Genomic DNA, 55,719 nt, shown 5'->3' with positions numbered 1-55,719 from the left:
CTTCATCGGTGCCTGCATTCTGATTTTCATCGGCCGCGCCATCCGCCGCTGATTGTCCAGACATAACTGGCAGACATGACTAAAAGCCGGGCGCGCCTTGCGTCCGGCTTTTTCCGTCCCGAATTCCATGTTCAGCGGCGGCTCAGCAGGCCGAAAAGATAGGCTACGCCTGCCGTTATCGCGAGCGCCATGATCGGTTCTTCGCGAACCTTGTCGCGCAGCCGTTCCGTCATCAGCGAAGCTTCGTCCGTAACCACCGACTTTGCCCCCTGCCCCAGCGCACGCACACTGTCCGTCAATCTGGAGAGATCTTCACGGAGTGCCGTAACCTGTGCCGACAGATCGTCTGCTGCGATATCCGCCTTGACGCGCGCAGCGGTGGATTCGGCGGAAGCGGTTTTCATTTCTGCCATGGTCTGCTCCTGTTTCATGGGATGCCGCTTCAACGAAATGGCGGCCTGAAAGGTTCCGCCGGGAGGCGATCTTTTGTTCGCCATCAACGCCTTGCGTCGACCTCGCGGCCATGCGCAGCTTTTCGCGTGACAACCCTTCATTTCCTGTCGGCTTTGTTTTAAGGAACGTCGAATGTCTGCCCGTGCGCGGGTCAATAAATACTGCGAGGTTTGCGTTTCCATGTTCCATCTTCTGAGAAGAGCTGCTCAGACCTGGGTTGCCAAGCTGCTCCTGCTTCTCCTGGTGGCCTCCTTCGGCATCTGGGGCATATCGCGTGAGCTGATATCAGGCGGCAGCAGCACCACGGTCGTGACCGTCGGCGATCAGAAGGTGGGGGTCGACGAATTCCACCTTGCCTATCAGCGTCAGGTGGCAAGCATCGGCCAGCAGTTCGGCATGCGCCTCACGCCCGAGCAGGCCCGCGCCTTCGGAGTCGAGCAGCAGGTGCTGTCACAGCTCGTTGCCGGCGCCTCACTCGACCAGCTCGCCGAAGATATGAACCTCGGCCTCTCCGAGGATCGTCTCGCCCAGCTCATTGGCGACGATCCGGCTTTCAAGGCTGTCAATGGCCAGTTCGATCGCGAGCTGTTCGTTTCGCGCCTGCGCAATGCCGGCATCCGCCAGGACGATTACATCAAGGAGCGCAGCAAGGTCGCCGTCCGCAGCCAGATCGTCGATGCCGTTTCCAACGGCTTTACCGCGCCGAAGACGCTGATCGACGCACTGAAGCTCTATGGCGATGAAAGCCGCAGCATCGACTACCTCTTGCTGACCAACGCCAATATCGAACCGATCAAGGCGCCCGCCGACGACGTGCTGGCGAGCTGGTTCGAAGGCGTCAAGCAGCGCTACCGCGCACCGGAATACCGCAAGCTCATCTATCTCAAGCTGCAGCCGGCCGATATCGCCGATGCCGCGACCGTTACCGACGACCAGATCCGCGAAGCGTTCGAGAAGGGCAAGGATAGTTATCGCACGCCGGAGAGCCGGACGATCGAACAGCTGACCTTCACCAGCAAGGATCTCGCCACCGCCGCCGAAACGGCGCTGAAGGGCGGCACCAGCTTCGATCAGCTGGTCACCGACCAGGGCAAGACGGCAAGCGACGTGCTGCTCGGCGAGTTCACCAAGGACAAGGTTCCCGACCAGGCCGTCGCCGATGCCGCCTTTGCGGTGTCGAAGGATGGCGGCACGACGCCTGTCGTCGACGGCTCTTTCGGCCCGGTCATCCTGCGCATCACCAACATCAAGCCGGAAACTGTCAAGAATTTCGACGAGGTGAAGGAAGACATCCGCAAGCAGCTGGCGCTTTCCAACGCTTCTCAGGAAGTCATCAACGTTCATGACCGTATCGAGGATATGCGCGCCGGCGGCTCCACGCTCGAGGATATCGCCGGTCAGCTCAAGCTCAAGGCGGTGACCGTCGACGCCGTCGATGCGACCGGCGCCGACAAGGACGGCAAAGAGGTCAAGGATCTTCCCGCCAAGCAGCAGCTGCTCGGTGAAGCCTTCAAGACCGAGGTCGGCGTCGATGCCTCGCCGCTTCCGATCGGTAATGACGGCTATGTCTGGTTCAACGTGCGCGAAATCACGCCGGACCGGGACCGCCCGATTGCCGAGGTGCGCGAGAAAGCCGTCGAGGACTGGACAGCAGAGCGGCAAAAGGCCGAACTCGCCAAGAAGGCCGAGGAATTGAAGGCCCAGGCGCAAAAGGGTACCGCCCTTGCCGACATTGCAGCGCCGCTCGGCATTGCCGTCGAAAGCAAGAGCGGTATCACCCGCTCCACCGATGATCCGGTCCTCGGACGCGCCGCCGTCAAGGCCGCCTTCTCCGGCCCGGTCGATACGGTTGCGAGCGCGGTCGGCGCCGATCCCTCGACGCAGATCCTGATGAAGGTCACCGAGGTCAACAGCCAGCCGACCGGCGACGTGCTGAACAACCGCGACGCCCAGCTCACCGCCATGGCCAATGCCGCCGGCGATGATATCCTCGACCAGATGGTCAACCTGCTGCAGACGCAGTATGGGGCTTCGATCAACCAGACGCTCGCCGAACAGGCAACGACCCGCTAGGAGGTTTTATGACCGATCTGAAGCCGTTCCTGGCCAAGGCCGCAAGCCGCGAGCCGCTGACGCGTGACGAGGCCCGCGATGCCTTCGACATCCTGATGTCCGGCCAGGCAACGCCTTCGCAGATCGGTGGCTTCCTGATGGCGCTGCGCGTGCGCGGCGAAACCGTCGACGAGATCGTCGGCGCCGTCACCACCATGCGGTCGAAAATGCTGACCGTCGAGGCACCGGCCGATGCGATCGACATCGTCGGCACCGGCGGCGACGCCAGCGGCACCTATAATATTTCGACGTTGGCAGCGTTGATCGTCGCCGGCGCCGGTGTGCCCGTCGCCAAGCACGGCAACCGGGCGCTGAGCTCGAAATCAGGTGCGGCGGATAATCTCGCGGCACTCGGCGTCAATATCGATGTCGGTCCCGAGATCATCACGCGCTGCATCGCGGATGCCGGGGTCGGCTTCATGTTTGCCCAGCTGCATCATTCCGCCATGCGCCACGTCGGCCCCTCGCGCGTCGAACTTGGCACGCGCACCATCTTCAACCTGCTCGGGCCGCTTTCCAACCCAGCCGGCGTCCGCCGCCAGTTGCTTGGCGTCTTCTCGCCGCAATGGCTGGTGCCGCTTGCCGAAGTCATGCGCGATCTCGGCTCCGAATGCGTATGGGTGGTCCATGGCGATGGCCTCGACGAAATCACCACGACCGGCCTCACCAAGGTGGCGGCGCTCGAAGACGGCAAGATCCGTACTTTCGAGCTGTCGCCCGCCGATTTCGGCGTCAGCCCCTGCATGCTCGCCGATATCAAGGGCGGTGACGGCATCGCCAATGCCGCAGCGCTTCGCGAAGTGCTCGGCGGCGCCAGGAATGCCTATCGCGATGTCTCGCTCGCCAATGCCGCCGCCTCGCTCGTCATCGCGGGCAAGGCGGAGACGATCCGCGACGGCATGGCGCTGGCCGCGCATTCGCTGGATAGCGGCGCCACGGCGCTCGCCCTCGACAAACTCATCGCCGTTTCCAACGATATCGACTAGGATTGGCCGATGACCGATATCCTGAAGAAGATCGAACTCTATAAGCGCGAGGAAATTGCCGCCGCCAAGGCTGCCGTGTCGCTTGCCGATTTGAAGGCGATGCAGGCCGACCAGTCCGCTCCGCGCGGTTTTTACGAGGCGCTCGTCGCCAAGCAGGAGGCCGGCCATTTCGGCCTGATCGCCGAGATCAAGAAAGCAAGCCCGTCCAAGGGGCTGATCCGTCCGGATTTCGATCCGCCGGCACTGGCGAAAGCCTATGAAGCCGGCGGCGCGGCGTGTCTTTCCGTGCTGACCGACACGCCGAGCTTTCAGGGCGCGCCGGAATTTTTGGCGGCGGCACGAGCCGCCTGCGCGCTGCCGGCCCTGCGCAAGGATTTCATGTTCGAGACCTATCAGGTCCACGAGGCGCGCGCCTGGGGTGCCGATTGCATTCTGCTGATCATGGCGTCGCTGAGCGATGACGATGCGGAGCGTCTGCAGGACGAAGCTTTCTCCCTCGGCATGGACGTGCTGGTCGAGGTTCACGACGCGTCGGAAATGGAGCGGGCGCTGAAACTCTCCTCGCCGCTTATCGGCATCAACAATCGCAACCTGCGGACCTTCGAAGTCAGCCTGATGGTCAGCGAGACACTTGCCTCCATGGTTCCCGATGATCGGCTCCTCGTCGGCGAAAGCGGCATCTTCACCCATGCCGATTGCCAGCGCCTGCAGGCCGTCGACATCAATACCTTCCTTGTCGGCGAAAGCCTGATGCGCAAGGACGACGTCGCCGCCGCCACCCGCGCGCTGCTCTTCGGCGAAGCCGCCATCGCGGCCGAATGATATGAGCGGCGGCAAGCCCGGCCTCACCCATATCGATGCCTCCGGCGAGGCGCATATGGTCGACGTCTCCGATAAAACCGAGACCGTGCGCATTGCCACCGCCGAAGGCCATGTAAAGATGGCGCCGGAAACCCTTCAGCTCATCCGTCAGGGCAATGCCAAGAAGGGCGATGTCATCGGCACGGCGCGCTTAGCCGGCATCATGGCTGCAAAACGCACCGCCGATCTCATCCCGCTCTGCCATCCGCTGATGCTGACGAAGGTCACGGTCGAAATCGAGGAAGATGCCGCCCTGCCCGGCCTGCGCGTCACCGCAACCGCCAAACTGACTGGCAAGACCGGTGTCGAAATGGAGGCGCTGACCGCCGTCTCGGTCGCTTGCCTGACGATCTACGACATGGCCAAGGCCGCCGATAAGGCAATGGAGATCGGCGGCGTCAGGCTGCTCGAAAAATCCGGCGGCAAATCAGGCGACTTCCGTCATCCGGAGGCGAAATGAACCTTCTGCCGGTCGCCGACGCCTTGGACCGCCTGCTCTCCCGCGCAAAGCCCGTCACCGCGTCCGAGACGCTGCCGCTTGCCGAGGCTGAAGGCCGCGTTCTGGCGGTTGATCTCACGGCGCGCCTGACCCAGCCGCCCTTCAATGCCTCGGCCATGGACGGCTACGCATTGCGCAGGGAGGACGCACCTGAGCCGGGCGCCGTGTTGAAGGTCGTCGGCACATCGTCTGCCGGCCACGGCTTCGAGGGGAGCGTCGGCAAGGGAGAGGCCGTGCGTATCTTCACCGGCGCGCCTGTTCCGCCCGGCGCCGACAGCGTCCTGCTGCAGGAGGATGCGGAGAAGATCGACGGCGGCATCAGAACCAGGTTCCCGGTGCGACAGAGCCAGCATGTGCGCCCCCGCGGTCAGGATTTCGCCGAAGGCGAAGCGGTGCTGCCTGTCGGCACCGTGCTCGATTTCTCCCGGCTGACGGTCGCGGCCGGCATGAACCGGCCCGATGTCGAGATTCTCAAGCGCCCGCTGATCGCTATCCTTGCGACCGGCGACGAACTGCTGCCGCCCGGAAGCAAGCCCGGACCTTCGCAGATCATCGCCTCCAATACCTTCGGTATAGCAGCCCTTGCCCGCAAAGCCGGCGCGGATGTCATTGATCTCGGCATCGTGCCGGACGATAAGACTAAAATCACCGAGGCAATCAACAAATCCCGGGATGCCAAGGCCGATGTCATCGTCACGCTCGGCGGCGCGTCGGTCGGCGATCATGATCTGGTGCAGGCGACGCTGATCGAGGCCGGGATGCAGCTCGATTTCTGGCGCATCGCCATGCGCCCTGGCAAACCGCTGATGGTCGGCAGCTTCGGCGAAACCCATGTGCTCGGCCTGCCCGGCAATCCGGTCTCGAGCCTCGTCTGTTCGCTGCTGTTCCTCGAGCCGCTGATCCGCAAGCTCGCCTCTCTGCCGCCGGTGCGACGTGAGACGACGGTGGAGGCAGCCGTCACATTGCGCGCCAATGATCACCGGCAGGACTATATCAGGGCGAGGCTTGCGAAATCCACGACCGGAAACTGGCTGGCCGAACCCTTCGGCAAGCAGGATTCCTCGATGATGAAGGTGTTTGCGCAAGCCGACTGCCTCATTATCCGCCCGCCGCATGCCCCGGAGCTGCCGGCCGGAGCGCCCTGCCCGGTCATGCTGCTGCGGCCGGATCTCCTGACCTGAGGTGGCCGATCCTTTCCCGTCCTGCCAGCAGCAGGAGCCACATTTGTAGGTGACAGGAAATAAAGGCACCTCGTCTACATGCGCCAAGCAGTCGTCCGGTGCGGATAGAGCGTATGGCGGCACACAGGTGAACTGTTAATTCGCTTCCGGCTATTGCCGGAGCGAAAAGACACCCGCCTGCACCGCTTTGCCCCCGGTACTTGCGCCGAAATCGGCAACGGCGTGGGTGGCGACGCGGCTGAGATCGCCCAGCGGGAGATAGGCCCGCTCGGGATCGCCGATCAGCACCTCGATGCCGCTTGCCTGGCAACGCCGCAAGAAAGTCATCACCTGCAAGGCAAGCGAGGGATCATAGAAAAGATCGCCGACCACAAGGAGATCCGCCGCTTCCGGCGGCGGCGCATCAAGGATATCGGCGGCAACTGCCGAGATGGTGACGTCATTGATCGTCGCGTTGAGGCTGATCGCGGCAATCGCATTGGCATCGACATCGACCGCCATCACCGTCGCTGCTCCAGCCTTCGCCGCCGCGATGGCGACCAACCCGGAGCCAGCGCCGAGATCGAGGACGCGTCGACCGGTAACGATTTCCGGCCGGTCGAGCAGATGGCGGGCAAGCACGGCGCCGCCGGCCCATGGATAGGCCCAGTAAGGTGGCGCGTCGGCTTGTCGACGGCCGGCAAGCCGCCAGAGCCCGCTCGCAGGCCCGGCGGTGTGGAGCAGGATCTCGGGGATCGAGGGGACCCGTGAGATCGGCAGATTGGCCCTGATGAAGGCGGCCGGATCGGGACGCGGCATGCCGGAGCGTTTCATCGTCGTCTGATCCTGCCGGTCAAGAGGTCACGCGGCGATCGAAATCAGCCGGGCTTCTTCTTCGAGAATTTGCCTTTTGGCCCAGCGCCGCCTTTGCCCTCATGCTTGCCGCCTTCAAATTTCGGCTTGTCAAATCTGGGTTTGTCGGATTTCGCGCCATCGTAGCCAGGCTTGCCTGCCTTCTTGCTCCAGGGCTTGGCGTCCCGCCGTTCGCCGCCGCCATTGTCGGCTGCGGCATAGCCGCCGCTCGAACCCTTGCCGAACTTCTTTTTCGGCCGTTCGTCGCGGAACGCCTCGCCCGGCCGTTCGTCACGGGATGCCTTGCCGGCATAGGGTTTCGGCGACGGCGCGCGGCTGAAATCCGGCGTGCCGGCAAGCCTCGTCACGCGGATTCCGCGTTCGAGCGCCTTGTTCGGTCCGATTGCGTTCAGGAAGCTCTCGGCGCTCGCTGCCGCGATCTCCACATAGGTTTCCTCGGGCTGCATCTTGATCGCGCCGATCTCGCGCTTCGTCACGTTGCCGTTGCGGCAGAGCATCGGGATCAGCCAGCGCGGTTCGGCATTCTGCTTGCGCCCGACCGAGACGGAGAACCACACGCTCGGGCCGAAATCTTCGCGCGGTCCCTTTTGCGCCGGCTCGAAGGGGGCGGCATTGTCGCGGCGCTTACGGCTGCGATCGTCCTGAACGGTAACCTCAATGAGATCTTCCGGCGCCGAATGGTTGGTGCGGTAGAGACGCAGGAAAGCGGCCGCGAGCTTGTCGGCGCCGTGGCTCGCGAGAAGCTGCTGCACCAGCTTCTGTTCTTCCTCCTGTGGCTCGTCGCGGAAGATCGGGTCGGCGAGCAGCCGCTCGTCGTCGCGCTCGTTCACCTCCTCGGCCGACGGCGGCCGCGCCCAGGCTGCCGAAATGCCGGCATTCTCCAGCAAACGCTCGGCCTTGCGCCGCGCACTCAGCGGCACGATCATGGCACTGATGCCCTTGCGTCCGGCCCGGCCGGTACGGCCACTGCGATGCAGCAGCGTTTCCGGATTGGTCGGCAGGTCGGCATGGATGACGAGATCGAGGCCCGGCAGATCGATGCCGCGGGCGGCGACGTCGGTTGCAATGCAGACGCGGGCGCGGCCATCGCGCATCGCCTGCAGCGCATGGCTGCGCTCGTTCTGCGTCAGCTCGCCGGACAGCGCCACGACGGAGAAATTGCGGTTATTGAAGCGCGCGGTCAGATGATTGACGGCGGCGCGCGTCGAACAGAAGACGATGGCGTTGGTTGCCTCGTAATAACGCAGCACGTTGATTATGGCGTTCTCGCGGTCGCTCGGGGCAACGACAAGGGCGCGATATTCGATATCGACATGCTGCTTCTCCTCGGCCGCGGTGCTGATGCGCACGGCATCGCGCTGATAGCTCTTGGCGAGCTTGGCGATTGCCGCCGGCACCGTTGCCGAAAACATCAGCGTCCGGCGCTCGTCCGGTGCCGAGTCGAGGATGAATTCCAGGTCCTCACGGAAGCCGAGGTCGAGCATTTCGTCGGCTTCATCCAGCACGGCGGCTTTCAGTTCCGACATGTCGAGCGCGTGGCGGCGAATATGGTCGCAGAGGCGGCCGGGCGTGCCGACGACGATATGGGCGCCGCGCTCGAGCGACCGGCGCTCGCTGCGGATGTCCATGCCGCCGACACAGCTTGATATCACCGCACCGGTCATCTCATAGAGCCATTCGAGTTCGCGCTTCACCTGCAGGGCAAGTTCGCGCGTCGGGGCGATGACGAGAGCGAGCGGCGCGCCGGCAGCGGCGAAACGCTCGCTGCCGTCGAGCAGCGTCGGCGCCAGCGCCAGCCCGAAGGCGACGGTCTTGCCGGACCCGGTCTGAGCCGAAACCAGTGCATCGGACGCGGCGAGATCAGGATCGAGCATCGCCTTCTGCACCGGGGTGAGTTCGGCGTAACCGCGCTTCTGCAACGCCTTGGCGATCGCCGGAACGACGCCGTTGAATTCTGTCATGAGTTCGATCTTTCGGAGCTTTCAGGCGCGAAATGCGCCATGGCCGGAGCCAGCCGGCGGGGTATTTGCGCCGTTCCTAGCGGCTCCCGCAGCGATTGTCAAAGCGTGCGGCTGCGCCACAGCCAGGCGTCGATATGGCTGGCCCGGCCGCGCAGCGCTGTTTCCAGCGGACCCTCTATGCTGCCGGCCGCGAGGAGCACGCTGTCCGGCCCCGCGGCGCCGACGATTTCGGCGCTGAGCGCCAGCTCGACGCCGTGGCGGGCAGCGATCTCCATCAACCGGCTGCCGACATTCACCGTATCGCCGGCTGCCGTGATCTGTTGCCGGTCACCGGTGCCAAGCCGCGAGGCGACGATCGGCCCGCAATGGGCGCCGACCTTGAAGCTGATCTTCTTTTCGGCAAACCCGGCATGAACGTCCAGCCATTGCCGCGTCCGCTCGCACAGGCTGACCGCGCAGGCGACGGCGCGGGCGGCATCGTCGTCGGCCGGCTCCGGCAGCCCGAACAGGATCATCGCCCCGTCGCCCATGAAGCTGGTGATAGCGCCGCGGTGGGCGCGCGCCTCCTCATCGATGATTTCGAAGAAGCCGCTCAGCATTTCGCTCACCTTGACCGGGCCGAGGGTTTCGCTGAGGCCGGTGAAGCCCGAGAGATCGATGAAGACGACGGCGGCGTTCTGGCGCACCGGGGCGGCAAGGAAATTCGGATGGCGCGCCAGCCATTCTCCAAGGCCGGGCGCCTCGATACGCTGCAGAAGCGCGCTCTGTTCGGCGAAATGGCGGGCGCGGCCGCGGTCGAGCCAGAGCTCGGCTGCGCCGAAGATCAGCACCGGCGGCAATGCTGCGGCGATCGGCAGGGCGGCACTCAGCCAATAGCCATGCGCAAAGGCTGCCAGATTGAGCATTGCCCAGACGACCAGCGCCAGCACGATGATGGCATAGCCGGCAGCACTGCGCCGCCAGGCGGTCAGCGAAACCAGCACGATCGCCAGCCCGACGGCCATGGCGGCATCGATCAGCCTGATCCTGTGGTCGCGCACCATGCCGTCGCCGGTGACGAGATGGGTAATCGCGGTCGACATCACCTCGACGCCCGGCATGACGGGATCGAACGGCGTCGGGAAGACGTCGCCGCCGCCGGTGACGGTCGAACCGATGACCACGATGCGGCCAGTGACCGCGTCCGCCGCCAGCTTGCCGTCAAGCGCATCGGCGGCGCTTGACGTGGCGATGCTGCCGCGCCGGCCATAGAAGGTCACCGGCAGGCGCTGGCCAATATCCGTGGGAATGCGCAATGCTCCGAGCATGATCGCATCGCGTTCGATAGTCGGGTCGACACCGAGCGCCACCGAGGCGGCTCGCAGCGGAAAAGCCGGATCCAGCCGGTCTGCGGCGCGCGAGATCAGTGGAATGAAACGCGGCGTGCCGGTCTGGTCGGTAGCGACATTGACGACCCCGACCGCAGCCGCGCCGGCAAAGCGGGGAAGCGGCAAGAGAAGCTGATCTGCCTCAGGGATGGCGGCAAGCGGATCGTCCGCCAAGTCGGTAACTCGCTGCCGGCTCTGCGCAAAGGTGGCCGCCGCCGCAATCACGCTCGGTCCCTCTCCAAGGGCAGCGGTCACCGCCGCATCGCCTTCCTCCGGTCCCGGATCGACGAGCAGGATGTCGAGAGCCAGAGCCTTCGGCTTCAAAGCGTTGATCGCATTGATGAGGCGCGCCAGTGTCGCCCGGTCAAGGGGATAGCCGTGGGCCGCCGCCGTACGGTCGTCGATCGCGACGATCGAGACGACGGGAGGCGGCGCCTTCGCTCCGACGACGATGCTGCGAATGTCGGCGAGCGAGGCCTCCATCCGGTCGAGAAGGCCGATCCCGCCATTGAGATTGAGATAGCCGAGCGCCGCGCCCCAGAGACCGGCGAGCAGCAGCGCGATCACGGTCAGCAGGCGATGGCTCATGGTATTTATTGGCCGAGGCGGGCGAGAAGGGCGGCGACACGCGGTGCGGGCCAGCGGCGCACAACCAGCGGTTCGGCTCCGCTGCTAACATCGACGCCCTCGCCCGGCGACAGCACCACCGGCTCGCCGGCAGGCCGGCGGACGGCCACGCTGCCTCTGACGACGAGGACCGAGGTCTTGCCGCCCGCGACGTCGACAGCCCATCGTGTGCCGCGCACGGCAGCGATCGCCTGCGGTGTCACCACCTGGAAACCACCCGCATGCTGACTGCCGTCGACATCGACGAGGATGGCCTTACGCCGCAGCGAGGCCGAATCGGGACTGCCATCACGATTGCGGTCGGAGAGTTGGAAAGACGCGCCGGCCTCCGCCGTCACCTTGACGCCACCAGGGCAACTGAGCGTCTGGCGGGCGCCGGCATCGCGCGAGATTGCGCAGCCCGCAGATTGCGCGAGCACCGCGTCATGCGGAATGAGGCCGGCAGCGAGTCCGGCGGCAAACAGCTTGAGAAACGTCATATTCATGGAAAGCCCCCGTGACCGTGCGGAACTGCTTCTGCGAAAGCGCCCGCCAACCGTCTTCTTCCATGCAAGGCATGATAGCCGAATTCGGATATTTCCATAGGCGAAAAAAAGCGTACCGCGCATCCTCAAGTGCTGCTCTTCATATCGGGCGCCGGTCCGGTATAACGTGCCCGTGGCCGGATCAATTCGCCGCTTTCGATCTGCTCCATCGCATGCGCAAGCCAGCCGGTGCAGCGTGCAAGCGAAAAAATGATGATCGGCGCCTCTCTCGGCAGATCGAAGGTGGCCGCCATCGCGGCAAGCGCGAAATCGATATTGACCTTTTCCCCGACGATCTCCTCGCCCCTCTCCCTGACCTCGGCGAACTCAGGCGGCAGTGTAAATTGCGAAAGCAGCGCCAGCGCCCGGATATCGCTATCCGGATAGAGCGGGTGACCGAAGGCGGATAAGCGATTGCCTTGGGCAAGTGTGCGGCGGATCGCCTGCGCCGGACCGAGGGCGCAAGCTGCCTCGATCAACGCGTCGACGCTCTGCCAGGCGGCGCCATGCAGCGGCCCCGTCAGCGTCGCCAGACCGGAAAGCACGGCGGCCGACAGTGCCGCACCCGATGAGGCCGTGACTCGTGCCGCAAAGGCCGAGGCGTTGAGTTCATGATCGGCAAGCAGCACCAGCGCGCGACGCAGGCAATCGCCGGCCTCCGGCCGATGCCAGCTAGCCGCCAGCCTGCGATGCAGCGGCTGGTCCGAAGCGCCGGGCGCCAGCGCATCCGCGATCGTTGCAAGAATCCCATGCGCCTCGCGCCGGAGTACCGCCGGCGAGCGGCCAAGCGACGGCAGGTCCGATGTCACCCGCCCGGCAAGCGCCAGGAACGCGGCCTGAAGCGATGGACGGCCATGCGCGGCCGCGGTAGCGGATGCAGGCATCTCCGCTCCATTCCAAAGCAATGCCGCCGTCTGCTCAAGCGTCGCGGTCTCGGCAAGATTGGCCACGTCCTTACCGCGATAGAAAAGGCGTCCGCCCGTGACGGTGGAGATTGTCGAGGAGAGAACGGGGTCGCCCCATCGGATTGTCTCGGCCGCGACCGTTTCGGCCTTGCGGCGGCCGGCGTGGCGATCTGCAAGCCGCCGCACGTCTGCAGCGTGATAGAGGCTGCGGCGCGGATCGGCGGGATCGGGCTTGGCGCGGATGCGCCCTCGGCTGACATTGGCGTAGAGCGTCTGCGGTTTGGTCTTCAGCGCCTGCAGCGCCTCGTGGGTGGTCAACCACGGCATCACGGCCTCACATTGATCAATTGCGTCAAGATTGACGTCAATAAGACTAGGTCGGATCATTCGAACCGTAAAGGAGAACCCACATGAAAAACGGCTTGGAAGATGTTATTGCCGCCGAAACGCAGCTGTCGGATGTCGATGGCGAAGCGGGTCGACTGATCATCCGCGGCGTATCGCTGGATCATCTGGTCGCAGACGGCACCTATGAGCGCGTCGCTGCACTGCTTCTCGACGGGTTGATGGAGCGAAGCTTCGATGAGGCGCTCTTGCGCGACTGGCTGGCACAGGCACGAACGAAGGTTTTCGCCCATATCAAAGCCGCCGACGCCCCCTTGATCGCCCTGCCACCGGTCGATGCGATGCGGGCGCTGATCGCAAGGCTGCCGGACCGTGAGGATTTCGACATCGCGCTCAGCCTTCTGGCAGCACCGGCAGTCTTCCTGCCGGCGATTCTCAGGCTGCAGCGCGGTCAAAAGCCGATCGCGCCCGACGCCTCGCTGCCGCAGGCAGCCGATATCCTGCGCATGCTGACCGGACGATTGCCGACCAGGGAGCAGACGGCGGCACTCGACACCTATCTCGTGACGATATCAGACCACGGCCTCAACGCCTCGACCTTCGCATCACGCGTCATCGCCTCGACGCGGGCCGGCCTCACCTCTTCGGTTCTGGCGGCGTTGAGCGCGCTGAAGGGGCCGCTGCATGGCGGCGCACCCGGTCCCGTCCTCGACATGCTGGATGCGGTGGGAATGCCTGATAATGCCGGCACATGGCTTGCCGATGCACTCGATCGCGGCGAAAGACTGATGGGCTTCGGCCACCGCATCTACCGCGTCCGCGACCCGCGCGCCGATGCGTTGAAAGGCGCGCTGAAGCCGCTGATCGCGTCAGGCCAGGTCGACGGGGCCCGCGTCGAACTCGCCGAGGCGGTGGAAGCCGCCGCATTGGCGATCCTTAAGGCGCGCAAGCCGAACCGGCCGCTCGACGTCAATGTCGAATTTTATACCGCGCTGCTGCTCGAAGCCCTCGGCTTTCCCAGGCAGGCCTTCACCGGCGTTTTTGCAATCGGTCGTACTGTGGGATGGCTGGCCCATGCCCGCGAACAGGCGCTCGACGGCCGGCTGATCCGCCCGCGTTCCGTCTATATCGGGCCGTTGCCGGCCGCTGCCTGAAAGTAGGATGACGAATTATCCCGATCGCGCATTACAGCGCGATCTGGCGCCGCATGCGTCAGACGAGACGGCTCTGTTCGGTCGCCGCTTCGATGAAGCTTGCAAACAGCGGATGCGGGTCGAGCGGCCGGCTCTTCAGTTCCGGGTGATACTGCACGCCGATGAACCAGGGATGGTCAGGATATTCGATCGTCTCCGGCAGCACGCCATCGGGCGACATGCCGGAGAAGACCAGGCCGCAACTCTCGAGCCGATCCTTGTAGTCGATATTGACTTCATAGCGGTGGCGATGACGCTCGGAAATATCCGTCGAGCCGTAGATCTCCGAGATCTTCGTGCCCTTCTTCAGCGCCGCCTTGTACGCGCCGAGGCGCATGGTGCCGCCGAGATCGCCGGCCGCCGTGCGCTTCTGCAGCTCGTTGCCCTTGATCCATTCCGTCATCAAGCCGACCACCGGCTCCTTCGCAGGGCCGAATTCGGTCGATGAAGCGTCCGGCACATCGGCGAGATTGCGCGCCGCCTCGATGACGGCCATCTGCATGCCGAAACAGATGCCGAAATAAGGCACCTTGCGCTCGCGGGCGAAGCGCGCCGCATGGATCTTGCCCTCGGAGCCGCGCTCGCCGAAGCCGCCGGGCACCAGGATGCCATGCACCTTTTCGAGATAGGGCGCCGGATCTTCCTTTTCGAAGACTTCGGACTCGATCCATTCGAGCTTGACCTTGACGCGATTGGCGATGCCGCCGTGATGCAGCGCCTCGATCAGCGACTTATAGGCATCCTTGAGACCGGTATATTTGCCGACGATCGCGATCGTCACCTCGCCTTCCGGCGTACGGATGCGGTTGCAGACCTCTTCCCACTGGTCAAGACGAGGCTTTGGCGCCGGTTCGATGCCGAAGGCGGCGAGCACTTCGTCGTCGAGCCCTTCCTTGTGGTAGGCCATCGGCACGTCGTAGATGTTGGCCACATCAAGCGCCTGAATGACCGCCGACGGACGCACGTTGCAGAACAGCGAGAGCTTGCGGCGCTCCGCCTCCGGGATTTCGCGGTCGGCGCGCACCAGCAGGATATCGGGGTGAATGCCAAGCGCCTGCAGCTCCTTGACCGAGTGCTGCGTCGGCTTGGTCTTCAGCTCGCCGGCCGCCGGAATGTAAGGCATCAGCGTCAGATGGACGTAGACGGCGGTGCCCCGCGGCAGGTCGTTGCCGAGCTGGCGGATCGCCTCCATGAAGGGCATTGCTTCGATATCGCCGACCGTGCCGCCGATCTCGCAGATGACGAAATCGTAGTCCTGATTGCCCTCGGTGACGAAATCCTTGATCTCGTTGGTGACGTGCGGGATGACCTGCACCGTCGCGCCGAGATAGTCGCCGCGGCGTTCCTTGTCGATGATGTTCTTGTAGATGCGGCCGGTGGTGATGTTGTCGGTCTTGGTCGCCGAACGCCCAGTGAAGCGTTCGTAGTGGCCGAGATCGAGATCGGTTTCCGCGCCATCGTCGGTGACGAAGACCTCGCCGTGCTGGGTCGGGCTCATCGTGCCCGGGTCCACGTTCAGATAGGGATCGAGCTTGCGAAGCCGGACCCGATATCCACGGGCCTGCAGCAACGCTCCGAGAGCCGCGGCCGCAATTCCTTTTCCGAGGGAGGAAACCACGCCGCCAGTGATGAATACGTATCGCGCCATGGGCTTCACCGGATACCTTTTCAAAAACGATTCCGCCAGCCCCAAAAACTCTTTTCCGGAATTTTCGGAGGGTGGCGCGGGAATCTGAACAAAAGAAAACCGGCAGACCCGAGGGCCTGCCGGCGGTTTATGTCGAAGATCGGTTTACTGTCCCGTCGGGACGCCCGAAGGCTGAGCCGGCGCCGGCGTGGCCGGAGTTGCGGGCGCTGCCGGGGCGGTCGTCGCCGGAGCGGTTGCTGCCGGCGCTGTCGTTGAAGGCGCGGTGGCCGCCGGAGCCTGTGCCGGAGCCTGCTGTGCGGGCGCAGCCGCACCGCTGCTCGGAACGCCATTGCCGGCCGGCTGGTTCGCCGGGGCCTGTGCACCGCCGCCGAGCGAATCGAGAATGCCGTTGCCCTGGCCGCTCGTCGCGGGGATGCGGTTGAGGATGTCGCTCGGACGGCCCTCGTAACGCGTCAGTATGCCGAGGCCAAGTGAGGTGAGGAAGAACAAGGTCGCAAGGATCGCGGTCGTGCGGGTCAGTGCATTGGCCGTGCCGCGGGCCGACATGAAGCCCGAACCGCCGCCGATGCCGAGGCCGCCGCCTTCCGAGCGCTGAATGAGCACGACGCCGACGAGGGCGAGCACGATCATGAGATGGATGACAATCAATACTGTCTGCATGGGTCCAGTCCTGCCCGTCTGGAGACGGACATAAATAAGAATTCTGGCGGCTCTTTACATGAGGCTCTCGCCTATTCCAAGCCCTTCTGCCGGAATAAACCGAGCTATGAACAACGCGTCAGGCGAGCAGCGCCTCATAGGCCCGGTAGATGGCGAGGAAGTCGGCGGCTTTCAAGCTCGCCCCGCCGATCAGCGCACCGTCAACATTGGCGATGCCAAGCAGCTCGCCGGCATTGGCGGGCTTCACCGAGCCGCCGTAGAGAAGGCGCATCTTGCGGCCTTCGTCGCCGAAGCGGGAGACGAGTTCCGCCCGCATGAAGGCATGCGCCTTCTCGACATCGCCCGATGTCGGCGTGACCCCGGTGCCGATCGCCCAGATCGGCTCGTAGGCGATGACCGTGTTCTCGGCGGTTGCGGCATCGGGAACCGAGGCGGAAAGCTGGCGCTTGATGACGTCTAGCTCCTGCCCGGCGCGGCGTTCGTCGGCCGTCTCGCCGATGCAGATGATCGCAGTGAGATCGGCGGCAAAAGCCGCCTCCGCCTTGGCGCGGACGAGATGATCCGTCTCGGCATGGTCGGTGCGACGCTCGGAATGGCCGACAATCACGTAGGTACCGAAACTATCGGCGATCATTTCGGCGGAAATGTCGCCGGTATGCGCACCGGATGGCTTCTGGTGGCAGTCCTGCGCGCCGATCGCCAGCGGGCTGTCGGTGCACAGCGCGGTCGCCACGTAGAGCAGCGTCGTCGGCGGGCAGATCAGCGCCTCGACCTTGTCGGCGAGCGGCGGGCGAACACCTTCGGCGATCGCCTTGATCTGATCGAGGGAGGCACGCGTGCCGTTCATTTTCCAATTTCCCGCCACCAGCGGGCGCACGTCAGGTGTCATGCCGGCCTTCCACAAAACTTCATATCCCTGGCCGCATTATCAAAAGCTTGCGGCAAAGAAAAGCATCATGCCCCTGACGTAACGGGAATCTCTGCGATCTCGGGCATATTTCTGCCGGAAAACGCCCGTTAAGCCGCAAGAATCCAGTTCAAGACCCTGCGCCAGTCGATCATTCGGATCGGCGTTCCGTGATTGCCGGTCTGAAACAGCGTGAAGTGCGTCGGATATTTTGCCTTGCGCAGGCTCTCGAACAGCGCCTGCTGGTCGGCGGCGGCGTAGACCGGATCGCGGCTGCCATGCGCGAACCAGAGCGGCAGCTTCGCCTTGTAGAAGGCGCTTCTGGTGAAATCCGGATCGGTGACGCCGCTCATGATCAACATGCCCTTCAACCGCTTGACGCTGGCCTCGTCACGCGCGATGCCCCAGCAGACCTGACTGCCCATGGAGGCGCAGGACAGGATCACCGGCCGGCCGGGCGATTGCGCACTGGCATAGCGGATGAGGCCTTCGATCGCGGCAACGCCGTTGCTGTCGAAGCTCTTGACCGTCGGCGAATAATAGACGCCGCCATTGCCGGCGACGAGGTTCTTGAGCCGGTTGAAATTGCCGCCGAAGCTGTAATCATTGGCCCCGAGCCGGCGGTCGCCGTCGCGGCCGTGGATGAAAATCACCGTGAAGACGGCATTCGCCGCCGGTCCCACCCTGGTGACATCGAGCCTGATGCCGTCGAGTGAGAGGGTTTCATCCGCCTGGGCCTTGCGAATGCCGAGCGACACATATTTCTGCTGCGCCCGCTTCTCCGGGATCTGATCGCGGCCGTTGATATCGCGCATCTCGTCGTAATCGATGACCTCGGAGGCGCCGCCGTCGCTGGTCTGCAGCACAGACTGCTTCGAGAACAGCTCGTCCTTGAAAGGCGGCAGGGCATCGCCCGCCCGTGACGGTCCACCGGCGGAAAGAACGGCTGCGGATAGGAAAAAGGCCGCAATTGCTGATATAACGGTGTAATCACTTGTGGACATTCGCATGCGGATGGTTTCCTGAAGCCTGCCGCCGCTTGCCATTCCGCGCCCGGCAACGCAAATCATGTGTCAAAGCCCGCCAATCCGGCGGTGTCGCGTATCGCGGTGCTTTCTGGCAGAATCTGCCTGATTCGCAAACGTGACATGAAATGCGGTGATTTTGGGTCGGCGGCGGATGCAAGCCCCACGCCAGACCCAAGACAGGACGAAGATCTGAACGGCTCCATGGACGACAGCAACGACCTTTTTTCCGGACTGCCCCTCTCCGAAAAACGCGAGGAGGCGCAGAAACCTGCCGCGCCGAGCGAACGTCCGCCGGCGGCTGCTCCCTTGACGGCCGTGCCCTCGGCGCCGGCGCGCCCGGCACCTGTCGCCTCGAACGCGGATGACTACGACGCCTCGTCGATCCGGGTCCTCGAAGGCCTCGAACCGGTGCGCATGCGCCCGGGCATGTATATCGGCGGCACCGACGAAAAGGCGCTGCATCACCTCTTCGCCGAAGTCATCGACAACGCCATGGACGAGGCGGTTGCCGGACACGCCAATTTCATCGAGGTGCATCTCGATCTGCAAGGTTATCTGACCGTCACCGACAACGGCCGCGGCATTCCGGTCGAGAACCATCCCCAGGTGCCGGGAAAGTCGACGCTCGAAGTCATCATGACCAAGCTGCATGCCGGCGGCAAATTCGACGGCAAGGCCTACGAGACATCGGGCGGCCTGCACGGCGTCGGCGTGTCGGTGGTCAACGCGCTCTCCGATTTCCTCGAAGTCGAGGTGGCGCGAAACCGCAAGCTTTACCGCCAGCGCTTCTCCCGCGGTCTGCCGCAGGGTGGGCTCGAAGAACTGGGCGACGTCCACAATCGCCGCGGCACGCGGGTGCGCTTCCATCCCGACCCCCAGATCTTTGGGGACCACATGAAGTTCGAGGCCGCCCGCGTATTTCGCATGGCGCGCTCCAAGGCCTACCTCTTCGGCGGCGTCGAGATCCGCTGGAGCTGCGAGCCTGGCGTACTGCCCGAAGGCTCCGAGGTGCCCGACAAGGCCACCTTCCATTTCCCCGGCGGCCTCAAGGACTATCTCCAGGCGACGATGGGCAAGGAATTCACCGTCACCCGCGAGATCTTCGCCGGCAAAACGGAGAAGGCCAGCGGTCACGGTTCGATGGAATGGGCGATCACCTGGTATGGCGGCGACCCGCAGGTGCATTCCTATTGCAACACGATCCCGACGCCTGAAGGCGGCACACATGAGGCCGGCCTTCGCATCGCGCTGACCAAGGGCCTGAAGGCCTATGCCGAGCTGACCCAGAACAAGCGCGCTGCCCAGATCACCACCGACGACGTGATGATCTCGGCCGTCGGCATGCTGTCGGTTTTCATCCGCGAGCCGGAATTCGTCGGCCAGACCAAGGACAAGCTTGCGACCGTCGAAGCCCAGCGCATCGTCGAGAACGCGCTGCGCGACCCCTTCGACCACTATCTTGCCGACAACCCGAACGAAGCGGCCAAGCTGCTCGACTGGGTGATCGAGCGCGCCGAGGAGCGGCTGCGCCGCCGCAAGGAAAAGGAAGTCAACCGCAAGACGGCGGTGCGCAAGCTGCGCCTGCCCGGCAAGCTTGCCGACTGCTCGCAGAACACCGCCGAAGGCGCCGAACTCTTCATCGTCGAGGGCGATTCGGCAGGCGGTTCAGCCAAGCAGGCGCGCAACCGCGCCAACCAGGCGATCCTTCCACTGCGCGGCAAGATCCTGAACGTGGCCAGCGCCGGCCGCGAGAAGTTCGGCGCCAACCAGCAGCTCGCCGATCTCATTCAGGCGCTTGGCTGCGGCACGCGTTCGAAATACCGGCAGGAAGATCTGCGCTACGAGCGCATCATCGTCATGACCGATGCCGATGTCGACGGCGCCCACATTGCCTCGCTGCTCATCACCTTCTTCTATCAGGAAATGCCGGAACTGGTGCGTGGCGGCCATCTCTTCCTCGCCGTGCCGCCGCTCTACAAGATCACCCAAGGGGCGAAATCCGCCTATGCCCGCGACGACAATCATCGCGCCGAGCTGATGCAGACGGAATTCAAGGGCAAGGCCAAGGTGGAGATCAGCCGCTTCAAAGGGCTCGGCGAAATGATGCCGGCCCAGCTCAAGGAAACCACCATGGACCCGGCCAAGCGCACCCTGCTCCGGGTACTGATCGACGAGGTGGATTTCGAAGGCACCCGCAGCGCCGTCGACGATCTGATGGGCACCAAGCCCGAGGCCCGCTTCCGCTTCATCCAGGAGCGTGCGGCCTTCGCTGAAAACCTTGATATTTAAATACATCTCAGGCGCGCCGAACGATCTGACAGATACGCCCGGCGCGCCGCATTTCAGCATCTGCGATTTCACGGAACTGACGAAGAACCGTAACAACTCGGTCAAATAACCGGTGCATGAAGCGGACGGCGCGCGACCTCCCCCGGGGAGAAGCGCCTGCGCCGGTTCGAGCCGTTTTCAACCCTTGCCGGATTTTGCCATGACCAAGCGTTTTGCCGCGACTGCCGCTTTCGTTCTCCTGTCCAGCACCGTCACCGTCAGCGCCACCGATATCGGCGCCACTTTCATGAGCGCCTGCCCCTTCGGCGATTGCGCCGCCGGCATTTCGCTCTCCTATCTCGGCGAATTCGTCATCCCCACGGGGCAGATGGAAAACGGCGTCGAGTTCGGCGGCATCTCAGGCCTCGATTTCGATGCCGCCACCGGCCACTATATCGCCATCAGCGACGACCGTTCGGACAAGGCGCCGGCCCGCTTCTATGAACTCGACATCGACGTCGATGCATCGGGCCTCAAGGGCGTTTCCGTCGACAAGCATGTGACGCTGAAAGACAAGACCGGTGAGCCCTTCGCCGCCAAGACCGTCGACCCGGAATCGATCCGCCTCGGCAAGGACGGCATCTACTGGGGCAGCGAAGGCGATGCCAAGGTGCTGCTGCCGCCCTTCATCCGCGTCACGACGCCGGACGGTTCGTTCGTGCGCGAGTTCAAACTGCCGGAGGGCTTTGCTCCGGCCATCGACAAGTCGACCGGCATCCGCGACAACCTCGCTTTCGAAGATCTCGCCGTCGCGCCCTCGGGCGACGTTTTCGTCGGCGTCGAAGCCGCCCTCTACCAGGATGGGCCGAAACCGTTGCTGACGACGGGCAGCCTGTCGCGCATCATTCGTTATGACGGCGCAACCGGCGAGCCGAAGGCTGAGTATGTCTATCCCGTGTCGCCGATCCCGCAAGCCGCCACCAAGGCCGACGGCGGCAACGACAACGGCATGTCGGAAATGATCGCCCTTGACGATAACCACCTGCTCGCCGTCGAGCGCAGCTACGCCGAAGGCTTCGGCAATAACGTCAAGATCATGATGATGGATCTCGCCGACGCGACCGACATATCCGCCATCCCGTCACTCGCCAAGAACGACCAGCCTGTCGTCCCCGCCCGCAAGAGCCAGATCCTCGATCTCAGAGCAATTGGCCTCGTTCCCGACAATATCGAGGCGATGTCGCTTGGCAAGGCCAAGGACGGGACCGACGTCCTCATCCTCGGCTCCGACAATAATTTCTCGACCAATCAGAAGACGCAATTCTACGCCTTCAAGGTTCTCAGCCGCCCGCGGCAGTAAGACGCCGTGTCCGACGGCCGAACAGTGATGCTTTATATCAGCTTTCACGGCGCGGACCTTGAAACCGCCGGGTTCATGGCCCATAACCAGAGTACAAGAATAAGAAGAGGCGCGCGTGGGTGTGTTCGACCGTCAGAAAAGCAATCATGAGCCGCGATGGCTGGGGCCGTCGGCGCCGACGCGCACGCCGCTGATTCCCTCCATTTCGGCGGCGCGCTGGCTGCTGGTGCTGGTCGCCGCCGCCGGGGTCTATTTCTTCTACGGTTTCCTCGTGCCGGTGCTGGCGGCCCTCGTCATCGGCTTTGCCAGCTGGCCGCTCTATCGCAAGCTGCTTGCCCGCGTCGGCGGCAATACGACGGTCGCCGCGACCATCGCCATCCTCATGATCCTTACCTTCCTGGTCATCCCGATCGGGCTCGCGGTCACTTATACGACGGGCGAAGTGCGCACCTGGCTCGCCTGGGCGATCCACGCCAACCGCGCCGGCGCCTCGACACCGGATTGGATCGTTGCCTTGCCGTTTGCCGGCCCCTATCTCGATGATCTCTGGACCAAATATGTCGGCAGTCCCGGCGCGCTCGGCGAACTCATCCAGGCGATCAGCGGCGCCCACATCGGCAACATCTATCGCGCCGTGCTGGCAGCCGGCGGCGGCGCTTTCCATCTTCTCCTGACGCTGCTCTTCATGCTGATCGCCCTGTTCTTCGTCTATCGCGACGGCTTCTCCTTCTCGAAGCAGATCGACATGCTGGGCGAGCGGATCCTGCCGAACCGCTGGGAGCGCATTTCCCGCGTCGTCCCGGCAACGATCAGCTCCACCGTCATGGGCATGACGCTGATTGCCATCGGCGAAGGCATCGTGCTCGGTGTGGCTTATTGGATCGCCGGCGTGCCGTCGCCGGTAACGCTCGGCGTGCTCACGGGGGTGATGGCTCTGATACCGGGCGGTGCGCCGCTCTCCTTCACGCTGGTTTCCATCTATCTCCTGGCGAGCGGCTCGCATGTCGCCGGCGTCGGCCTTTTCGTCTGGGGCACTGTCGAGCTCTTCATCGTCGACAAGACGCTGCGGCCGAAGCTCGTCGGCGGCCCGATCAAGCTGCCCTTCCTGCCGACCTTTTTCGGCCTTGTCGGCGGCGTCAAGACGATGGGTTTTCTCGGCCTCTTCATCGGCCCGGTGCTGATGGCGCTGATCGTCGCCATCTGGCGCGAATGGATCCATGAGGCCCGCAACGCCGAGAGCAGCGAGAGGGTGCCGCAGATCGTCATCGACGAACAGGCCCCGCCGCCGTCCAAGCCGATCCCGCGCGTCGCCGAAGGCTGAACTGCCTTGGTGAAGCCTATCCCAGCCGCTTTTCCATGAACAAGCTGAGCGGATCCGGCAGATAGGTGCCGAAAGCCTCGATCTCCCGATACCCGTATTTGCGGTAGAGAGCGATCGCCTCCGGCTGATAGATGCCGGTCTCGAGCCGGATCGCCGTCAGCCGCTTTTCCCTCGCGATCGCCTCCAGCGCATTCATCAGCCCGCTCGCGATCCTCAATCCCCTCGCCTGTGGGTCAACGAACATGCGCTTGATCTCCGCCGTTCCGTCGCCGGCCTCGACCAGCGCGCAGCATCCGACGATCGCCCCCTCCATTGCGGGCGACGAAGAAGCTTACCGAAGGTTTCTCCAGCAAGGTGAGGTCGACCATGTGGTTGCTCTCCGCGGGATAAAGCGACGCTGCATAGGCGTCGGAAAGATCGAGAAGGCGGATGATGGCGTCCTGGCGCGGCGGCTCCTGGGCGATAGTGACGGACATGATGGTTTCCAATGTTTGCGGGAGGCGCAGATTTTTGCTGACATGACGAAGAGTTAATGCCTTCGCCTTGTTTCGGTTGGAATTGCGCCGTCTAAGGCGATCTCAGTTCAATAGCCAAGGAGGCAGAATATGCAAGCGGTGCTCATCGCAATGACCATTCTCGGTTGCGACGATTCCGTCAGCCAATGCAGCTATGTCGCAACGGTCGACAAACGCTGGGAAACCGTTGCCGCTTGCGATGCCGAAGCCGAACGCCGGCTCAAGGCCTATGCCAATGTCAGCTATCCCTCGGTGATCGCCGTGTGCGAGGCGCCGAAAGCGCTGGCCGCCGCCGAACCGCCGAAACCGGCGCCCTTGCCTGTCGCCGCGGCCGACACCACTCCTGCGGCATCCGAAGAACCAAGAGGCCTCGCCGGCTTTGCTGAAAACATCGCAGGCCAGGTCCGCGCCCATCTGCCATCCGGGCGAGACGTCAAGGAGACGCTTTCCAAGCCCGTGCATTTCGTATCCGCCAGCTATTCCTGGGTAGTGACCCGGCTGAACGACTAGGCCGCCGCAAGCGCCGCATAGACACGGGCCGATTGGCGCTGCTCGGCAACATGAAGCTTTTCCACCATGTCGAGCAGTTCTCCGGCCGCGCCGTGTGCGCCATGGTGATGGCGGAATTTTTCGAGAAGACGGCCGCCGACAGTGCCCAGCATGCTGCCTGGCGCCTTTCGCGCGGCCTCGCGCCACAGAAGCGTCGCCTCGACGAAGATTACGCTGATATCCCTCGGCAGGCCGGCGGATTCGTAGAGCGCGCGCACGGCGTGCATGCGCCCGGTTGCCAGGATCGAGCGCACCCTGCGCTCACTGCACGCTGTCAGATCCACGATTGCAGCAGCGAAGAAATCCAGCTTGCCGGCGCAGAGCGCATGCATCAGCAAGGACGGCGTCAGCCGGCCGTTGAGGCGCAGATGCTCGACGAGATCCGGTACCTCCCGCGGCGCGATATCACCGGCGATCGAAACGATGGCTGCCTCGGTCGCCTCGCGGCTTATGCGCTGGAGCCGCTGCAGGCCGATCGCCGCCTGCGCCAGCGGCAGGCCGACCAGCGCATTGCTGACATGCTGGGCGAGCAGCTGGCGGGCATCGGCCGGAAGATCGCTGCGGTCGAGCAGCAGATTGCGGACATCGTAGCAATCGCCAAGCCGCTCAGCGATGCGTTTCAACGACTGGCCGGAGATGGCCGCGCCGTCGTTTTCGAGCAGGCAGAGCACTTCGTCTTCATCGCCGACCTCCGCGAGTGCAGCCGAGACCGGACGGGTGACATGGGCTCTGGCCGCGATCAGCATGCGGGTGGCGCCGTTGCCGCGTGCGGCGAGATCGACAAGATCGGCGTCGCTGAGAAGCGGCGAACAGGTGACGGCGTGGCAGGCAACCTCGGGCTGGTCCGCGGCAAGCGAAAGGATCAGGCTGCGCGGCGCATCAGGCGACCAGGCGATCGCCTCGGCCAGCGCAAGCCGCACACGCGGCGACGGGTCATCAAGAAGAACGGTCATCGCCATCTCGGCTGCCGCCCGCTCCTCGCCGCTCATCTCGGATTGCAGATAGGCTCGACCGAGTGCGTTCGCGGCCCGGGCCCGATCACCGGTCTTGGCCGTTTCGATCCAACGAAGGAAAGCTTCTACGATCACGCGACGCCCCAGCACTTGAACGCGATTCCTTCGCGTTTCATTCAATGCTGTGACCGTAGCGACAAAAGGTTTAAGATTGGTTCACCATATTTCTTAAGGCTTTGTATGCCTTGCGCTCAGGCTTCCGCCTTTGGTATCTGCGGCCGGAACATCTCGAAAACATCGCTGCCTTCGCTGTAATCCATGTAGCCCATGCGCGCGACAGGCCGCGCGATCGACATGTCGAGCCGGCCGTCCCTGACGATCGACTCGTCGATATGGATGCCGACCACCTCGCCGAAGACGAGGACGTTTTCGGACGGCACGCCCGATAACGTCTTCGGCTCGAAGATTTCGGTGACCCTGCATTCGAGCACGGCGTAAGCCTCGCCGACATAGGGGGCGTCGATCAGTTCGGACTGTTTCGGCGTCAGCCTGGCGAAATCGAATTCGCTGTTGCCGTAAGGCAGCGCCGCCGAGGAGAGGTTCATCTTTTCGGCGAGATCGCGGCTGACGAAATTGCAGGTGAAGGCGCCGGTTTCCGCCGCATTGCGCTGGCTGTCCTTGCGTCCGGCGGAAGAAAACATCACCAGCTTCGGCCGGTCGGCGACGGCGTTGAAGAAGGAATAGGGCGCAAGATTGATCGAACCGTCCCTGCCCTTGCTGCCGATCCAACCGATCGGCCGCGGCGAAACGATCGCCTTGAAGGGATCATGCGCGAGGCCGTGCCGGTTGCTGTCCGTCGTGTAGAACATCAGTCCGCTCCGCCGACCCAGGTCACCGTATCGGCAAGCTCCGGCCGCGGCCGCTCGATCGCCGGGAATGTCGTCGAGCCGATATGGATGAAACCCGCCACCTTTTCGCCGGGCTGGACGCCGAGCAGCGGATAGGCGCGCTCGTCATAGGCGAACCATTCCGTCAGCCAGTTGGCGGCATAGCCGCTGGCATTGGCGGCGAGAATGACATTGAAGCAAAGCGCGCCCGCCGACATCAGCTGCTCCCACTCCGGGATCTTGATATGCGGCCCCGCCTTGCTGACCACGGCGACGACGACCGGCGCGCGGGTGAAGCGGGTGCGCTCGACCTGGATCATTTCTTCGGAAAGGTCCGGCTTTGCCTCGAGCGCCAGTTTGAGAAGCTCCTTGCCGAGGCGCGCACGCTCATCTCCGCGATAGACGATGAAGCGCCAGGGAGCGATCTTGCCGTGGTCGGGAACACGCGAAGCAAGCCGCAGGATCTCTTCGATCTCGGCCTTTTCGGGGCCGGGTTCGCACATCTGGAAAGCGGGGATGGAACGGCGCACGGCGAGGTAATCGATCAACTTGATATCGGATTTCATGCGGGAGAAACTTTCATTTTTATGCTGCTGCAAAGCGTGGGTCTTGAATTTGCCATCGCGTTGGTCTTGAAGTGGCCTTTGCGATTTCAGAAGTCAATCGGTTCACGAAACAGATGTTTGGCATTTCGCCTCTTGCACGCACCGGCCTCGCCATTGCCCTGATGGTATTGATGCCTGTCGTCGGCGCCGGTGCGCAGGATGCCTTCAAGGATTTCAAACAGCTCGACTCGACGTCGAAGATGCCGAAGCTCAACGCCTTCATCGCGCCCGGCACCGCACCTGAGGGCGCCAAGCTGCGCGACGTCGCGATGGAAGCCAAGCTGACGGCCGACGGTACGCCCGTCGAGGATGGCCTTTCCTGGTATGTCTTCAGCCCGATCGCCGGAGCCGACGGCAAGCTGCCGCTGATCGCCAGCGCCAAGGGCGGACCCGCCGCCTTCCAGCTCGCTCCGGGCGATTATTTCGTCAATGTCTCATTCGGCCGCGCCGGCGTCACCAAGAAGCTGACCGTGCCCGCTGACGGCGAGGTCGACAAGCAGGTGATGGTCCTTGATGCCGGCGGCCTGCTGCTCAACGCTGTCTCCGGCACCGATGCCCGCATCCGCCCCGACCAGTTGAGTTTCTCGATCTATTCCTCGGAAGTGCGCGACGATGGCGAGCGCGGTCTCGTCCTGGCCGATGTCTCGCCGAACACCGTCGTGCGCCTCAACGCCGGCACCTATCACATCGTTTCCGAATATGGCAGCGTCAACGCCGTCATCCGCGCCGACATCCAGGTCGAGGCCGGCAAGCTGACGGAAGCGACGATCCAGCACCGCGCCGCCCAGATGACCTTCAAGCTGGTCTCCGAAGCCGGCGGCGAGGCGATCGCCGACACCGCCTGGTCGATCCTGACGGCCGCCGGCGACAGTGTCGGCGAAAGCGTCAGCGCCTTTCCGACCATGGTTCTTGCCGAGGGCGAATATTCGGCCATCGCCCGCAACAAGGACAAGATCTATCAGCGCGATTTTAAAGTGGTTGCCGGCCGGAACACCGATGTCGAGGTTCTGATGAAGGACCAGCAGCCGCAGCAGCCCGAGAGCCCGGCGGCCCGCACGGTGCAGCAGGCGCCGGCCGGCACGCCGCCGCCCCCAGGTGTCCAGGCGGCTCCGGAGGAGCCTCTGCCCTCCTACGAACAGCTCGTGCCGCAGGGCGGCGGCGACGGCGCCAGCCTGGATTGATTCTGCCGGGCACGCTTCTGCGGCGTACCAGCGATCAAGCCGATCGGCCGGCGCTCTGCAGCGCCGCGCGTCTGATCAGACGCGCAAAGGACGCTATCATTTTGGATCTACGCATCGGCCGATGTGCTAGGCCCGGATTTCATTCATCGACAGAAGATTTGGAAGTGCAGGCGGGAGGCGCATGGGCGGCTGCCCTTCGCGAAAGACATTTCCGACAGCGCCGAAGTCGGCGCTGTCGTATTCCCCTTATTTTCAGGCCGCCTTGGCTTTCTTTGCGGCGGCCTTGCGACGGATGTCGGGCGGCGTCGCCTCGAGGGTGAGGCTCTCGACGGCTGCGTCAAGCTCCATCGAAACCTGGTCCTGACTGCCGAGGCGGCGGATGTTGACCGTGCGCTCCTCGGCTTCCTTCTTGCCGCAGACGATGATGACAGGAACCTTGGTGACGGAATGCTCGCGGATCTTGTAGTTGATCTTCTCGTTGCGGAAGTCGGTTTCGACGTTGAGACCGGCCTCGCGCAGCGCCTCCGCCACTTCAAGCCCGTAGGGATCAGCCTCCGAGGTGATCGTTGCGACTACTATCTGCAGCGGCGATACCCAGAGCGGCATATGGCCGGCGAAGTTCTCGATCAGGATGCCGAGGAAGCGCTCCATCGAGCCACAGATGGCGCGATGGATCATCACCGGCTGCGTCTTCTCGGAGTTGCTGTCGATGTAGAAGGCGCCGAAGCGTTCCGGCAGGTTGAAGTCCACCTGCGTCGTGCCGCACTGCCATTCGCGGCCGATCGCATCCTTCAGCGTATATTCGAACTTCGGCCCGTAGAAGGCGCCCTCGCCCGGCAGGATGCCGGTCTTGATGCGGCCTTCGGACTGAGCCTCGATCGTCTTCAGCACATCGGTCATGACGGCTTCGGCGCGATCCCAGAGAGCGTCGGAACCGACTCGCTTTTCCGGACGGGTGGAAAGCTTGACGACGATTTCCTTGAAGCCGAAGTCTTCATAGACCGACAGGATCAGGTCGTTGATCTTCAGGCATTCGGCCGCCATCTGCTCGTCCGTGCAGAAGATGTGCGCGTCGTCCTGGGTGAAACCGCGCACGCGCATCAAGCCATGCAGAGCGCCCGACGGTTCGTAACGATGCACCAGCCCGAATTCCGCCAGACGGATCGGCAGCTCGCGATAGGACTTCAGGCCATGCTTGAAGATCTGCACATGCCCGGGGCAGTTCATCGGCTTTAGCGCGAAGACGCGATTATCAGCTTCCTTGTCGTCGGGATGCGTCATCGCATGCGCCGATTTTACGCCGAACATGTTTTCCTGATACCAGCCCCAGTGACCGGAGGTTTCCCAGAGCGAGGTGTCGAGCACCTGCGGTGCGTTGACTTCTTCATAATCGATGGCAAGCCGGCGGCGCATATAGGCGACGAGCGTCTGGAAGATGCGCCAGCCCTTGCCATGCCAGAAGACAACGCCCGGCCCCTCCTCCTGGAAATGGAACAGGTCCATTTCGCGGCCGAGCTTGCGGTGGTCGCGCTTTTCGGCTTCCGCCAGCATATGCAGGTAATTATCGAGATCGGCCTGGTCAGCCCATGCCGTGCCGTAGATACGCGACAGCATGGCATTGTTGCTGTCGCCGCGCCAATAGGCGCCGGCAACCTTCATCAGTTTGAAGGCAGTGCCGACCTGGCCGGTGGAGGCCATATGCGGTCCGCGGCAGAGGTCGAACCAGTCGCCCTGATGATAGATCTTCAGATCCTGCCCTTCCGGGATCGCATCGACGAGTTCGACCTTGTACTGCTCGCCCTTGGCGGCGAAGACTTCCTTGGCCTTTTCGCGCGACCAGATCTGCTTGGTGAACGGCGCGTTGCGGGCGATGATTTCCTTCATCTTCTTTTCGATCTTCGGCAGATCGTCGGGCGTGAAGGGCTCGTTCTTGGCAAAGTCGTAATAGAAGCCGTTCTCGATGACGGGACCAATCGTCACCTGAGTGCCGGGCCAAAGCTCCTGCACCGCTTCGGCCATCACATGCGCGGCGTCATGCCGGATGAGCTCCAGCGCGCGCGGGTCCTTGCGGGTGACGATCTCGATCTTGCCGTCGGTGACGGCATCGGAAAGGTCGCGCACGCCGCCGTCGATCGCAATCGCGACGGCGCTCTTGGCAAGCGACTTGGAAATGGATTCGGCGACATCCTTGCCGGTTGCGCCAGGCGGGAAGCTGCGCACGGAACCATCGGGAAATGTCAGGGAAACGGATTGGGACATCGAAATTCTCCTTGTCCAGTCCCGCCAACGAATGCGGGTGGTTGAAATGGAAACATCACCCACTCGGGATGTGCTGCCGCCTGATACTCAGATTTCCCGCGGTAGTAAAGAAGCAGCCGGCTCACATGATCATTTGCGCAAGACCGCAAACGGTGTTCCAGTTGCGCATCGTACCGACGCCGAGCCGTTTGGTCGTCAGAGCCGAAAGCAGTTTCGATTGGCTCGGTTTGCCGGCGAAATCGATCCACAGATCTCCGCCGACGACTGCGATGCGCTGCCCTTCCGCCATCAGCGGTTTCAGCGCCTCCACCTTCTCAGGATCGATCGGCAGGCGCATCACCCGGACGATCACCTGGTCTCCGCTGCCGTCCCGGAAGGGATTGGTGCCGCAGAGCGCCATCCAGGTGCAGTCGCTGCGCACGATGATATCGACATGTTTGCCGAATTTCGCTTCGAAGCCCTCTTCCAGCGCGACCTCGAGTTCGTGTGGGCGCATCTGGTCGGCCTCGAAAACGAGATTGCCGGTTGAAACCAGCGTGCGCGGCTCGCGACAGCCGAGTTCTCTGGCAAGCCCGCGCAGGTCTTCCATGATCACCCGGCGGTCGGGCGAGAGCACGATGCTGTGCAGAAGGGCGATGAACGTGCTCATAGCCACTCGCCCTCCTGCTCGCGATCGTAGTCACCGAATAGTGACCGCGCCTGCCGCATCGTTGCTGCCCCGACCTCCGAAACACAATGATGTTCGCCGGGCATCGTCACCGCGTTCGCCCTCTCTTGCGTCCAAGCGCGAGATAGCGCCATGGGGTCCACCAGCGAAAATCGCTGCCGAGCGTCTCGGGCACCTGGTCTAGGCCGCTGCTGCCCCCCGGACCGCAGCGGCCGACGCGAAACAGCGTCATCCAACCGCCGGCCCATAATCCGTGGCGGGCGATCGACTCGTAACCATATTCCGAGCAAGTCGGGATATGGCGGCAGGAGTTACCGACAAAGCCGGAAAGCGTCAGCTGATAGAGACGGATAAGCCCCATGCCGAGCAGGCGGTCGGGCGTCTTGCGGAACGGTCCGGTGTAATTGCGGGAGTAGCGCGCAGTCCTTGCGTGCGGCCGTCTCGATGCGGCCGCACCGCCATCGTCCTCATCGTCAGCCTGCCGGATGCAGAACTCGCACATTTCGGTTACGCCTCGACAACTTCCGCCCGTTTGGCCTCGATCTGCCCGATCGCGTCGACGACCGCATCGAAGGTCAGCATCGTCGAAGCATGGCGGGCCTTGTAGTCCCGCACCGGCAGGAGATAGCGCATGTCTTCGAACCGTCCGCCGGGGCCTGCCCCGTCCGCCTTCAACATGGCGAGCATGTCCAGGCGCGCCTGCCGCAATTCGCCCGATGTCGCGCCGACGACATGGCGGGCCATGATCGAGGACGAGGCCTGGCCGAGCGCGCAGGCCTTTACGTCATGGGAAAAACCGGTCACGACATCGCCATCCATCTTCAGCCAGATCCGCACCTTGGAGCCGCAAAGCCTGGAGTGCGCCTGGGCGGTCGCATCGGCATCATCAAGTGTCCCGGTCAATGGAATATTGCCGGCGAATTCGAGGATTTTGCTGTTGTAGATGTCGTCCATGCTGGATTTCCGCTCCAAAATCGCTGCGGATCGGCCTAAATCGGGCTGTCATTGTCGTTGAAACAAAAAACACACCGTGTCATCTGAGGATACTTACATATAATGGCCGTCTTCCTATATGTATGTCGTTCCAAGGCCATGAAAATGCAATGGCCTTGTGTAAGTTTGATTGGGAAACCGTGCCGGATGGGCGCTTGAATTAGCCCTGAAAGCCCCGGAGCCTGCCAAAGGTGCATGAATTCCCGCATGGGACTGACCAGTGGCGATTCCGACAGATGGGTCCGCGATGCGGGCCAGGAGACCATTGATCATGGACGCCATCGTAAAGAACTTTCCGCAACCGAACCGTGACTCGGAGCGCCCCTCCCAGCAGGAGGCTGAGGAAGCCGTTCGCGTTCTGTTGCGCTGGGCCGGTGACGATCCGACGCGCGAAGGCCTCATCGAGACGCCGGCCCGTGTCGCCAAAGCTTACCGCGAGCTTTTCGCCGGCTACGACATGGCGCCGGAAGATGTGCTTGGTCGAACCTTCGAGGAAGTCGCCGGTTACGACGACATGGTCCTCGTCAAGGACATTCCGTTCTACTCGCATTGCGAACACCATATGGTGCCGATCATCGGCAAGGCCCATGTCGCCTACATGCCTGATGGCCGCGTCCTCGGCCTGTCGAAGATTGCCCGTGTAGTCGAGATCTATGGCCGGCGCCTGCAGACTCAGGAAACGATGACGGCCCAGATTGCCCGGGCCATCGACGATACGCTCAATCCGCGCGGTGTTGCCGTACTGATCGAGGCCGAACATATGTGCATGGCGATGCGTGGCGTTCAGAAGCAGGGTTCGACCACCTTGACCACGACGTTTACCGGAACGTTCAAGACCGAACCGGCCGATCAGGCCCGTTTCATGAGCATGGTGCGGAGCCGCTGATACCGGCTCCCTCAGGAGGGCCGCAATGAGTCAACTGATCTTCAATCAACCATCCGAGGACAAGTCGGCGTTGGAAGACGCCGGCGATTTCACGCCGCGTTTCGACGACCGCGGCCTGATCACCGCGATCGTCACCGACGCCGGCGATGGCGAACTGCTGATGGTGGCGCATATGAACGCCCAGGCCCTGGCGCTGACCATCCAGACGGGCACGGCCCATTATTTCAGCCGGTCGCGTGGCAAGATCTGGAAAAAGGGCGAGACCTCGGGCAATCTTCAGACGGTGAAGGAAATTCGCACCGATTGCGATCAGGACGCCATCTGGCTGAAGGTCGAGGTCGCCGGCCATGACGCCACCTGTCACACCGGCCGCCGCTCCTGCTTCTATCGGACGGTGACGTTGCGCGACGGAAAGCCGATGCTCGACATCGTTGACGACGAACGGCATTTCGATCCGCAGGATGTCTACGGAAAATAGACTGACCGTCCCGGCATTTGCCCCTTATTGTGCCAGAAACCGGTTCTATATACCTTTTGGCAACCGATCGGGCACACTATCGTGACATACGTGTTCTGCTGGAGGGGAGAGCGCAATGCTGAACTGGAGTCTACACCGTCAAAGCGCTGAAGGCGAAGGTTCCGGTTCCGGCATGTCGACGATACTCGAGACAATTCCTTCCCCCGTGCCTGTCAACAGAGTCAAGATCGCGCTCGCGCTTGGCGGCGGCGCTGCACGCGGCTGGGCCCATATCGGCGTCTTGCGCGCTCTGGACGAGGCTGGGATCGAGATCGGCATGATCGCCGGCACATCGATCGGCGCGCTGGTCGGCGGCTGCTATCTCGCCGGCAAACTCGATGAACTCGAAAGCTTCGCGCGCTCGCTGACCATGCGCCGCATCGCCAGTCTGCTCGATCTGACGATCGGCGGCAGCGGGCTGTTCGGCGGCATGCGGCTGACCAAGCGCATGCAGGAGCATCTCGAGGGGCTGAACGTCGAGGATCTGGACCGGCCGTTCGTCGCGGTCGCGGCCGAGGTCAATACCGGCCACGAGGTCTGGATCGCCAATGGTTCGCTGATCACGGCGCTGCGTGCCTCCTATGCCCTGCCCGGCATCTTCGAGCCGGTCCGCAGCAATCACCGCACGCTGGTCGACGGCGCGCTGGTCAACCCGGTTCCCGTCTCCGTCTGCCGTGCCTATGAGCAGCCGCTGGTCGTCGCCGTCAATCTCAATTACGATCTCTACGGCCGCTCGGCCGTGGTCCGGCACAATGCCAGCCTCTCGCAGCAGGAAATGCAGAAACAGGAAGAGGCGCCTTATGCTCGTCTCGGCATGACCGGCGTGATGGTGCAGGCTTTCAACATCATCCAGGACAGGATTGCCCGCGCCCGCCTTGCCGGCGATCCGCCCGACATTTCGCTGCAGCCGCGCCTCAGCTATATCGGCCTCTCGGAATTCCATCGGGCCGGCGAGGCGATCGAACGCGGCTACGAGGAAGCGAGAGCCAGGCTTCCCGAGATCAAGCGCATGCAGGAAGTCTACGCCAGCCCTCCGTGAAGCGCCCCGAAAGGGGCGACAGCACGTTTGAACAAACAGCCGGACCCTCAGCCGGCGATATAGGCCTTGATCTCCTCGGCTTCGCGCTCGACTTCCGCGATCCGGGATTTCACCACGTCGCCGATCGAGATGATGCCGGCAAGCTTGCCGTTGCTTTCCACCGGCACGTGGCGGAAGCGGCGGCTGGTCATCAGTTCCATCAACTCGTTGACGGTCGTCTCCTCGTGGCAGCGGTAGACCTTTGAAGTCATGAGCTGAGAGAGCGGCTGATCGAGGCCATCCTTGCCGTGCTTGGCGATGGCATGCACCAGATCGCGCTCGGTGAACATGCCCGAAATCCGGTTCTCCATGCCGACGACGACGATGGCGCCGATCTTCTTCTTGCTCAGAATGGCGGCCGCCTCGGCGACGGTGGTGTTCGGCCCGGCGGTGATGACGTCCCTGCCCTTCAGGTCGAGGATTGCTTTGACTGAACTGGTCATTCGAACCTCCTATGTCGAGCCTGTGACATGTGTCACAGGCAACCGCGGCGGTTTCTCCCCCCAATCGCGGATCGTTCGATGGTGCACCGCCCGGCTCAGGATTGCAACATATCCTTCTCCGCTCCCGCCGGTTCTGCGGGCGGCCGTGGCGCCCGGTCGAACAGCGAAAACAAAAGGAAGCCGAAGACGAAGCCGCCGATATGCGCGTCCCAGGCGATCTCCTGGTCGCTGTCGCCGACGAGCGGAATGCCGGCGGCAATCAAGGCGTTGCCGACCAGCCAGAGAAGCATGAAGATGACGACGGTCCGGCTCTTCAGGGCGTCGATGATGGAAAGCCGGGCGTTGAGATGCGCCACCGGCATCGGTCGCCGATCGGCCGGAAAGGCGAATCGGCAGGCGGCCCCCATCAGCCCGGAAATGACGCCCGAGGCGCCGATCAGCAGCGATACGTCTCCCCAGTTGAGGATCGCGTGCAGGGCGGCGGAAGCGACGGCGGACAAGATCCAGAAGAACAGGAACCGCAACGTCCCGATGCGGCGCACGACCGGCGCGCCGAAGGCCATCAGCCAGAAGGCGTTGAAGACGATATGCTGGGTGCTGCCGTGCAGCAGCGAATAGGTAACGGGCGTCCAGAACAGCTCCAGCCCCTGCTGCGACAACGGAATCACGTAGCGAGCGGGGACGAAACCGAAGGTAAACAGCAGCCAGCCCACCGCATCGTCCGAGAGAACGAGCGCCTGCACCGCATAGATAAGGATGAGCAGGCAAAGGCTGAAGAGCAGCGCCGGCGGAAGGTTGAAGACCGGTACGCGCGGGGGCCGCGCCGGCGGCCGGGCCTCGGGAGGTTCCGGCGCCTTGTCTGGCTCGCCCGTCTGCTCGTTCATTTTTATCGCCTCGTTGAGGCCTCAGCCATACAGGAGCGCCTGTCAAAAAAAAAGCCGCCCGTAGTGCCGGGCGGCGTAACCCGAATTCCTGGAAAGACCCAGGATCGGCAGATCGTGCTGAACTCCGAAAGTCGAAGCGATGACTGGACATTGCCACGATAGACGTCGCGCCTCAACCGAAACCCTTTCTTAACCTTAACGGCCTGGATCTGGCATGAAATCCGCAAGGTAGAAGCTGTACGGGCAATGACTGCCCGAAAATGCTCCGGAATGGGACAGGTTGGTGTGAAATGCGTGTGCAAACTACCATCGAAATTTTTGACTATTGGAACCGTATCCGCGGCGCTGCCGATGCGCCGCTGAAATCACAGGTCGAACCCTCTGCCGTTCCCCATCTTCTACAAAGTCTCTTCATCCTCGAGACGCGCGACGGCGGAGACATCGTTTTCCGGCTCGCCGGCACCCGCATCTGCGATTTCTTCGGACGCGACCTGCGCGGTGAACGTTTTTCGTCCCTTTGGGCGCATGGCCAGCACGCGGACATCGAACGCACGGCGATGGGCGTTATGGACCATGCCATGCCGGCCCTGTTCAACACCACCGGCTACAGCACCGTCGGTCATCAGGCCTCCTTCGAGATCATCATGATGCCGCTGCGCTCGTCGGACGGCGCCTGCGACCGGCTGCTCGGCGCGATCGCACCGACGGCGCCTGCGAGCTGGCTGGAGATCGTGCCGCTGGAATTCCTGGCGCTCGACCGCAGCCGTCTGCTGCCCGAAAAATTCAGCAAGGCCATGCCGGCCGAACTGCGCTCGATCAACGAAGTCGTCGCGGCAAAAGGCAACGGATTCGGCCAGGCCATGCGCCGCATGGTGTCACAGCTGCTGAGTGCCGAGGCGCGTTAAGCGTCTTGTTTCAGGACAAGGCGCGCACTCGTTTTCGGCTATGTCACAATAAGGCGAAACAACCTTCTGTTAATGGATTGGAGGTAAGGATTAATCTCTCCAGTTTGTATGAAGAAGCCCTTTGATGCACTCGTTCCAGCCAGCTCAGACGCAACGACCTGCGCCGCGCCCTGAACAAGGCGTTTTCCAGCGCGTGCCGATCAATATGCAGGGCCGGCTGATGCTTGCGAATTACGAGGAATTCGAATGCATGGTGATCGACATGTCGCCCGGCGACATGTACGTCATCTGCTCCGGCCGGCCGCGCGCCAACGAACGCGTTGTCGCCTATATCGACCATCTCGGGCGCGTCGAAGGTTACGTCCAGACACTCGACGGCCGCGGATTCACCATGTCGATCAATGCCACCGAGCGCAAGCGCGAGAAGCTCGCCGCCCAGCTCACCTGGCTTGCCAACAAGCACGAGCTCGGCCTGCCGGAAGATCGTCGCCACGACCGTCTGACGCCGCGCGATACGAAGACCGAACTCACGCTCGAGGATGGCACGCGCTATACCTGCCGCATCATGGATCTGTCGCTGTCGGGCGCCGCCATCGATGTCGAGATGCGTCCGTCGATCGGAACGGCGGTGCGCCTCGGCAACATGCGCGGCCGCGTCGTGCGTCACTTCGTCGAAGGTGTGGCGATCGAATTCCTCTCGATCCAGTCCCGCGAGACATTGCGCGAATTCCTTTGACAGCCCGAAAAATCGCGATGCCTTGCGGCGGATCAATTCGTGGCCGATTGCTCCGAAAGCGCGTGCGAGGGCCGGCGCGCACCGGGTCGGGTCGTGTTGAAAGCGCGAGCCTCACGGCAAGCGATCTGCAAGCGGCGGGAAATCCGGCTTTGGAAGGCTGGCGCGAAATCCTGTCGCAAGTCGTTCCAACCAGTAAGTCATGTAGAATTATGGGTGGAACAAGCTGCGACACTGGTCGGGCGGAAGCCGGCCGCGCGAAGTTGGGCAGGATCTTGCGTCGAGGAATTTCCGGCCGTCGTACGTCTTCCCTTCGTCATGAACATGATGGATAAGGTCCGCCTCGACCGCAGGTGCACCGATGCCAGCCCTCTACCCGGAAATCGAACCCCATGATCACGGCCTGCTCGATACGGGCGACGGCAACCTGATCCATTGGGAAGCCTGCGGCAACCCGATGGGACGGCCGGCACTCGTGCTGCACGGCGGGCCGGGCTCGGGCTGTTCGACCGCGGCGCGCCGGCAGTTCGATCCGGACGCCTATCGAATCATCCTCTTTGACCAGCGCAATTGCGGCCGGAGCCTGCCGAGTGCCGCAGATCCCGAAACCGATCTCTCCCTCAATACGACCTGGCATCTCGTGGCCGATATCGAGAGTCTGCGGCTCTTTCTCGGCATCGACAGATGGCTGCTTTTCGGTAACTCCTGGGGCTCGACGCTGGCGCTCGCCTATGCCGAAACGCATCCGCAGCATGTCACAGCGATGGTCATATCGGGCGTGACCACCACGCGGCGATCGGAAATCGACTGGCTTTGCCGCGGCATGGCGCCGCTTTTTCCGGAAGAGTGGCACCGTTTCCGTCAGGGAATACAATCCGGCGCGCCAGAACTGGATGAGGACATGGCCAGCGCCTATCACCGCCTCCTCAACGCTCCGGATCCTGAAACGCGCCTCAAGGCGGCGCGTGACTGGCATGATTGGGAATCAGCCTCGATCCTGCTCGCCGGGGAAGGACTGCCGCGCCGCTGGGCCGATCCGGCTTATCTGCTGACGCGCGCCCGTATCATCACCCACTACTTCGTCAACGGCGCCTGGCTGGAGGATGGCGTGCTCTTGAAGAACGCCGCGCGGCTTGCCGGCATTCCCGGCATCCTGCTGCAGGGACGGTTCGACATCGAGGCACCGCTCGTCACCGCCTGGGAACTGGCCCGCGCTTGGCCGCAAAGCGAGCTCGTGATCCTTCCGCGCGCTTCCCATTCCACAGCAAACCCCGATATGAGCGCGGCAATCGTCGCCGCCACCGATCGATTTCGCGATTCTTGTCAAAAATAATTTTAATGTCGGCCCCCGGAATCCGAGCGATATTCTGCTTTCGGCCCGTTCCAACCGGCAGATTCCACCGGCATCGCCACTGCAAGCATCCCGCCGCAGCGCCGCCGGCACTTATCCGGCTCAGCGAAAACTCTTAACGACGCGACGGCGGCGCAGGCTTTCCATTGGCGAAGTCCTTGTCGCGTGCACTACAATTTTAATCGATTTCGACACAAATACGCACCGAATTTTATTCGCATTCGAGCCAAGTTTTATCGGCATTTTATTCAACTAAGCATTTAATTCTATTGCGTAATTTTGCGTGAGATAAAAACGTCCGTGTCATTGTCGCCTCAACTTAGGGGAGACGGCAATGACAGCTGCGAATATCCTGAAAGGCGGCCTTCTGGCCAGTGCGATCATGATGGCAATGGCGGGCTCGGGACAGGCAACGCCCGCCAGCATGGCCCTCGCCGGCAATGCCAGCCCGCCGATCGGACACTATGAATTCTGCAAGGCCAATCCGACGGAATGCACCTATGCCGGCGGCGATGCCGGGCCGGCCGTCCTCACGGAGGATCGCTGGAAGGAAATTCTCAAGGTCAACTACACGGTCAATTCATCGATCCAGCCGGAGACGGATGAACAGATCTACGGCGTCGAGGAACGCTGGGCCTATCCCACAACCGTCGGCGATTGCGAGGACTATGCCCTGCTGAAGCGCAAGATGCTGATCGAGGACGGCTTCTCGCCATCCGACACGCTGATCACCGTCGTGCTGCAGCCGAACGGCGAAGGCCATGCCGTACTGACGGTCCGCACCGATCACGGCGACTTCATTCTCGACAACATGCGCAACAAGGTGCTGCTGTGGTCGGACACCGAATACACCTATCTGAAGCGCCAGTCCGCCAGCGATCCGGCCCGCTGGTCGAAGCTTCAGGACGGCCGCGCTGTCGCGGTCGGCAGCGTCAGGTAAACCAGCCAGCCGGCAAAGCCGGCACAGGTTTCGGCCCGGTCAGTCCCCGCATCCCGTCCCCGACCGGTGCCCAAGAGCCGTTCCCGCTGTCCCGGGAACGGCTCGCTCCTTTTTGGGACATGCGTCCATCCCGGGACAGCTGCGACCCACAATCTTAGCGAAGTATTAACCCTGCCGGTTCGATCATGGCGATGAGATTCATCATCGGCACCGGCGGCTCATGTTCTTCCTGCGGCGGACCGAAACGCAAAGAACCGCCATGAGCCAAGCCGCCCAAAGCGCACCCGACGAGCAACCGCTTCTTTCGATGAGGTTTCTTCTGCGTACGATGGCGGCGATATCAGTCCTGGCGGTCCTGACCGTCGCCATCAGCATCGCCGGCCGTTGGTTCGGCCGGCACATCTCCCTTGCCGGCAATACCGACAGCACGGCGGAAATCACGCTGACCATCGGCCGCGACACAGTGAGATTCCCCGAAAATACCATCCGCTTCCCGAGCCAGAGGCATGACGGCGCCGCCGAGCGCGTCGATCTCTACCTCGCCTGGCCCTCGATGCAGGGTTACGGCAAGGACAACCATCTGCGATTCGACGATATCGCCCAATCCTCCGGCCTCATCTTCCTGCAGATCGCTCAGAGCACCATGTCGCGCGACATGTCCGGCCGGCTGGAGCCAATCTATTCGCATTTGATCGAAGGAGCAGCCGAGCCTTTCCGGGACGGATTGACACTCCATCGACTTCGCGCCGACGCCGGTTACGGCGGAGAAGTGCTGCTCACGGCAACGGTCAAAGGCGGGCCGGACTATGTCGTGCGCTGCATATTGCCTTCAACTCCGGACAAGGCCGCGAGCGGAGATTGTCAGCGCGACATCAAGGTCGGCAAGGATCTCAGCGTCCTCTACCGCTTCTCCAGCAGCCATCTCGCCGACTGGGAACATATTGATGCCGCGATCCGCATCTTTGTGGAAGCGCGTCTTATGAACCGTTCTGTAACAAGCCCCTAAAATGCTCCCGGACAAGGAGTTAAACGGTTCATCATAAACGGATTGGTAACGCTGAATCGGTAATTTCAAAAGACGAGCTGTACGGCGGGAGTGTGCGGTTCCTGCCCAATATCTGAAATGCAAAGCGAAGAGTGGAATAGTGTCAAGGTCAGTCTCCTCCGTATCATCATCCCGGTCCGGCAGCTTTTTCGCAAAGCTCCTGGCGATCCTTTCGGTGGCTCTCACGGTCGTCCTGGTTGAATCGGTCAATGCCGACGCGGAGGCGGCCAATCCGAAATATGCGGGCATCGTCGTCGACGCCAAGACCGGCAACGTTCTCTACAGCGAGAATGCCGATCGGCTGCAATATCCTGCCTCGCTGACCAAGATGATGACCCTTTATATGACCTTCGAGGCCTTGGAGCAGGGTCGCATCCGCCTCGATACGCCGGTTCCCTTCTCCGCTCACGCGGCCGCCCAGGCGCCGACCAAGCTTGGCGTGCGCCCCGGCGGCACCATCACCGTCGAACAGGGCATCCTTGGTCTCGTCACTCTGTCGGCCAATGATGCCGCAACCGCGCTTGGCGAGATGCTCGGCGGCAGCGAAGACCGCTTCGCCGAGATGATGACCGCCAAGGCGCATGCGCTCGGCATGACGCGCACCACCTATCGCAACGCCAACGGCCTGCCGAATACGGCGCAGATGACGACGGCGCGCGACCAGGCCCGCCTCGGCATCGCCCTTCGCCAGCATTTCCCGCAATATTACGGTTATTTCTCCACCCGCGCCTTCAAGTTCGGCACCCGCACGATCCGCAGCCACAACCGGCTGGTCGGCTCCGTGCGCGGCGTCGACGGCATCAAGACCGGTTATACGCGCGCCGCCGGCTTCAACCTGGTGAGTTCGGTACAGGTCGACGGCAAGTCGATCGTCAGCGTGGTGCTCGGCGGCACTTCCGGGTCGGCTCGAGACGCTCAGATGCGCAATCTGATCGCCACCTACCTCCCGAAGGCGTCGAGCCGCGGCGGAAATTCGGCGCTGGTGGCCCAGGCAGCCCCTGCCCCTGAAATGATCGAAACGCCTGCTCCGGTTCAGCCGCAGAAGGCTCGGCAGCAGGTCGCCTCGGAACAGGTCGCAAAGACGATCACTGCGGCGCAGCCACCGGTTTCTGCCGCTGCCGCCGATCTCAGCCTGCCGCATAAGGGCCCGCTGCCGGATGCCCGTTATCAGGTAGCCGAGGCCGAAGTCGCCTATACCGAAACATCGGCGCCGAAATCCGAGAACCCGCTGGTCGCCCAGGCGATGCCGTCGCCGACCAGGGTCAAGACAACGAGCTTCAAGCAGCAGGCTCCGGTCGCCGCACCGGCTGCACAGGATAACGCCGCCGTCGACCACGTCACGACCGCCTCGACCAGCGCCACGCCGGCAAGTGCTGCGCCTGCGGGCTGGGTCGTCCAGGTCGGCGTCTCGCCGAGCCGGCAGATGGCCATGGACCTCCTGGAGAGCGCCAAGAGCAAGGGCGGCAAGGCGCTGGCCTCGGCGAAGCCCTTCGCCGTCGCCTACGGCGCTGGCAACGACCAGGTCTACCGCGCCCGCTTCGGCGGCTTTGACGACCAGCGCGATGCGGTCAACGCCTGCAAGGCCTTGAAGAAGGCCGGCATCAAGTGCTGGGCCGCAGCACAATGAGTTATTCGGTGCTGCCTGCGACATGGCCGGCGGCATCCGTAACGGCCGGAATCGGTGTTTGCGTTTCCGGCCATCGGTTTGAACTCGATCAGTAGTGCGTACGAGGAAAACTATGGCGATCAATGAGAATGTTCCGGGAATGCCAGGCGACCGCCGCAGCGGGGCCAAAGGGCGTTCATCCCTGCATCCGCTGCACGAAGCGGCTCTGCGACTTGCCGAAATCGGTCTGCAACGGCCGAGGGCGAAGTCTGCCAAGACCCGGGATCTCATCAATCTGCTGCTTTGCCATGGCGCCCGCGCCTGGCGCTATTCTCAGCCGGAAGCCCGCATTCATCTGCATGTGACGTCGCCGGACGGCAGCGCGCCGGTGCAACTGCGTCTGCGCTGAAATCCGCATGCCGTCGTCCGAAACCGATATTTTGGGCGATAGAATTAGAGCAGGCCGAGATCTGTCAGCTCGCGGCGCAGCTCCGCCGGCATTTCGGCGATTCCGGCGCCCAAGCTCGTCAGATCGGGCGGCACGTCATCCTGCGTATAGTAGCGCCAGCCCTGGAAAGGCCGCTTCGGCTGCACCGCGGTTTCGATGACCTCCGGGCCGAGCATCAGGCGGCAGCGTGAAATCCCTTCGTCATCGGTGAAGGTCTCGATGTCGAGCAGCCTCTGCCTCGCCTGCACCTGCCCCTTGATCACCCAGTAGAGCGAGCCGCCGTCGAGAAGCTCTGCCATGCGTTTGGGCACCATGCGCGTCGTGTGAACCGAATGCGGTTCGAGCCCGGCGGCAATGGCGCGCAGCGAGCGCTCCGCCACCCATTCACGCAGATCCTCGATCGAGTCGGCGCCGACACAGAGTTTGATGAGATGCAATGCCATGCCGCCGTTGAAATCCTTTTGGCGGCGGGCGTCAAGCGCCTATAGCAATTCCAGGAAAAGTGTGAATCGGTTTTCCCAGGCAAAGCGCGAAGCGTTTGCCGACAATTGCGTAAAAACAAGAGCTTAGGGCTGTTCAGCGCTCGCGTGAAGCGCTGAGCCGCTCTAGCGAAGGAGTTCGCACGCTCAGCATTCGACGACGTTGACGGCCAGGCCGCCGGTCGAGGTTTCCTTGTATTTCTCGCTCATGTCGTGGCCGGTCTGGCGCATCGTCTCGATGCAAGCGTCGAGCGGCACGAAATGCTGGCCGTCGCCCTTGACGGCAAGCGATGCCGCCGTGACGGCCTTGACGGCGCCAAGCGCGTTGCGCTCGATGCAAGGAACCTGCACGAGGCCTGCGACAGGATCGCAGGTCATGCCGAGATGATGTTCGAGCGCGATCTCGGCGGCATTCTCGATCTGCTCCGGCGTGCCGCCCATCACGGCTGCAAGGCCTGCAGCCGCCATCGCCGCGGCCGAGCCCACCTCGCCCTGACAGCCGACCTCGGCGCCTGAGATCGAGGCATTGTGCTTGATGATGCCGCCGATCGCCGCTGCCGTCAGCAGATAATCGCGGATGCCGTTCTGATCCCAGTCCTCGTGGAAATGCTCATAATAACGGATCGTTGCCGGAATGACGCCGGCCGCGCCATTGGTCGGCGCGGTGACGACGCGCCCGCCCGCGGCATTCTCCTCGTTGACGGCCATCGCATAGACGCTGAGCCAGTCGTTGGCGAGCAGCGGATTGACGCGATTGCTACGCCACTCCTCCTGCAGCTTGTCGTGGATGCGGCGGGCGCGGCGCTTGACGTTGAGGCCACCGGGCATGACACCCTCGACCTTGAGGCCGCGCTCGATGCAGGAGCGCATCGCTTCCCAGATGCGGTCGAGCCCCTGATCGAGCTCCTCGCGCGAGCGCTGGCTCTCCTCGTTCGCCCGCTTCATCTGCGCTATCGAAAGCCCGGAGCGCTCCGCCATCTCCAGCATCTGTTTGGCGGTCGAGAAGGGATAGGGCACGCGCACGCCGCCCGTGGCATTCTTCTTCGCCCGCATCTGTTCCAGCTCGGTGTCGGTAACGACGAAGCCGCCGCCAACCGAATAATAGATGCGCTTGAGGAGCAGCCGGCCGTCCTTGTCAAACGCCGAAAAGATCATGCCGTTGGCATGGCCTGGCAGCGGCTGTTTCTTGTCGAAGATCAGATCGGTCTTCGGCTGGAACTGGTAGGCCGGATGGCCCGCAGGCGTGATGCGGCCGGTGCGCTCCACGGTGTCGATGATACCGTCCATCCTGTCGGGATCGACACTGTCGGGCGCCTCACTCATCAGTCCGAGAATGACAGCCCTGCCCGTACCATGGCCGATCCCGGTATGGGCGAGCGAGCCATGCAGGCTGACGTTGATCGCAGCGACCTGAGCACCTGACGGGCGCGGCCATTCGCTCGACAGGATCAGGTCGAGAAACCGGTTGGCGGCCGACATCGGACCCATCGTGTGTGAGCTCGACGGTCCGACACCGATCTTGAACACGTCGAATACCGAAAGAAACATGGATGCGCCTTCTGAACCACTGGAATGCAAATTTAAACGCCGCCGGCTTCGGATCCAAGCGGCGAACCGACATCGCCTGGAGTCGGTGCGACATTTCACACTAGCGCAGAGCCCTGAAAATCGGAATCGCTTTTCATGGCTATATCGCCATGTGTGTCCCCTTATGGACGCGCAGCGGTCTAAATCCATGTGAGCCGGGCTTACCGGTCATTGCAGCATCTCAGCGCATATGTAAGGTGGCCGCAATCATGCGGAGACTGAATCATTGATGACGACGGCGGATTATATCGCTCTGACCTTCTTTGCCTGTGTCTGGATGGGTTACTCCTGGCTGCTGAAGGGTCGCACCTTCTTCGGGCGCACCAGCCTGACCCATGCGATGACCGAACGGCGGCGGGAGTGGATCTATAATTCGCTGCGGCGCGACCTGAAGATGATCGACACGCAGATCATGTCCGGATTGCAGAACGGCACGGCCTTTTTCGCCTCGACCTCGATCTTTGCGCTCGGCAGTTGTTTTGCCCTGCTCGGCGCGACGGAAAAGGTCGACGCCGTCTTTGCCGACCTGCCCGTCGTCTTCCATGGTGGCCACGCCGCCTTCGAGCTCAAGGTCGGCGGTCTGGCGGCGCTGTTCGGTTATGCCTTCTTCAAGTTCGGCTGGTCCTATCGGCTGTTCAACTATTGCACCATTCTTTTCGGCTCCATTCCGATGATGCGCGAAGCCGAGAGCGACGTCATCGCCGCCGAGCGGGCCGCCGAACGCGTCATCCGCATGAATGTCATCGCCGGCAGCAATTTCAACGAGGGCCTCAGGGCGATCTTCCTGTCGATCGGCTATCTCGGCTGGTTCATCAATCCTTACGTCTTCATGCTGACGACGGCGACCGTCATCTTCGTGCTGACACGGCGGCAGTTCTTCTCGCAGGCGCGGCTGGCGATCATGGATGCCGGCCCGCCATCAAATCCACACCTTTCTGCTATTCGCCGCGACACGCCGTCGAACGACGGAAATGATTTGACCGGGGGACTTTGATGACAATGCCGGCAATGCAGGCCGATGCGGTGGCAAGACCGCCGCGCATCGGTCTATTGGATACGGCGCGCGGCGTCGCGCTGATCGCCATGGCGAGCTACCATTTCACCTGGGACATGGAGTTCATGGCCTATCTGGCGCCGGGCACGGCCGAGACTGGCTGGCTGAAGATCTATGCCCGGGCGATCGCCACAACCTTTCTCTTCATCGTCGGCATCAGCCTGGTGCTCTCCAGCACGCCGACGATTCGCTGGCCGTCCTTCTGGAAACGTTTCGGCATGATTGCCGCGGCGGCCGCGGTCATTTCGATCGCCACCCGCGTCGCCATGCCGGACACGTGGATCTATTTCGGCATCCTGCATTGTATTGCGGTGCTCACGCTCATCGGCGTCGTGTTTGTCAGATTGCCGCTCGCTTTCACGCTCCTCGTCACAGTCGCGCTGCTTGCCGCCTGGATCCTCGATAATTTCGGCACACCGGGCCTGCTCCGTTCATCCTTCTTCGATCCGAGATATCTCGCCTGGATCGGCCTTGCCGAAACGCCGCAACGCTCCAACGATTACGTGCCGCTGTTTCCCTGGGCTACGCCGTTCTTCGTGGGCTTGAGCATCGCCTTGATTGCCATCAGAACCAGGCTGCCGCATCGGCTCGCCGCCGTCGGCACAGGCTCCTGGTGGCCGGCGAAGCTTGGCCGCCACAGCCTTGCCTTCTACCTCATTCATCAGCCGGTGCTGATCGCGATCGCTTACGGACTTTCCCTTATCGTCCCGCCGCCGCAGCCGGATCCAGTCGAAACTTACCTTAGGCAATGCAACTCCGCTTGCGTCATGCAGCAAGGCGAAGCGCTCTGCCGCAGCTTTTGCCAGTGCACGCTCGACAGATTACAGGCTCAGTCGCTGCTGGTACCGCTGCAGGCGGGCAAGATCGATCTACAGAACGATGAGCGGGTCCAGGCGATCGCCGGCGAATGCAGCGCCGAGGCGCAATAGAGGACCGGCAACCGTTCTGCGGCAAGTGTCAGGTGGTGACGCCGATTTCGGCAAGGCGGCCGAGGCAGGCCTCTTCGATATTGTCGAGTTCCGTCAGCGTGTCGTCTATGTCCTTGCGCTTCTGGCGCAGGTCCTCACGCTTCTCGTCGACGCGCTTCATCAGAAGCTTCAACTGGCCGAGTTCACCCGGCGGCTCCTTATAGACCTGGATAATCTCGCGGATTTCCGCGATGGTGAAGCCGATTCGTCGTCCGCGCAGGATTTCTCCGATGAGCCGTCGGTCCGCAGGCCGGAAGAGACGCGTGCGCCCTCGCCGCTCCGGATGGATCAATCCCTCGTCTTCGTAGAAGCGGAGCGTGCGCGTCGAGACACCGAATTCGCGCGTCAGCTCCGTTATGCTATAATATTTGTTCACCGGCATGTGTTCCCCGTCGTCGAACCGGCAATAATATTGACTTTTACGTAATAGTCAATTTCGGCAAACCGTCAGATGCCGAACCACCACGTGGCGATGCCGAGAAAGGCGAAGAAGCCGGTGCAGTCGGTTACCGTCGTGACGAACACCGAGGATGCGATCGCCGGGTCTGCGCCCACCTTGTCGAGCAGCAGCGGCAGCAGGATGCCCGCAAGCGCGGCCGCCATCAGATTGATGATCATCGCCGCCGCGATCACCCCGCCGAGCTGATAGTCATGAAACCAGATGCCGGCAATCGCGCCCATGATCGTCGCAAAGACGGCGCCGTTGAGAATGCCGACGCCGGCCTCCCTGCGGATGATGCGGCCAGCATTGTAGATGTCGAGATCGCGGGTGGCGAGCGCACGCACGGTCACCGTCATCGTCTGGGTGCCGGCATTGCCGCCCATCGAAGCGACAATCGGCATCAGCACCGCAAGCGCGATCATTTTCTCGATCGAGGCGTCGAACAGGCCGATGACGCTCGCCGACAGCATCGCCGTGCCGAGATTGATCAGAAGCCAGAGGAAACGCGAGCGCGCCGTCGAGATCACGTTGTCCGACAGTTCTTCGTCGCCGACGCCGCCGAGGCGCTTGATGTCCTCGTCTGCCTCTTCGTGGATGACGTCGACGACGTCGTCGATGGTCAGCACGCCGACCAGCCGGCCGTTCTCGTCGACGACGGCAGCCGAGAGAAGGTCGTATTGCTCGAAGAGCTGGGCTGCCTCCTCCTGGTCCATCTCGGCGGGCACCGGATGGTTGGTCTCCCGCATGATCTGCTCGATCTTCGTCTGCCGCTTGGTGCGCAGGATCTGATCGAGATCGACGGCGCCGAGCAGCTTGAAGGTCGGATCGATGACGAAGATCTGCGAGAAGGAATAGGGCAGATCCTCCTCGTCGCGCATGTAGTCGATCGTCTGGCCCACCGTCCAGAACGGCGGCACGGCGACGAACTCGGTCTGCATACGCCGGCCGGCCGAGCTTTCGGGATAGTCGAGCGCCCGCCGTAGCCGCACCCGCTCGGTAAACGGCATCTGGGCGAGGATGTCTTCCCGGTCCTCCTTGTCGAGGTCTTCGAGAATGTAAACGGCATCGTCCGAATCGAGCTCGCCGATGGCGGCCGCGATCTGCTCGTTCGGCATCTGGTCGACGATCTCGCGGCGAATTGCCTCGTCGACCTCAGTCAGCGCCGTCATGTCGAAATCTTCGCCGAGCAGGCGCACCAGCGCCAGGCGCTGATCCGGCTGGATCGATTCCAGCAGGTCGCCTATCTCGGATTCATGCAGGCGGGCGACATTCCCACGCAGGAACAGCGTATCGCGATCGGCGATCGCTGCACCGACGAGTGCCAGGAAATCGCCGCGGACATTGCCGTCCTCGTCGTAGATATCCGCTTCCTCGTCATCGCGCCGGCGAATGCGGTCTTCCGTGTCGGTCGTCGTCATCTGCCGCCCTCGCACCTGGTTCGAATTTCAGCGACTGCCGCACCGCATTCGCAAATGTCGGCCGAAAACACATTGTCAACAAGCGGATAAGCGAATCCCGCGCGAGGCTCCCGCAGTCAGAATTCTTGGCCCCTGCTAGCTCAAAGCATCCTTGTCGTAAAGCGCCAACCGTGCTTCGTGATGACAATGTCTGCGGCCGGCGATAGTTTCCCTGCCGCTCAAAGAGAGGGGAGCCCGCTTCATGCCCATCCGTCCGATCCTGCGCTATCCGCATCCGGGCCTGAAGACCGTCTGCGAACCAGTGACGGCCTTCGATGCCTCGCTGGCCGCGCTGGCCGACGACCTGCTGGCGACGATGCGCTCAGCCCCCGGCGTCGGCATCACCGCCGCCCATATCGGCGTCTTCCTCCGTGTGACGGTGCTGGAGCTCGACCGGGCCAACAGTGTGCGCCTCTACGTCAATCCGCAGATTACCTGGAGGTCGCCGGAGACGATGAACCATGCCGAGGGCAGCGTTTCCATGCCTGGCGCGACCGGAGAGGTCACACGCCCACGAGCGATCCGCTTTCGCTATCAGGATGCTGGCGGCATAGTGCACGAGGAGGCCGCCGAAGGTTTCCTCGCCATCTGCGTCCAGCACGAGGTGGACCAGCTCGACGGTATCTTCTGGCTGCAGCGGCTTTCGCGGCTGAAACGCGAACGCCTCGTCAAAAAATGGGAGAAAACCCAAGGCTGACAAATTGCCCGCCACACCGAACCATTCGCCCCTGTCGACGTTGTCCCGAGAGAAACTAGGAGCGACTATAATGGCAAGGATCGGTGACAAGACCCCGATTTCACGCGAGGCCCCCGAGCTTTCCCGTGAAGAAGATTATCGCGACCTCGAAGAACGCAATCTCGACGACGGCTGGCCCTATGCCGATGGCACCGCTGCCAGCGACCCGGCAAACCGCCCCTATGGCGAGACTGCGGCAAATTTCGACAGCGATCCCAACACCGGTTTCCGAGTCGATGGCACAGACCAAGACGGCAACGAGAACCGCCTGAAGGATTCGTTGCGCGCCGGTATGATCGATCGCGATGAAAGCGACGAACTCGAGGCGCGGGTGAACGACGCTCTCGAAAACATTCCCGAGGTCGATATCAACAGTATCGAGGTTCATGCGGACGGTCACGTCGTCACCCTCGAAGGCTCGGTCGAGACGATCGGCATTGCCCGCAAGGTCGAGCTCGGCGCGCTTTCGGTCGACGGCGTCCACCATGTCCGCAACAAGCTGCAGCTGACCGGGGTCGACGCCCATATCCCGAACGAAGACTGACCAGAGGCGCATCACGATGACCATCGCCAGGAGGCGGGCACACCGCCTCCTATTGGTTCCTGACATTACCAAAAGTTAACAATTTTCGATTGTAGCAGGAGCAGGTAGCCTGCCGTCTGTTTTGCTACGCGGCTGCCGTAACGGAAACGTCACATTCGTTGACAACACCGTGATTTCATTTGAACAAAAGGCAATTAAGCGACGGGCTTCCGTTCACAATATTGCCGCAATTGACGCGCGAAATCTTATCCGCCGGGGATGGTTTATGTTGTTGAATGCAACAATAGATTGAGGAGAAGAACCATGCGCATCAGATTTGCCCTCGCCGCGTCCCTGTTTGCCGTCAGCCTTGCCGGCGCTGCCTTCGCCCAGCCGACTTATTCCGATGATTATACCAACGACAGCGATGGCTTTGCGCCCTCCAAGATGGCGCAGCCTGCCCCGGTGCACTACAGCAACAACCACAAAGCTCCGGCCTATTCCAGCGACTATACCAATGACAGCGACGGTTTCGCGCCGACGGCCATGGCAGCCCCCGGGGTCGACAAGACCGCGACCGCAAGCATCAAGCCCCTGCCCCCGTGCCACAGCATGGTCGGCCCGAGCGGCTCCCATACCAAAGGTGCCGATAGCGGCGCTTCGCGCACCGAAGCCTGCCGCGCAATGCATTGATCGGCCATAACACGCGATCGGAACGAAAGGGCCGTAGCCGGCCCTTTTTTCTGTTCAGCTGTCCCGGGCTGTAGCCGGGGACCCGCTGAGTTCCTGCGTCGCGGCACTCTCACGTATATCTGGGAAAATGAAGACATAAAAAAACCTCGTGGAACCAAAAGGTCACGAGGGTTTTTTAATAACTTGGTGCGGTCGAGAAGACTCGAACTTCCACGGGTTGCCCCACAGCGACCTCAACGCTGCGCGTCTACCAATTCCGCCACGACCGCATCGTGGTAGGTGCCGATTTGCGTCGGCGGGGCAGCATGTAGCAAAAGCATTTGGGGTGCACAAGGGCGATATGACAGTTTTTTTGAAAACCTTTCACGGCATTTGAATTGGCCGGAAAACGGGTCCATATAGGTCTCCTGCCGCCCCTATTTCGTCAGGCATTTGGGACAGGCGGCAAGGAATGGCCATGCTTCGCACCGATCTCGAATTCTCCATGCTCCCGAAACTCGGTACGCGGCCGGTGCGCTGGCGTATCGCCGATGGACTCGTTGCCTATGAGGCGGCGGTGGAGACGATGGAGCGCGAGGTGGCGGCCATCGGAGAAGGCGGCGACGAACTTGTCTGGCTCGTCGAGCATCCGCCGCTCTATACCGCCGGCACCAGTGCCAATGCGGGCGACCTCGTCCAGCCGGATCGCTTTCCGGTCTTTGCGACGGGACGTGGCGGTGAATATACCTATCACGGACCCGGCCAGCGCGTCGCCTATGTCATGCTCGACCTGAAGCGCAGGCGCCAGGACGTACGCGCCTTTGTCGCCGCTCTCGAGGAGGTCGTCATCCGCACGCTCGACATGATGAACGTGCGCGGCGAGCGGCGCGAGGATCGCGTCGGCGTCTGGGTCCGCCGCCCGGAAAAGCCGTTGCTGCCAGACGGCACGATGGCTGAAGACAAGATCGCCGCCCTCGGCATCCGGCTGCGCAAATGGGTGACCTTCCACGGCCTGTCGCTCAACGTCGATCCCGATCTCGATCATTTCAGCGGCATCGTGCCCTGCGGGATATCGGCCTATGGCGTCACCAGCCTCGTCGATCTCGGCCTTCCCGTCATGATGGCGGATGTCGACATCCGGCTGCGCGCCGCGTTGGAGACGGTTTTCGGTGAAACGGCCAATGATCTCTGACCGCTTGAGCGGTTTCACGGGCTTGATTTGCCCGGCTTTCCCGTGATTGATGGACGCCGTTCCCACGAGAATCGGCAGCCATGTCAAAGCCCCATCAAGATTCCCTGCAGGGCATGGCCATCATGTCCGGCGCCATGTTCATCCTGCCGATCATGGATGCCATCGCCAAATACATGGCGACCTTCGAATCGATGTCGCCGGGTCAGGTAACCTTCTACCGCTTCTTCTTCCAGATCGCCTGCACGCTGCCGATTCTCTTTGTCATTTTTGGACGCAAGGCGCTTTCCGCAAGGCGGCCGTGGATGAATCTGCTGCGCGGCGTGCTGCACGGGGCTGCAAGCCTGCTGTTCTTCGTCGCCGTCAAATACATGCCGCTTGCCGACGTCTTTGCCATCTATTTCGTCGAGCCCTTCATGCTGACCGTCATGTCGGCCCTGTTTCTGGGGGAGAAAGTCGGCTGGCGGCGCTGGATGGCAATCGTGGTCGGTTTCGGTGGCGCGATGATCGTCATCCAGCCGAGTTATGAGATTTTCGGCCTGAAGGCACTGCTGCCGGTGGCCTGCGCCTTTCTCTTCTCGCTCTATCTTTTCCTCAATCGCGCGATCGGCGAGGCCGATTCGCCACTCACCATGCAGACTATGGCCGGCATCGGCGGAACGATCTTCATGGCGGCCGCCCTTCTCGTCGGCGGCAGCGCCGGCAATGGGGATTTCGCCATTTCCCTGCCCTCCTCCGGCCTCGGCCTTGCGCTGCTTCTCGCCCTCGGCTCGATTTCCGGATATGCGCATATGCTGGTAGTGCGAGCGTTCCGGCTTGCACCGCTGTCGCTGCTTGCCCCGTTCCAATATTTCGAGATCATCTCGGCCACCGTGCTCGGCTATGCTCTGTTCAATGATTTCCCGAATTTCGCCAAATGGATCGGCATTTTCATCATCGTCGCATCCGGCCTTTTCATCATCTGGCGAGAGCGGCTGCAGGCGCGATCGCTAAAATCTTCGTGACTCGCGCAGCAGGCGGTTAACTCCCCTTCTTGAGGGATCGTCAATTCGCGAACGGTAAAACTGTCTCCGGCTTCATGATGAAGCCTGGAGTTAAAACATGAGCGAATTCCGTCTCGCGTTTCCGGCCTGTGTCGTGGCCGGTAAGCATCGGCTGACGGCCGAAGATATCGTACTGCTGCGCAAACATGCCTTTCCGGAGGGGATCCGGACATCCCAGGATGTCGTTGCAATGTTGGCGCTCAACAATTCCTGTCCCGAAAAATGTGCCGAGTGGAACGCTTTCTTCGTGGAGCAGATCGCCGGCTTCATCGTCCATTACACTTATCCGCAGGGCTCGCTTGATGAAATCAACGTTGCCTGGATCATGCGCATGTTCACGGCCGACGGCGTCGTCAACTCGGCGCTGGAGCTCGAGCTCATTCTCCACATCATGGAGATTTCGGCCGATGTGCCGGGTGAATTGAGGGCGCTTGCCCTCAACCAACTTCGTCTGGCGATCACCGACGGCATCGGCGGCTATAATCTGTCGCGCACCGTCGACCGCAAGAACATCACACGCCAGGACGCCGATTTTGCGATGCGCATCTTCAGAAGCATCGCCGCAGGCGGCGTCATCGCCGTGTCGCCGGCCGAATATGGCGTCCTCCACCAGATCGAGCAGGCAACGCTGCCGGGCGCCAACCATCCGCACTGGGCTGGGATCATGGCCGCCGTTACGCTGCGCGATCGCGCGGAACCGCGGCGCAGCCGCTGGCTGCGCATCGGCGACGAGGAATCCGTCGCGGAAGCCGCCGTCGCCTGACATTCGGCGACGTAATCCCACGTCTCCCGCGCGCCGACCCCAAGCCGATTGTGCGTTCCGGTGTTTTATGCGTAAAACTCCGGAACGCATTTCTGGGTGGAGTCTCGATGTTCAAGAAAATCCTGATCGCGAATCGCGGCGAGATTGCCTGCCGCGTGATCAAGACCGCACGCCGCATGGGCATTTCGACCGTTGCGGTCTATTCGGACGCGGATCGGGATGCGCTGCATGTCGACATGGCCGACGAGGCCGTCCACATAGGTCCCGCCGCAGCGTCGGAAAGCTATCTGGTCGCCGACAAGATCATCGCCGCCTGCAAGGCGACCGGTGCCGAGGCGGTGCATCCCGGTTACGGATTTCTCTCCGAGCGCGCCTCTTTCTGCGCCGAGCTGGAAAAGCAGGGCATCGTCTTCATCGGCCCGAAGCCTAAGGCCATTATGGCGATGGGCGACAAAATCGAATCGAAGAAGTTCGCCAATGCGGCCGGCGTCTCCACCGTGCCCGGCCATCTCGGCATCATCGAGGATGCCGCGCATGCGGAAACGATCGCTGGCGGGATTGGCTATCCCGTCATGATCAAGGCGTCTGCCGGTGGCGGCGGCAAGGGCATGCGCATTGCCTGGAACGAAGCCGAGGTGCGCGACGGCTTCGAGCGCGCCCGCTCGGAGGCCAAGAGTTCCTTCGGCGACGATCGCGTTTTCATCGAGAAGTTCGTCGTCGAGCCGCGTCACGTCGAGATCCAGGTGCTCGCCGATGCGCATGGCAACGTCGTCTATCTCGGCGAGCGGGAATGCTCGATCCAGCGGCGGAACCAGAAGGTCGCGGAAGAGGCACCCTCACCTTTCCTCGACGAAAAGACCCGCAAGGCCATGGGCGAACAATCGGTGGCGCTGGCGAAGGCCGTCGACTACCAGAGCGCCGGCACGGTCGAATTCATCGTCGACCGCGACCGCAATTTCTATTTCCTCGAAATGAACACCCGCCTGCAGGTCGAGCATCCCGTGACCGAACTCGTCACCGGCATTGATCTCGTCGAGCAGATGATCCGTATCGCGGCGGGAGAGCCGCTTGGCTTCAGCCAGGAGGCTGTCAGGCTCGACGGCTGGGCGATCGAAAGCCGACTCTATGCCGAAGACCCATACCGCAACTTCCTGCCTTCGATCGGCCGCCTGACGCGCTACCGCCCGCCGGCGGAAGGCAGGACCGGCAATGTCGTGGTCCGCAACGATACCGGCGTCTTCGAAGGCGCCGAGATCTCGATGTATTACGACCCGATGATCGCCAAGCTTTGCACCTGGGCGCCGACGCGCAGCGAAGCGATCGAGGCCATGGGCAGGGCGCTGGACGGCTTCGTCGTCGACGGCATCGAGCACAATGTTCCCTTCCTGTCGGCGCTGATGAAACATCCACGCTGGCGCGAGGGCCGGCTTTCCACCGGCTTTATTGCCGAGGAATATCCTGACGGCTTCGCGCCGATGAAGCCGGACCGGCAGGAGGAAGCCACGCTTGCCGCAATCGCGCTATCTGCCTCGCTCATCGAAGCGAGCCGCCGCGAACGTTTCGCCGATCGCCTGCGCGCCGCATCGGCCACGCTGCGGGAGCATTGGGTGGTCAAAACAGATGGCAGCTACGTCGCTGTCAGGTTGCTCGATGGCCTCGTCACCATTCCCTTCGATATGGAGATGGAGATCGAGGGCGAAAGTCGGAGTATTGTCACCGATTGGAGACCGGGTGATCCGGTCTGGAGCGGCAGGGTCGGCGACCAGGATATCACCGCGCAGATCCGTCCCGTCCTCAACGGCCTGCGCATCGACTGGCAGGGACTGTCGGTGACCGCCAAGATCTTTTCGCCGCGCCATGCGGAACTCGACAGGCTGATGCCGGTGAAGCTACCGCCGGACACCTCCAGGCTCCTGCTCTGCCCGATGCCCGGCCTCGTCGTGTCCATCGCGGTCGCCGAGGGTCAGGAGGTCAAGGCCGGTGAAACACTGGCGATCGTCGAGGCGATGAAGATGGAAAACGTCCTGCGCGCCGATCGCGATCTCGTCGTCTCGAAGATCAACGCCGCCGCCGGTGAAAGCCTGGCGGTCGACGCTGTTATCATGGAATTCGCTTGAGCCCGGCTCGCCGGCCATGTCAAGCTTGGCCGATACAAGCAGTTGGGCACCGACAAATCAGCAGGAGATAGGAAGATGGACGTTCGCGCCGCCGTAGCCGTTCAGGCCGGAAAGCCGCTTGAAGTGATGACCGTGCAGCTCGACGGGCCGAAGGCCGGCGAAGTACTGGTGGAAGTCAAGGCGACC

General features: G+C 62.7%; 54 protein-coding genes, 1 tRNA gene and 2 pseudogenes (1 of these 57 only partly in view). 32 read left to right on the top strand and 25 right to left on the bottom strand.

The features are described from left to right. Window positions 1-52: the final stretch of a GlsB/YeaQ/YmgE family stress response membrane protein gene (locus QWJ46_RS25665; RefSeq protein WP_064802691.1), read on the top strand. 203 nt of this gene lie to the left of the window's left edge; only the last 52 of its 255 coding nucleotides appear in the window; the start codon falls outside the window, past its left edge; its stop codon occupies window positions 50-52. A 79-nt stretch (window positions 53-131) separates the two neighbouring features. On the opposite strand, the gene QWJ46_RS25660 is transcribed toward QWJ46_RS25665, so the two are convergent. Next, window positions 132-413 carry a hypothetical protein gene (locus tag QWJ46_RS25660; RefSeq protein ID WP_184459666.1) on the bottom strand — a complete coding sequence of 94 codons (282 nt, stop codon included), beginning with the start codon at window positions 411-413 and terminating at the stop codon, window positions 132-134. A 220-nt stretch (window positions 414-633) separates the two neighbouring features. Between QWJ46_RS25660 and QWJ46_RS25655 the strand changes: the two genes are divergently transcribed. Genes QWJ46_RS25655 through glp form a run of 5 tightly spaced genes read left to right on the top strand, consistent with a single transcriptional unit; the run spans window position 634 to window position 6,092 of the window. After that, a complete protein-coding gene (locus QWJ46_RS25655) occupies window positions 634-2,526 on the top strand; it encodes a peptidylprolyl isomerase (RefSeq protein WP_302754756.1) in 1,893 nt (630 codons plus the stop codon). Between the two features lie 8 nt (window positions 2,527-2,534). Beyond that, a complete protein-coding gene (trpD, locus tag QWJ46_RS25650; RefSeq protein ID WP_302754753.1) occupies window positions 2,535-3,551 on the top strand; it encodes an anthranilate phosphoribosyltransferase in 1,017 nt (338 codons plus the stop codon). 9 nt (window positions 3,552-3,560) lie between these two features. Beyond that, window positions 3,561-4,373, top strand: a complete 813-nt coding sequence (trpC, locus tag QWJ46_RS25645; protein WP_302754750.1) for an indole-3-glycerol phosphate synthase TrpC — start codon at window positions 3,561-3,563, stop codon at window positions 4,371-4,373. A gap of 1 nt (window position 4,374) precedes the next feature. After that, window positions 4,375-4,872, top strand: a complete 498-nt coding sequence (moaC, locus tag QWJ46_RS25640) for a cyclic pyranopterin monophosphate synthase MoaC (RefSeq protein WP_302754747.1) — start codon at window positions 4,375-4,377, stop codon at window positions 4,870-4,872. Then, entirely contained in the window at window positions 4,869-6,092 is a 1,224-nt protein-coding gene (gene glp / locus QWJ46_RS25635) for a gephyrin-like molybdotransferase Glp (RefSeq protein ID WP_302754745.1), read from the top strand. Before moaC ends, glp begins: the two co-directional genes overlap by 4 nt. 150 nt (window positions 6,093-6,242) lie before the next feature. On the opposite strand, the gene QWJ46_RS25630 is transcribed toward glp, so the two are convergent. The 5 genes from QWJ46_RS25630 to QWJ46_RS25610 all read right to left on the bottom strand — a co-directional run bounded on the left by QWJ46_RS25630 (window position 6,243) and on the right by QWJ46_RS25610 (window position 12,655). After that, window positions 6,243-6,905, bottom strand: a complete 663-nt coding sequence (locus tag QWJ46_RS25630; RefSeq protein WP_302754743.1) for a methyltransferase — start codon at window positions 6,903-6,905, stop codon at window positions 6,243-6,245. A 44-nt stretch (window positions 6,906-6,949) separates the two neighbouring features. Beyond that, window positions 6,950-8,905, bottom strand: coding sequence for a DEAD/DEAH box helicase (locus QWJ46_RS25625; RefSeq protein WP_302754739.1), 1,956 nt, complete (start codon window positions 8,903-8,905; stop codon window positions 6,950-6,952). A 98-nt stretch (window positions 8,906-9,003) separates the two neighbouring features. After that, complete coding sequence (locus QWJ46_RS25620; protein WP_302754736.1) at window positions 9,004-10,860, bottom strand: CHASE2 domain-containing protein; 1,857 nt, start codon at window positions 10,858-10,860, stop codon at window positions 9,004-9,006. 5 nt (window positions 10,861-10,865) lie between these two features. Continuing rightward, a complete protein-coding gene (locus tag QWJ46_RS25615; protein ID WP_302754734.1) occupies window positions 10,866-11,384 on the bottom strand; it encodes a FecR family protein in 519 nt (172 codons plus the stop codon). Between the two features lie 125 nt (window positions 11,385-11,509). Next, window positions 11,510-12,655: a citrate synthase gene (locus QWJ46_RS25610; RefSeq protein ID WP_302754731.1), complete on the bottom strand. Its 1,146-nt coding sequence runs from the start codon at window positions 12,653-12,655 to the stop codon at window positions 11,510-11,512. An 83-nt stretch (window positions 12,656-12,738) separates the two neighbouring features. On the opposite strand from QWJ46_RS25610, the gene QWJ46_RS25605 reads away from it, so the two are divergent. Further along, window positions 12,739-13,827 (top strand): citrate synthase/methylcitrate synthase, encoded by a 1,089-nt coding sequence (locus tag QWJ46_RS25605; protein WP_302754729.1) that lies wholly within the window; start codon window positions 12,739-12,741, stop codon window positions 13,825-13,827. Between the two features lie 58 nt (window positions 13,828-13,885). Here QWJ46_RS25605 and QWJ46_RS25600 read toward each other — a convergent pair whose 3' ends face one another. From QWJ46_RS25600 to QWJ46_RS25585, 4 genes are all read right to left on the bottom strand, one after another. Beyond that, window positions 13,886-15,514 (bottom strand): CTP synthase, encoded by a 1,629-nt coding sequence (locus tag QWJ46_RS25600; protein WP_184459631.1) that lies wholly within the window; start codon window positions 15,512-15,514, stop codon window positions 13,886-13,888. A 144-nt stretch (window positions 15,515-15,658) separates the two neighbouring features. After that, window positions 15,659-16,174, bottom strand: coding sequence for a preprotein translocase subunit SecG (secG, locus tag QWJ46_RS25595; RefSeq protein WP_184459630.1), 516 nt, complete (start codon window positions 16,172-16,174; stop codon window positions 15,659-15,661). 118 nt (window positions 16,175-16,292) lie between these two features. Further along, entirely contained in the window at window positions 16,293-17,063 is a 771-nt protein-coding gene (tpiA, locus tag QWJ46_RS25590; RefSeq protein WP_184459629.1) for a triose-phosphate isomerase, read from the bottom strand. A 128-nt stretch (window positions 17,064-17,191) separates the two neighbouring features. Next, the gene (locus tag QWJ46_RS25585) at window positions 17,192-18,091 is read right to left on the bottom strand and encodes an alpha/beta hydrolase (protein ID WP_302754724.1); all 900 of its coding nucleotides are present in this window, start codon (window positions 18,089-18,091) and stop codon (window positions 17,192-17,194) included. A 219-nt stretch (window positions 18,092-18,310) separates the two neighbouring features. Between QWJ46_RS25585 and parE the strand changes: the two genes are divergently transcribed. The 3 genes from parE (at window position 18,311) to QWJ46_RS25570 (ending at window position 23,058) form a co-directional block, all read left to right on the top strand. Continuing rightward, window positions 18,311-20,398 (top strand): DNA topoisomerase IV subunit B, encoded by a 2,088-nt coding sequence (gene parE / locus QWJ46_RS25580; RefSeq protein WP_302754722.1) that lies wholly within the window; start codon window positions 18,311-18,313, stop codon window positions 20,396-20,398. A gap of 199 nt (window positions 20,399-20,597) precedes the next feature. After that, on the top strand, window positions 20,598-21,737 hold the full coding sequence (locus QWJ46_RS25575; protein ID WP_302754720.1) for an esterase-like activity of phytase family protein: 1,140 nt from the start codon (window positions 20,598-20,600) through the stop codon (window positions 21,735-21,737). A 115-nt stretch (window positions 21,738-21,852) separates the two neighbouring features. Then, on the top strand, window positions 21,853-23,058 hold the full coding sequence (locus QWJ46_RS25570) for an AI-2E family transporter (RefSeq protein WP_184459625.1): 1,206 nt from the start codon (window positions 21,853-21,855) through the stop codon (window positions 23,056-23,058). A 16-nt stretch (window positions 23,059-23,074) separates the two neighbouring features. Here QWJ46_RS25570 and QWJ46_RS25565 read toward each other — a convergent pair. After that, window positions 23,075-23,534 (bottom strand): annotated as a pseudogene (locus QWJ46_RS25565) (GNAT family N-acetyltransferase). A gap of 129 nt (window positions 23,535-23,663) precedes the next feature. Here QWJ46_RS25565 and QWJ46_RS25560 point away from each other — a divergent pair. Then, complete coding sequence (locus QWJ46_RS25560) at window positions 23,664-24,083, top strand: hypothetical protein (protein WP_184459623.1); 420 nt, start codon at window positions 23,664-23,666, stop codon at window positions 24,081-24,083. Here QWJ46_RS25560 and QWJ46_RS25555 read toward each other — a convergent pair. The 3 genes from QWJ46_RS25555 to QWJ46_RS25545 form a co-directional block, all read right to left on the bottom strand. Continuing rightward, complete coding sequence (locus tag QWJ46_RS25555; protein WP_184459622.1) at window positions 24,080-25,225, bottom strand: DUF2336 domain-containing protein; 1,146 nt, start codon at window positions 25,223-25,225, stop codon at window positions 24,080-24,082. The two genes, QWJ46_RS25560 and QWJ46_RS25555, sit on opposite strands and share 4 nt — an antisense overlap. A 101-nt stretch (window positions 25,226-25,326) precedes the next feature. Next, on the bottom strand, window positions 25,327-25,944 hold the full coding sequence (locus QWJ46_RS25550; RefSeq protein WP_302754715.1) for a flavin reductase family protein: 618 nt from the start codon (window positions 25,942-25,944) through the stop codon (window positions 25,327-25,329). Continuing rightward, window positions 25,944-26,528, bottom strand: a complete 585-nt coding sequence (locus QWJ46_RS25545; RefSeq protein ID WP_302754713.1) for a nitroreductase — start codon at window positions 26,526-26,528, stop codon at window positions 25,944-25,946. Before QWJ46_RS25545 ends, QWJ46_RS25550 begins: the two co-directional genes overlap by 1 nt. 113 nt (window positions 26,529-26,641) lie before the next feature. On the opposite strand from QWJ46_RS25545, the gene QWJ46_RS25540 reads away from it, so the two are divergent. Beyond that, on the top strand, window positions 26,642-27,748 hold the full coding sequence (locus tag QWJ46_RS25540; RefSeq protein ID WP_302754711.1) for a hypothetical protein: 1,107 nt from the start codon (window positions 26,642-26,644) through the stop codon (window positions 27,746-27,748). A 252-nt stretch (window positions 27,749-28,000) separates the two neighbouring features. On the opposite strand, the gene thrS is transcribed toward QWJ46_RS25540, so the two are convergent. The 4 genes from thrS to QWJ46_RS25520 all read right to left on the bottom strand — a co-directional run bounded on the left by thrS (window position 28,001) and on the right by QWJ46_RS25520 (window position 31,628). Then, entirely contained in the window at window positions 28,001-30,007 is a 2,007-nt protein-coding gene (gene thrS / locus QWJ46_RS25535; protein ID WP_302754710.1) for a threonine--tRNA ligase, read from the bottom strand. Between the two features lie 121 nt (window positions 30,008-30,128). Further along, complete coding sequence (locus tag QWJ46_RS25530) at window positions 30,129-30,656, bottom strand: DUF1697 domain-containing protein (RefSeq protein WP_302754708.1); 528 nt, start codon at window positions 30,654-30,656, stop codon at window positions 30,129-30,131. Between the two features lie 106 nt (window positions 30,657-30,762). Further along, a complete protein-coding gene (yidD, locus tag QWJ46_RS25525; protein ID WP_302754707.1) occupies window positions 30,763-31,176 on the bottom strand; it encodes a membrane protein insertion efficiency factor YidD in 414 nt (137 codons plus the stop codon). Between the two features lie 5 nt (window positions 31,177-31,181). Next, entirely contained in the window at window positions 31,182-31,628 is a 447-nt protein-coding gene (locus tag QWJ46_RS25520; protein ID WP_088393840.1) for an iron-sulfur cluster assembly scaffold protein, read from the bottom strand. A 310-nt stretch (window positions 31,629-31,938) separates the two neighbouring features. Here QWJ46_RS25520 and folE point away from each other — a divergent pair, with 310 nt between their 5' ends. The 3 genes from folE to QWJ46_RS25505 all read left to right on the top strand — a co-directional run bounded on the left by folE (window position 31,939) and on the right by QWJ46_RS25505 (window position 34,109). Continuing rightward, a complete protein-coding gene (gene folE / locus QWJ46_RS25515) occupies window positions 31,939-32,553 on the top strand; it encodes a GTP cyclohydrolase I FolE (protein ID WP_184459615.1) in 615 nt (204 codons plus the stop codon). 25 nt (window positions 32,554-32,578) lie between these two features. After that, window positions 32,579-33,031, top strand: coding sequence for a phosphoribosyl-AMP cyclohydrolase (hisI, locus tag QWJ46_RS25510; RefSeq protein ID WP_085778238.1), 453 nt, complete (start codon window positions 32,579-32,581; stop codon window positions 33,029-33,031). A gap of 115 nt (window positions 33,032-33,146) precedes the next feature. Continuing rightward, complete coding sequence (locus tag QWJ46_RS25505) at window positions 33,147-34,109, top strand: patatin-like phospholipase family protein (protein WP_302754704.1); 963 nt, start codon at window positions 33,147-33,149, stop codon at window positions 34,107-34,109. Window positions 34,110-34,156: 47 nt separating this feature from the next. Here QWJ46_RS25505 and QWJ46_RS25500 read toward each other — a convergent pair whose 3' ends face one another. Together QWJ46_RS25500 and QWJ46_RS25495 are read right to left on the bottom strand one after the other, a co-directional pair. Beyond that, window positions 34,157-34,591 carry a CBS domain-containing protein gene (locus QWJ46_RS25500; RefSeq protein ID WP_184459613.1) on the bottom strand — a complete coding sequence of 145 codons (435 nt, stop codon included), beginning with the start codon at window positions 34,589-34,591 and terminating at the stop codon, window positions 34,157-34,159. 95 nt (window positions 34,592-34,686) lie between these two features. After that, a complete protein-coding gene (locus QWJ46_RS25495) occupies window positions 34,687-35,475 on the bottom strand; it encodes a rhomboid family intramembrane serine protease (protein ID WP_302754701.1) in 789 nt (262 codons plus the stop codon). Between the two features lie 260 nt (window positions 35,476-35,735). Between QWJ46_RS25495 and QWJ46_RS25490 the strand changes: the two genes are divergently transcribed. From QWJ46_RS25490 to QWJ46_RS25460, 7 genes are all read left to right on the top strand, one after another. Continuing rightward, window positions 35,736-36,380: a PAS domain-containing protein gene (locus QWJ46_RS25490; protein ID WP_302754700.1), complete on the top strand. Its 645-nt coding sequence runs from the start codon at window positions 35,736-35,738 to the stop codon at window positions 36,378-36,380. 124 nt (window positions 36,381-36,504) lie between these two features. Then, window positions 36,505-37,116: a PilZ domain-containing protein gene (locus QWJ46_RS25485; protein ID WP_088393832.1), complete on the top strand. Its 612-nt coding sequence runs from the start codon at window positions 36,505-36,507 to the stop codon at window positions 37,114-37,116. A gap of 358 nt (window positions 37,117-37,474) precedes the next feature. Next, window positions 37,475-38,446 carry a prolyl aminopeptidase gene (gene pip, locus QWJ46_RS25480; protein ID WP_302754697.1) on the top strand — a complete coding sequence of 324 codons (972 nt, stop codon included), beginning with the start codon at window positions 37,475-37,477 and terminating at the stop codon, window positions 38,444-38,446. 352 nt (window positions 38,447-38,798) lie between these two features. Continuing rightward, the gene (locus QWJ46_RS25475; RefSeq protein ID WP_184459609.1) at window positions 38,799-39,404 is read left to right on the top strand and encodes a transglutaminase-like cysteine peptidase; all 606 of its coding nucleotides are present in this window, start codon (window positions 38,799-38,801) and stop codon (window positions 39,402-39,404) included. A 220-nt stretch (window positions 39,405-39,624) separates the two neighbouring features. Beyond that, window positions 39,625-40,410 (top strand): hypothetical protein, encoded by a 786-nt coding sequence (locus QWJ46_RS25470; protein ID WP_184459608.1) that lies wholly within the window; start codon window positions 39,625-39,627, stop codon window positions 40,408-40,410. Between the two features lie 139 nt (window positions 40,411-40,549). After that, window positions 40,550-42,076, top strand: a complete 1,527-nt coding sequence (locus QWJ46_RS25465) for a serine hydrolase (protein WP_302754695.1) — start codon at window positions 40,550-40,552, stop codon at window positions 42,074-42,076. Between the two features lie 112 nt (window positions 42,077-42,188). Further along, window positions 42,189-42,464 (top strand): hypothetical protein, encoded by a 276-nt coding sequence (locus tag QWJ46_RS25460; RefSeq protein ID WP_011425474.1) that lies wholly within the window; start codon window positions 42,189-42,191, stop codon window positions 42,462-42,464. A gap of 44 nt (window positions 42,465-42,508) precedes the next feature. Here the strand turns inward: QWJ46_RS25460 and QWJ46_RS25455 are convergent, their stop codons facing one another. Both QWJ46_RS25455 and QWJ46_RS25450 read right to left on the bottom strand, forming a co-directional pair. Then, complete coding sequence (locus tag QWJ46_RS25455; protein ID WP_302754692.1) at window positions 42,509-42,946, bottom strand: DUF1489 family protein; 438 nt, start codon at window positions 42,944-42,946, stop codon at window positions 42,509-42,511. Window positions 42,947-43,129: 183 nt separating this feature from the next. Further along, the gene (locus tag QWJ46_RS25450; RefSeq protein ID WP_302754690.1) at window positions 43,130-44,530 is read right to left on the bottom strand and encodes an L-serine ammonia-lyase; all 1,401 of its coding nucleotides are present in this window, start codon (window positions 44,528-44,530) and stop codon (window positions 43,130-43,132) included. A 268-nt stretch (window positions 44,531-44,798) separates the two neighbouring features. Here QWJ46_RS25450 and QWJ46_RS25445 point away from each other — a divergent pair, with 268 nt between their 5' ends. Beyond that, the gene (locus QWJ46_RS25445) at window positions 44,799-45,563 is read left to right on the top strand and encodes a DUF599 domain-containing protein (RefSeq protein WP_302754688.1); all 765 of its coding nucleotides are present in this window, start codon (window positions 44,799-44,801) and stop codon (window positions 45,561-45,563) included. Further along, entirely contained in the window at window positions 45,563-46,552 is a 990-nt protein-coding gene (locus QWJ46_RS25440; RefSeq protein ID WP_302754686.1) for a heparan-alpha-glucosaminide N-acetyltransferase, read from the top strand. The genes QWJ46_RS25445 and QWJ46_RS25440 overlap by 1 nt, the downstream gene beginning before the upstream one ends. Before the next feature lie 28 nt (window positions 46,553-46,580). Here QWJ46_RS25440 and QWJ46_RS25435 read toward each other — a convergent pair whose 3' ends face one another. Further along, entirely contained in the window at window positions 46,581-46,973 is a 393-nt protein-coding gene (locus QWJ46_RS25435; RefSeq protein WP_011425479.1) for a MerR family DNA-binding transcriptional regulator, read from the bottom strand. Window positions 46,974-47,038: 65 nt separating this feature from the next. Continuing rightward, window positions 47,039-48,451, bottom strand: coding sequence for a magnesium transporter (gene mgtE, locus QWJ46_RS25430; RefSeq protein WP_184459602.1), 1,413 nt, complete (start codon window positions 48,449-48,451; stop codon window positions 47,039-47,041). Between the two features lie 241 nt (window positions 48,452-48,692). Between mgtE and QWJ46_RS25425 the strand changes: the two genes are divergently transcribed. The 3 genes from QWJ46_RS25425 to QWJ46_RS25415 all read left to right on the top strand — a co-directional run bounded on the left by QWJ46_RS25425 (window position 48,693) and on the right by QWJ46_RS25415 (window position 50,442). Next, window positions 48,693-49,187 (top strand): peptide deformylase, encoded by a 495-nt coding sequence (locus tag QWJ46_RS25425; protein WP_302754682.1) that lies wholly within the window; start codon window positions 48,693-48,695, stop codon window positions 49,185-49,187. A gap of 70 nt (window positions 49,188-49,257) precedes the next feature. Next, a complete protein-coding gene (locus tag QWJ46_RS25420) occupies window positions 49,258-49,770 on the top strand; it encodes a BON domain-containing protein (protein WP_184459600.1) in 513 nt (170 codons plus the stop codon). A gap of 303 nt (window positions 49,771-50,073) precedes the next feature. Beyond that, a complete protein-coding gene (locus QWJ46_RS25415; protein WP_302754679.1) occupies window positions 50,074-50,442 on the top strand; it encodes a hypothetical protein in 369 nt (122 codons plus the stop codon). A gap of 184 nt (window positions 50,443-50,626) precedes the next feature. Here QWJ46_RS25415 and QWJ46_RS25410 read toward each other — a convergent pair. Beyond that, window positions 50,627-50,711 (bottom strand) — tRNA-Leu (locus QWJ46_RS25410). A gap of 182 nt (window positions 50,712-50,893) precedes the next feature. On the opposite strand from QWJ46_RS25410, the gene lipB reads away from it, so the two are divergent. From lipB to QWJ46_RS25385, 5 genes and pseudogenes are all read left to right on the top strand, one after another. After that, entirely contained in the window at window positions 50,894-51,613 is a 720-nt protein-coding gene (gene lipB / locus QWJ46_RS25405) for a lipoyl(octanoyl) transferase LipB (RefSeq protein WP_302754677.1), read from the top strand. An 80-nt stretch (window positions 51,614-51,693) separates the two neighbouring features. Beyond that, a complete protein-coding gene (locus QWJ46_RS25400) occupies window positions 51,694-52,614 on the top strand; it encodes a DMT family transporter (protein WP_302754675.1) in 921 nt (306 codons plus the stop codon). Window positions 52,615-52,711: 97 nt separating this feature from the next. Continuing rightward, on the top strand, window positions 52,712-53,416 hold the full coding sequence (locus QWJ46_RS25395) for a hypothetical protein (protein ID WP_302754672.1): 705 nt from the start codon (window positions 52,712-52,714) through the stop codon (window positions 53,414-53,416). Window positions 53,417-53,523: 107 nt separating this feature from the next. Next, window positions 53,524-55,533 carry an acetyl/propionyl/methylcrotonyl-CoA carboxylase subunit alpha gene (locus tag QWJ46_RS25390; protein WP_302754670.1) on the top strand — a complete coding sequence of 670 codons (2,010 nt, stop codon included), beginning with the start codon at window positions 53,524-53,526 and terminating at the stop codon, window positions 55,531-55,533. A 75-nt stretch (window positions 55,534-55,608) separates the two neighbouring features. Next, a pseudogene (locus tag QWJ46_RS25385) lies at window positions 55,609-55,719 on the top strand (S-(hydroxymethyl)glutathione dehydrogenase); the annotation flags it as partial.

The organism is Rhizobium sp. CBN3, assembly GCF_030518245.1.
Taxonomy (GTDB): Bacteria; Pseudomonadota; Alphaproteobacteria; order Rhizobiales; family Rhizobiaceae; genus Rhizobium; species Rhizobium aethiopicum_A.
Note: the sequence above shows the minus strand (reverse complement) of the source record. Positions and strands in the feature narration are given on the sequence as shown.

Bases quoted from the DNA above. Each gene is read 5' to 3' on its own strand.
- QWJ46_RS25660 (WP_184459666.1), bottom strand. From the start codon at position 413: ATGGCAGAAATGAAAACCGCTTCCGCCGAATCCACCGCTGCGCGCGTC.
- QWJ46_RS25655 (WP_302754756.1), top strand. From the start codon at position 634: ATGTTCCATCTTCTGAGAAGAGCTGCTCAGACCTGGGTTGCCAAGCTG.
- trpD (WP_302754753.1), top strand. From the start codon at position 2,535: ATGACCGATCTGAAGCCGTTCCTGGCCAAGGCCGCAAGCCGCGAGCCG.
- trpC (WP_302754750.1), top strand. From the start codon at position 3,561: ATGACCGATATCCTGAAGAAGATCGAACTCTATAAGCGCGAGGAAATT.
- moaC (WP_302754747.1), top strand. From the start codon at position 4,375: ATGAGCGGCGGCAAGCCCGGCCTCACCCATATCGATGCCTCCGGCGAG.
- glp (WP_302754745.1), top strand. From the start codon at position 4,869: ATGAACCTTCTGCCGGTCGCCGACGCCTTGGACCGCCTGCTCTCCCGC.
- QWJ46_RS25630 (WP_302754743.1), bottom strand. From the start codon at position 6,905: ATGAAACGCTCCGGCATGCCGCGTCCCGATCCGGCCGCCTTCATCAGG.
- QWJ46_RS25625 (WP_302754739.1), bottom strand. From the start codon at position 8,905: ATGACAGAATTCAACGGCGTCGTTCCGGCGATCGCCAAGGCGTTGCAG.
- QWJ46_RS25620 (WP_302754736.1), bottom strand. From the start codon at position 10,860: ATGAGCCATCGCCTGCTGACCGTGATCGCGCTGCTGCTCGCCGGTCTC.
- QWJ46_RS25615 (WP_302754734.1), bottom strand. From the start codon at position 11,384: ATGAATATGACGTTTCTCAAGCTGTTTGCCGCCGGACTCGCTGCCGGC.
- QWJ46_RS25610 (WP_302754731.1), bottom strand. From the start codon at position 12,655: ATGCCGTGGTTGACCACCCACGAGGCGCTGCAGGCGCTGAAGACCAAA.
- QWJ46_RS25605 (WP_302754729.1), top strand. From the start codon at position 12,739: ATGAAAAACGGCTTGGAAGATGTTATTGCCGCCGAAACGCAGCTGTCG.
- QWJ46_RS25600 (WP_184459631.1), bottom strand. From the start codon at position 15,514: ATGGCGCGATACGTATTCATCACTGGCGGCGTGGTTTCCTCCCTCGGA.
- secG (WP_184459630.1), bottom strand. From the start codon at position 16,174: ATGCAGACAGTATTGATTGTCATCCATCTCATGATCGTGCTCGCCCTC.
- tpiA (WP_184459629.1), bottom strand. From the start codon at position 17,063: ATGACACCTGACGTGCGCCCGCTGGTGGCGGGAAATTGGAAAATGAAC.
- QWJ46_RS25585 (WP_302754724.1), bottom strand. From the start codon at position 18,091: ATGCGAATGTCCACAAGTGATTACACCGTTATATCAGCAATTGCGGCC.
- parE (WP_302754722.1), top strand. From the start codon at position 18,311: ATGGACGACAGCAACGACCTTTTTTCCGGACTGCCCCTCTCCGAAAAA.
- QWJ46_RS25575 (WP_302754720.1), top strand. From the start codon at position 20,598: ATGACCAAGCGTTTTGCCGCGACTGCCGCTTTCGTTCTCCTGTCCAGC.
- QWJ46_RS25560 (WP_184459623.1), top strand. From the start codon at position 23,664: ATGCAAGCGGTGCTCATCGCAATGACCATTCTCGGTTGCGACGATTCC.
- QWJ46_RS25550 (WP_302754715.1), bottom strand. From the start codon at position 25,944: ATGTTCTACACGACGGACAGCAACCGGCACGGCCTCGCGCATGATCCC.
- QWJ46_RS25545 (WP_302754713.1), bottom strand. From the start codon at position 26,528: ATGAAATCCGATATCAAGTTGATCGATTACCTCGCCGTGCGCCGTTCC.
- QWJ46_RS25540 (WP_302754711.1), top strand. From the start codon at position 26,642: ATGTTTGGCATTTCGCCTCTTGCACGCACCGGCCTCGCCATTGCCCTG.
- thrS (WP_302754710.1), bottom strand. From the start codon at position 30,007: ATGTCCCAATCCGTTTCCCTGACATTTCCCGATGGTTCCGTGCGCAGC.
- QWJ46_RS25530 (WP_302754708.1), bottom strand. From the start codon at position 30,656: ATGAGCACGTTCATCGCCCTTCTGCACAGCATCGTGCTCTCGCCCGAC.
- yidD (WP_302754707.1), bottom strand. From the start codon at position 31,176: ATGTGCGAGTTCTGCATCCGGCAGGCTGACGATGAGGACGATGGCGGT.
- QWJ46_RS25520 (WP_088393840.1), bottom strand. From the start codon at position 31,628: ATGGACGACATCTACAACAGCAAAATCCTCGAATTCGCCGGCAATATT.
- folE (WP_184459615.1), top strand. From the start codon at position 31,939: ATGGACGCCATCGTAAAGAACTTTCCGCAACCGAACCGTGACTCGGAG.
- hisI (WP_085778238.1), top strand. From the start codon at position 32,579: ATGAGTCAACTGATCTTCAATCAACCATCCGAGGACAAGTCGGCGTTG.
- QWJ46_RS25505 (WP_302754704.1), top strand. From the start codon at position 33,147: ATGCTGAACTGGAGTCTACACCGTCAAAGCGCTGAAGGCGAAGGTTCC.
- QWJ46_RS25500 (WP_184459613.1), bottom strand. From the start codon at position 34,591: ATGACCAGTTCAGTCAAAGCAATCCTCGACCTGAAGGGCAGGGACGTC.
- QWJ46_RS25495 (WP_302754701.1), bottom strand. From the start codon at position 35,475: ATGAACGAGCAGACGGGCGAGCCAGACAAGGCGCCGGAACCTCCCGAG.
- QWJ46_RS25490 (WP_302754700.1), top strand. From the start codon at position 35,736: ATGCTCCGGAATGGGACAGGTTGGTGTGAAATGCGTGTGCAAACTACC.
- QWJ46_RS25485 (WP_088393832.1), top strand. From the start codon at position 36,505: ATGCACTCGTTCCAGCCAGCTCAGACGCAACGACCTGCGCCGCGCCCT.
- pip (WP_302754697.1), top strand. From the start codon at position 37,475: ATGCCAGCCCTCTACCCGGAAATCGAACCCCATGATCACGGCCTGCTC.
- QWJ46_RS25475 (WP_184459609.1), top strand. From the start codon at position 38,799: ATGACAGCTGCGAATATCCTGAAAGGCGGCCTTCTGGCCAGTGCGATC.
- QWJ46_RS25470 (WP_184459608.1), top strand. From the start codon at position 39,625: ATGTTCTTCCTGCGGCGGACCGAAACGCAAAGAACCGCCATGAGCCAA.
- QWJ46_RS25460 (WP_011425474.1), top strand. From the start codon at position 42,189: ATGGCGATCAATGAGAATGTTCCGGGAATGCCAGGCGACCGCCGCAGC.
- QWJ46_RS25455 (WP_302754692.1), bottom strand. From the start codon at position 42,946: ATGGCATTGCATCTCATCAAACTCTGTGTCGGCGCCGACTCGATCGAG.
- QWJ46_RS25450 (WP_302754690.1), bottom strand. From the start codon at position 44,530: ATGTTTCTTTCGGTATTCGACGTGTTCAAGATCGGTGTCGGACCGTCG.
- QWJ46_RS25445 (WP_302754688.1), top strand. From the start codon at position 44,799: ATGACGACGGCGGATTATATCGCTCTGACCTTCTTTGCCTGTGTCTGG.
- QWJ46_RS25440 (WP_302754686.1), top strand. From the start codon at position 45,563: ATGACAATGCCGGCAATGCAGGCCGATGCGGTGGCAAGACCGCCGCGC.
- QWJ46_RS25435 (WP_011425479.1), bottom strand. From the start codon at position 46,973: ATGCCGGTGAACAAATATTATAGCATAACGGAGCTGACGCGCGAATTC.
- mgtE (WP_184459602.1), bottom strand. From the start codon at position 48,451: ATGACGACGACCGACACGGAAGACCGCATTCGCCGGCGCGATGACGAG.
- QWJ46_RS25425 (WP_302754682.1), top strand. From the start codon at position 48,693: ATGCCCATCCGTCCGATCCTGCGCTATCCGCATCCGGGCCTGAAGACC.
- QWJ46_RS25420 (WP_184459600.1), top strand. From the start codon at position 49,258: ATGGCAAGGATCGGTGACAAGACCCCGATTTCACGCGAGGCCCCCGAG.
- QWJ46_RS25415 (WP_302754679.1), top strand. From the start codon at position 50,074: ATGCGCATCAGATTTGCCCTCGCCGCGTCCCTGTTTGCCGTCAGCCTT.
- lipB (WP_302754677.1), top strand. From the start codon at position 50,894: ATGGCCATGCTTCGCACCGATCTCGAATTCTCCATGCTCCCGAAACTC.
- QWJ46_RS25400 (WP_302754675.1), top strand. From the start codon at position 51,694: ATGTCAAAGCCCCATCAAGATTCCCTGCAGGGCATGGCCATCATGTCC.
- QWJ46_RS25395 (WP_302754672.1), top strand. From the start codon at position 52,712: ATGAGCGAATTCCGTCTCGCGTTTCCGGCCTGTGTCGTGGCCGGTAAG.
- QWJ46_RS25390 (WP_302754670.1), top strand. From the start codon at position 53,524: ATGTTCAAGAAAATCCTGATCGCGAATCGCGGCGAGATTGCCTGCCGC.